We start from the raw sequence: 57364 nt of genomic DNA, 5'->3' as shown, positions 1-57364 counted from the left end.
CTCGGGTCTCCACGACGACGGACTCGATCACGACGTCCTGGAGCGGCCGGTCGGTGCGCGGGTTGGTCGCGGCACCCCCGATGGCGTCGACGACCTTCTTGCTGGCCTCGTCGACGACCTCGCCGAAGATGCTGTGCTTGCCGGTCAGCCAGGTGGTCGGGGCGAGCGTGATGAAGAACTGCGAGCCGTTGGTGCCCGGGCCGGCGTTGGCCATGGCCAGCAGGTACGGCTTGTTGAAGGCCAGGTCCGGGTGGAACTCGTCACCGAACTCGTAGCCCGGGCCGCCGGTGCCGTTGCCCAGCGGGTCACCGCCCTGGATCATGAAACCGCTGATCACGCGGTGGAACACGGTGCCGTCGTAGAGCTTCTCCGCGGCCTTCTTGCCGGTGGCCGGGTGGGTCCACTCGCGGGTGCCCTCGGCGAGCTCCACGAAGTTCTTCACGGTCTTGGGCGCGTGGTTCGGCAGCAGCCGAACCACGATGTCGCCGTTGTTCGTCTTGAGGGTGGCATACAGCTGCTCGGCCACGATCTACCTTCCATCGTTTTCGCTTCCTTGCCCTGATCCTCGCACGGACCCGAGTGCGACGAGTAGCCGCCGAAGACGCACGCGGCGCGCCATTCCACGCGTTTTCCGGGAGAATCTCCCCTATGACCCGGATGCCGGTTCACGCATGCCGCGTGGGCTGCGAACGGGCATGATCTCCACAAACAGGCATGATCTTTCTTCGGATGGAAACACGAAACTGCGCACATGCAGCTCAGCACTCTGCACCCCGGAGCATCACCACGCCACCGAGGAGGAGGATCCCGTGACCCGCATTGACAGCGTGCGAGCCGCGACCGGCACCGCGAAGGACAGCGTCCTGCACGCCGCGGAGGCGGTGGCGCCCTACGCCGGCACGGCCAAGGACACCGCCACGCAGTACGCGCACGAAGCCCGCGTACGGCTGGCGCCGAAGGTCTCCCACGCCGCACAGCAGGCCCGTTGCGCCGCCGGCGGCCAGTACCACGCGCATGTCGCGCCCCGGCTCAACCAGGCCCGCGGCACCCTGCCGCCCAAGGTCGATGCGGCCGCCGCCCGCGCCGCCAAGCGGACCCGCAAGGCCGCGCGGCAGGCCGCCGACTACACCGGGCCGCGCGTCGAGCACGCGGTGGCCGGAGCGCGCGCGGCCGCCGGACCGGCGCGCGAGGAAGCGGTCACGCGGGCGGGCGCGGCCGTCGCCGCGCTGCGCACCCATGTGACGGCGGCCGACATCGAGAAGCTCAGCCGCAAGCGCCGCCGCCGGGCCCGCATGGGCCGCGTCGCCAAGCGGGCCGCCTTCATCGGCCTGGTGGGCGCCGGTGTCTTCGCCGCCTGGAAGTGGTGGGACCGGCAGGCCAACCCCGACTGGCTGGTCGAGCCCCCGGCGGCGACCGAGGTGGGCGACCGCGAGCGGCTGTCCGCGGTGGACGGCAGCGACACCCTCGACCCCGAGGTGCAGGCCAAGCAGGCGGAGGCCGAAGCCGGGAAGGACGACGACCAGCGCTGACGCCTCGTCGTCGCACCCGGCCGGGGACCGAATCCGGCCAAGAGGCGGGCCGAGGGGCGGCGGACCGCGGGGTCTGTCCGCCCCTCGGCCCGTTCTCCGGCGCCTGCCCGGCGGCTACTCCTTCGCTTCCCGTTCGCTGTAGCGGCGCCGCTCCAGGAAGAACTCGGTGAAGACGGAGACCTTGGCCCGCAGCGCCCAGGGGTCGATCGGCTTGGCCATGTAGTCCACCGCCCCCGCCGCGTAACCGCGCGAGGAGTGCTCCGGATCGGCACCCATCGCGGTGAGAAAGATGATCGGCACGTCCCGGTTGCGCGGGCGCCGCTTGATGTGGGCTGCCGTCTCGTAGCCGTCCATCTCGGGCATCTGCACATCGAGCAGGATCACCGCGAAGTCGTCGTGGTCCAGCAGCGCCTTCAGCGCCTCCTGCCCGGAGGTCGCGGTCACCAGCTCCTGGTCGAGGGTGGCCAGCACCGCCTCCATGGCCAGCAGGTTGTTCTGCTGGTCGTCGACCACCAGGATCTTGGGCCGCGGCCCGGCGCACGGCCCGGGCACGAACGACCGGGCGGGAACGCCGGGCTCCTCCTCTTGGCGCGGAACCGCCGCCGTCCGCTGCGACTCCACCATCGCCAGCTGCCGCTCCAGCATCTGGCAGCGGTCCTCCGCCAGCCGTCCCCGCCGCCGCTCGTCCTCCAGTTCCTCGGTGAGCCGGTGCACCTCCTGCCGCAGCAGGTCGCGCTCCTTCACCAGCTCCTGGTGATCCGGGAAGGTCATCTCCAGGGCGTCGGCGCGCGCCCGCTCCGCGGCCCAGGCCGCCTCGGTCTGGCTCAGCCGCACCTCCAGGTCGGCGATGCGGTGCCGGCGGTCGAGCAGCGCCTCGCCCAGCGCGTCCTCCTTCACGCTGGAGCTCCGCGCCTCCCGGTCGGCGTCGGCCAGCTGGGTCTGCAGGATCTCCAGCGCGTGCCCCGGGGATCCGCTCGTGCGCACCGCGGACCGGTGCAGGTCCCGCACCACCTCGATGGCGGCCGGGGTGGCCGCTGAGCCCCGGCACGCCGCGAGATCCGCCAGCAGTTCCACCACGAACTCCCACGACGGGACTCTCGTACCGCTCAGATAGCGCGAGACCGTGCTCGGGTCCCGGAACCTGCGTGCGGCGTACCGGCGCACCGAGACCCCCAGCCCGTCGAAGAGCTTCCTCAGCTCCACGGCGAACGCCCGGCACTCCTCCGGCAGGTTCTCCCCCAGCGGATGCAGCTCACCCATTATGTCCCCCTGTGCGGCGACTCACGCCGATCAGACGATTCCCGGGCAGCTTGCCCGACTTGTGAAACAGAGTGGGGCATCGGGGAGGTGTTGCGCGGGCCAATCCCAGGAGCGGCAACACCACTTCGCTCGCACTGTGCTCAGGACATGACTGTCCTCCCGGTTGACTGCTCCCGCTCAGGGAACTAGTTTCCTTACGGGAAACGTGTTCCGTTGAAGCATGTACGGCAGGTCCCAGCTCCAGGAGGTACCCCCATGTCCGACCGTTCGACCTCGGCCGCCGAGGCCGCCCGCGCGCTCCGGGACGTCGAGCAGCGCCGTGACCAGGCCCGCACCTCGGAGCGGGAATCCCGTTGGGTCAGCGTCGTGTTCGCCGTGGCGCTCTTCGCCGAGCTGGCGGCACCCGACTTCTTCGGCGAGGGCGTGCGCATCGGGATCTCCTGGGCGGTCACCGCGCTCGTCGTGGCGTACGCGGTCATGCTGCGGACTCCGCAAGGCGGCGCCCTGCTCGGCCGGCCCACCCATGTACGCAAACGCGAACTCTCCTCGCGTTTCGTGGTGTCGGCCCGGCTGGCGATCGTCGCCGTGGTGCTGATCGGCTTTATCGGCGCGCGCTTCCTGGCCGACGGACTGTTCCCGTACGCGGGGACGGTCCTGGGCGCGGTGCTCGGCGGCACCCTGATCGTCTTCGGCCGCGGTCTGCAGCAGGCGCTGAACTCCCTCGCCGTGCGCGGCCACGGCACCGGTGCGGACGGTAACGCCCATGGATCCCGCTGACTTCGACGCCGCGCTGCTCGACCCGACGCGGCTGTCGATCGTGTCGCTGCTGGCGGGCGTCAACTGGGCCGAGTTCGGGTGGGTGCGCGAGACGGTGGGCATGTCCGCCTCGGCCCTCTCCAAGCAGGTCTCCACGCTCGAAGCCCGCGGCTACGTCGAGGTGAAGAAGGGCTACGTGGGCAAGCGCCCCCGTACCTGGATCAGTCTCAGCCGCACCGGACGGGACGCCCTCGAACAGCATGTGGCGGCGCTGCACCGGATCGTCGAGGAATCCCAGCTGGCCGCGGCGCGGCATGAGGAGCAGGAGTCGTAGGCGGCGCCGGACACCGGTCCCGCCCGGCAGGCGAGGACGACCGCCCGGTCCACGCGAGAAATCCGGCCATATCCGCGAATCACCCGCGCGCGGACGGCTCATGTGCCTCCCGCGGGGACGCCGCGGGCGGATCCGGGCGCACGAAAAGAGGTCTTCTGACCTGCATTTTTGCAGGTCAGAAGACCTCTCATAGAGTGGAGCCTAGGAGAGTCGAACTCCTGACATCCGCCATGCAAAGACGGCGCTCTACCAACTGAGCTAAGGCCCCTTCGCCGATCAGGATACCCGGTACCGGCGGCCTTTCCCGACCGGGTATCGCTCGCGGGTATCGCTCTCCGTAGGATGCCACGCAAGATTCGCGGCAGCGAAGCGAAGGGGAGAGCGAGATGGACGCAACACAGCAGGATGCCACCGCGCGCGCACGGGAGCTGCAGCGCAGTTGGTACGGGGAACCGCTGGGGGCGCTCTTTCGCCGTCTCATCGACGACCTCGGTCTCAACCAGGCGCGCCTGGCGGCCATCCTCGGGCTCTCCGCGCCCATGCTGTCCCAGCTCATGAGCGGCCAGCGCGCCAAGATCGGCAATCCGGCGGTGGTCCAGCGGGTGCAGGCGCTCCAGGAACTCTCCAGTCAGGCGGCGGACGGACGGGTGAGCGCCGCCGAGGCCGCGGAGCGCATGGAGGAGATCAAGAAGACCGCCGGCGGGTCGGTCCTCAACTCCACCCAGACCGCGGCCAGCACAGGAGCCCCGACCGTGCGGCGCGTGGTCCGCGAAATCCAGTCGCTGCTGCGGTCCGTGGCCGCCGCCGGGGACATCATCGATGCGGCGGATTCCCTCGCCCCCACCCACCCCGAGCTGGCAGAGTTCCTCCGTGTGTACGGCGCCGGGCGGACCGCCGAGGCGGTCGCGCACTACGAGGCGCACCAGAGCTGACGGGCTGATGGACTGCTGACGAGTCGATGACGGGGCGGGCACGGCGCGATGGGTGAGATCTTCGCGGGCCGGTACGAACTGGTGGACCCGATCGGGCGCGGGGGCGTGGGCGCCGTGTGGCGGGTCTGGGACCATCGCCGCCGCCGTTACGTCGCGGCGAAGGTGCTGCAGCAACGCGACGCGCATACGCTGCTGCGCTTCGTACGGGAGCAGGCCCTGCGGATCGACCACCCCCATGTACTGGCACCGGCGAGCTGGGCGGCGGACGACGACAAGGTGCTGTTCACCATGGACCTGGTGGCCGGCGGCTCGTTCGCACACCTCATCGGCGACTACGGCCCCCTCCCATCCCGCTATGTGTGCACCCTGCTGGACCAGTTGCTCGCCGGGCTGGCCGCCGTCCACGCGGAGGGCGTGGTCCACCGGGACATCAAGCCCGCGAACATCCTGCTGGAGTCCACCGGAACGGGGCGGCCCCATGTCCGGCTGGGTGACTTCGGCATCGCGCTCACCAAAGGCGAACCCCGCCTCACCGAGGCCAACTATGTGATGGGCACCCCCGGCTACTTCGCGCCCGAGCAGATGATGGGCGAGGAGCCGGACTTCCCGGCCGACCTGTTCGCGGTCGGCCTGGTGACGCTGTATCTGCTCCGTGGGCACAAGCCCGACGGGGAAGCGATCGTGAAGCTGTTCGGCGAGCACGGCGTGCCGCACGCTCCCGAAGGCGTGCCCGAGCCGCTGTGGCAGGTGATCGCCGGGCTGCTGCAGCCGGACCCTGAGGACCGGTTCCGCTCCGCCACGGGGGCGCGCAAGGCGCTCGTATCGGCGGTCGAGATGCTGCCCGAGGGCGATTTCGACGACGAGGCGATCGAGGTCTTCGACCATCTCGGGCCGCTGCCGACCGGATTCGGACCGAACGGTCCCGCCCGGCCGCGGCGCCGTCATGCGAAGGCCGACCCACCCGCGGACAGCGGAACGGTGCCGCACCCCTCGCCGCCCGCCGCCGGACCCGCCGAGCCCGGCCAATCCGCCGAACCAGCTGCCCAGGCGCCTTCGACCGGGCAGCAGCCTTCGACCGGGCAGCCCGCCCGGCCGTCGATGTCGGACACCGGCAGCTTCACCCTCCCGCCGCCGCAGCCGCGGACGCCGCACCCGGGAACAGCGCATCCCGGGACGCCGCACCCCCAGCCCCCGCAGCCGCACACGCCGCCCCCGCAGATATCGGCTCCCCGGACGCCACCTCCACACACCCCAGCGCCCCAGCAACCGCCGACACCGCACCCTCAGCCCCCGCAGCAGCCGCCGACCCCGTCGACCGCGGCCCCGCTCCCGCAGGCGCCTCAGCCGCCCGCACACCAGCCACAGGGCCCACAGCCCGGACAGCCGGGCCCATCGCCCCGGCCCGCGCACCTTCATACGCCCGCCCCCACTCCCACGCCCGCCGCCGCGCCCCTGCCGACGCCGCGTGACTACCCCCTCACCAGTGCATACACCGCTCGGCAGCCTCAGGTTCCCGCTGCCGCCGCCCGACGGCGGGGCCCGTCCCGCAAGGCGGTGGTCTCGATCCTGATCGTCGCGGTGCTGTGCTTCGCCGTGGGGGCGTGGGCGCTGGTCGCCGCGGGCTGAACCAGCGGTCCGAACCCGCGGCCCGAACCAGCGGCCCGAACCAGCGGCCCGACCCCGCGGGCCGAAGCCGCGGGCGCGACTACCAGGCGGGCGGCGGCCCGTACCGGTGCTGTCCGGTCGTCGGATCCGCCATGTCCGGCCCATCGCCCAGCCCCTCCGCCGCGGCGCGGCGCCGGGCTGTCAGGATCCATACGCCCAGCCCGATCAGCAGGAGCGAGCCCGTCCCGAAGCCCGTGTAGGCCACCGCCTGGAGCGTGGCGCGATCCTCGCCCTCCGGTCGGCCCATGGAGTCGGGCTGGAGCGGCGAGGCCGCCTTACGGGCCTCCTGCTTCTCGGCGTCCGTGAGCCCGAAGCCCGCCTTGACCGCGTTCCCGTCGTAGGCCGGGCCGCCGCGCGCCGTGCCCGCGACCCGTAGCCGCAGCGTCACCGGAACCGTCCGGTCCAAGTGGGGTTCCACATTCGGGGGACTGAGCGTGACCGCCAGGTAGTACCCGCCGGTGAGGCTCATGGCGCGCACCGAGTAGTCGGCCTTCGCGTACCGGTTCCCGTACGCGGCCGGGGCGGTGCTGACCTCGGTCTGCGGCCGCTCGCCGTCCTGGGCCAGGGCGGTGCCCCGCTTCGCCAGCCCCCGCGCCGGGTTGTAGGCGCGCATGGCGATCGCCTGGTTGAGCAGACTGGTGCTCTTGTCCGCTCCGTCGGCGGGGAGTTCGGCGACGGCGGATATCTGCTGCCCCCAGTCGACCGGCACCCGGTAGAAGTGCGTCTCCCCCGGTTCGAAGTCGTCCTGCCACACCCCCGTGGACACCAGCGGCGCGTCGGAGAATCCCCGCCCGCCCTGCCGGGGCCTGGCGCCGCCGGACGGCGGCTGGGGCGGCTCGGCGTGCCAACTGCCCTCCGGAGCCTGGCCCGTGGAACCGCCCTTCACCGGCGGCTCCACCATCAGCCGCAGCTCCAGCGGCCAGCTGTCGGGGTCCGCGGAACCGGCCTGGCGCTCCACGGTGACCAGATACCGGCCCGCCGTGCGGCAGGACGCCACCGAGCCCGAGCCGGTCTGACGGGTGACGTAGTCGGCGAGGGGATAGGCGACCCCCTTCGTCTCGATCCGCCGGGGGACGGTGTCGCAGACACCGCCCGCGGGGTTCTTCAGCGTCACCGTGACGCCGTCGCGGTACGAGACGACACCCGCGCCCGGCCGGGGCGCGGCGACCGCCGAGACGTAGGCGGCGGACTTCGCGTCGAGGTCGACGCCGTAGAACCGCTTCTCGCCGGGCCCCAGGCTGTCCGCGTACGTCCGGCCGGATCTCAGGGACGGGGCGTCAGCGCCGCTCCCGGCGCCCTGCACCGGGGTGCCCCGGACCCGGTACTCCCGGGCCCCCGTGGGGCTTTCGGCGGCCGCGACCGGGATCTGCGCCGCCATCGCCGCCACGGCGCACAGCGCCGCCACCGCGGTGAGACCGGCCCTGTCCCTGCTGCGGTGTTTCATCGCGTCCCCCCTCGTCGTACCGGTCGTCATACCAGCCGACCAGCACGTCACATTTGCTTATGCAAGCGATTTCTTTGCGAGAGTAAAGACGAGGGCCCCGACCGCTGCAGCGATCGGGGCCCTCGTAATGGGACTGTGGGGGTCACACACCCGAACCTGCGGGCACGGAGTCGGTCGCCTCCGTCCACAGATCCTGCTCGGCGCGATCCGCCTGGATCTGGCGGTACACGAGGAGCCCGCCGATGGCGGCCAGTGCGACCAGGAGAAGCTTCTTCACCGCGCTACCTCGTCTCTTTCTTGACGTAGGGGACCTCTGGCGCCCGATGATACACACCGACCGATACCGTTCGGTGACCTATGCCGGGCTTCGGTCGGGCGGTATCCGGTCATCAACTCCCCGGGCACCCAAATGAATCAGCCTGGACGGAGAATCTCCGTCCAGGCTGATCATGCCGGTGGGGCTAACAGGACTTGAACCTGTGGCCTCTTCCTTATCAGGGAAGCGCTCTAACCGTCTGAGCTATAGCCCCGCGCTGCACCGAAAGATTAGCGCACCACCGGCCCAGTCCCAAAATCGGTAACCGCGGCCGTACCCGCTCGGCTACTCGTCCTCGGCGAGCGTCAGCTCCACGCCGCCCACGAAGCCCGCCGACAGGTTGTAGATGAACGCGCCCAGCGTGGCCAGCGCCGTCGCCAACACCACGTTGATCACGGCGATCACCGAGGTGAACGTCATGACGCGGGGAAGCGACAGGAACGACTGCAGATCGAAGCCGCTGCCCTGCTGCCCCTCGGTCGCCTCGCTGAGGGTGCCGCCCACCGCGCTGAAGACGCCCATGGCGTCCATGACCATCCACAGCACCGACGCCGCGACCACCGTGCAGATCCCGAGCGCGATCGCGAGCAGAAAGCTGACCTTCATGACCGACCACGGGTCGAGCTTCGCGACCCGCAGCCGCGCCTTGCGCGTACGCGGCGCCGGGCGCGCGGCAGGCGCACCGCCGCCGGTGCCGGTGCCCGGGCGGCGCGCCGCCGCCCCGTGGGGCTGCTGTCCGGGCACGGCGGGCTGTACGGCGGTCCCGCGCCCGGCCGTGGCCGCACCGCCGCCGGGCGGCGGTGCGTAGGCCTGCGGCGGGTGGTACGGCCGCTCGGCCTGCGGCTGGGCGGCCCGCTCACTGGGCAGCGGGCTCGACGCCTGCCGCTCGGGCTGCGGCTCGGGCTGGGGATCCGACGCGGGCACGGGACGCAGCTTCCGGGTGTCCGTCACCGTGCCCCCGTGGGAGTCGGCTCCGCCCTGGGAGTCGGCGGCAGGGCCACGGGCGTCCTTCGCAGCGGACGCACCGCCCCCGGAGGGCGGGGTCTTCGACCCCGGACGCCCTTCGGATCCCGTGCCGCCACCCGCTCCGCCCGTGGCTCCACTCACGACTTACTCCTCGGTCGTCTCATCGGCCGGGGACGGCGTGCCCCCGGCCACCTCGGACGCGGCCCCCTCGGCTGCCTCGATCGCGGTCTCGATGACGTCCTCGACCTCTTCAGCCTCACGACCGGCCTCGGCGTTCCGGGCGATGCCGACGACGGCATCGCGCTTGCCCAGGTTGATCAGTTGGACGCCCATGGTGTCACGGCCCGTCTCCCTGACCTCGCTGACCCGTGTACGGATCACACCGCCGCCGAGCGTGATGGCGAGGATCTCGTCGCTCTCCTCGACCACCAGCGCCCCGACCAGCGAACCCCGGTCCTCCACGATCTTGGCGGCCTTGATTCCGAGGCCGCCGCGACCCTGGACGCGGTACTCGTCGACGTTCGAACGCTTCGCGTACCCACCGTCGGTGGCGGTGAACACGAACGTACCGGGCCGGACGACATTCATCGAGAGCAGCTCGTCGTCCTCGCGGAAGCTCATGCCCTTCACGCCCGAGGTCGCGCGCCCCATCGGCCGCAGCGAATCGTCGGTCGCCGTGAACCGGATCGACTGCGCCTTCTTGCTGATGAGCAGCAGATCGTCCGCGGCGGAGACCAGCTCGGCGCCGATCAGTTCGTCCTCGCGGCCGTCGTCCATCTCCCGGAGGTTGATGGCGATCACGCCGCCGGAGCGCGGCGAATCGTAATCCTTCAGTGGCGTCTTCTTCACCAGACCCGACTTGGTGGCCAGCACCAGATACGGCACCGCCTCATAGTCGCGGATCGCCAGGATCCGGGCGATCTGCTCGTCCGGCTGGAACGCCAGCAGGTTCGCGACGTGCTGGCCGCGCGCCTCCCGGCCCGCGTCCGGGAGTTCGTACGCCTTGGCCCGGTAGACCCGGCCCTTGTTGGTGAAGAACAGCAGCCAGTGGTGGGTGGTCGAGACGAAGAAGTGGTCGACGATGTCGTCCTGCTTCAGCTTCGTCCCGCGCACGCCCTTGCCGCCGCGCTTCTGCGAGCGGTAGTCCTCGGTCTTGGTGCGCTTCAGATAGCCGCCGCGGGTGATCGTGACGACGATGTCCTCCTCGGCGATCAGGTCCTCGATGGACATGTCGCCGTCGAAGGGGACCAGCTTGGAGCGCCGGTCGTCGCCGAACTTCTCGACGAGCGCGGTCAGCTCCTCGCTGATGATCTGCCGCTGCCGCTCGGGCGAGGCGAGGATCGCGTTGTACTCGTTGATCTTCGACTGCAGCTCGTCGTGCTCCTGGATGATCTTCTGACGCTCCAGGGCGGCCAGCCGCCGCAGCTGCATCTCCAGGATCGCGTTCGCCTGGATCTCGTCGATCTCCAGCAGCCCCATCAGGCCGCCGCGCGCGGTGTCGACCGTGTCGCTGCGCCGGATCAGCGCGATGACGTCGTCGATCGCGTCCAGCGCCTTGAGCAGGCCGCGCAGGATGTGCGCCCGCTCCTCGGCCTTGCGCAGCCGGAAGCGGGTCCGCCGGACGATGACCTCGACCTGGTGGGTGACCCAGTGGCGGATGAACGCGTCCAGCGACAGGGTCCGCGGCACGCCGTCGACCAGCGCCAGCATGTTGGCGCCGAAGTTCGTCTGCAGATCGGTGTGCTTGTAGAGGTTGTTGAGGACGACCTTGGCGACCGAGTCCCGCTTGAGCACGATGACCAGGCGCTGGCCGGTCCGCGACGAGGTCTCGTCGCGGACGTCCGCGATGCCGCCGACCCTGCCGTCCTTCACCAGGTCGGCGATCTTCTGCGCCAGGTTGTCCGGGTTGACCTGGTACGGCAGCTCGGTGACCACCAGGCACTGGCGGCCCTGGATCTCCTCGACCTCGACGACCGCGCGCATCGTGATCGAGCCACGGCCGGTGCGGTACGCCTCCTCGATGCCCTTGCGGCCCACGACCAGCGCGCCGGTCGGGAAGTCCGGGCCCTTGATCCGGTCGATCAGGGCGTCGAGCAGCTCCTCCGAGGTCGCCTCCGGGTTCGCCAGGAACCACTGGGCCCCCTCGGCGACCTCGCGCAGATTGTGCGGCGGGATGTTGGTGGCCATGCCCACCGCGATCCCCGCCGAGCCGTTGACCAGCAGGTTCGGGAAGCGGGCCGGGAGAACCGTCGGCTCCTGGTTACGGCCGTCGTAGTTGTCCTGGAAGTCGACGGTCTCCTCGTCGATGTCCCGGAGCATCTCCATGGCCAGCGGGGCCATCTTGCACTCGGTGTACCGCATGGCCGCCGCCGGGTCGTTGCCCGGGGAGCCGAAGTTGCCGTTGGAGTCGACCAGCGGCATGCGCATGGACCACGACTGGGCCAGCCGCACGAGGGCGTCGTAGATGGACGAGTCACCGTGCGGGTGGTACGTGCCCATCACGTCGCCGACGACGCGGGCGCATTTGTAGAACCCCTTCTCGGGGCGGTATCCGCCGTCGTACATCGCGTACAGCACGCGCCGGTGCACCGGCTTGAGGCCGTCCCGGACGTCGGGCAGCGCACGGCTCACGATGACGCTCATCGCGTAGTCGAGATACGAGCGCTGCATCTCGGTCTCGAGGCCGACCGCCTCGATGCGCATGGCGGCGCCGTCGGCGAGTTCGTCGGGCGTGGTGGGGTTGTTCTCGTCGGCCATTGCTGGTCAAGTCCTTCTGTCGTCTACGGCTGCGGGTGGCCGACTCAGATGTCGAGGAAGCGGACATCCTTGGCGTTGCGCTGGATGAACGAGCGCCGCGCCTCGACGTCCTCGCCCATCAGGACCGAGAACAGGTCGTCGGCCTGCGCCGCGTCGTCCAGCGTCACCTGGCCGAGGACCCGGCTGTCGAGGTCCATGGTGGTCACGCGCAGCTCCTCGGCGTTCATCTCGCCAAGACCCTTGAAGCGCTGCACCGAGTCGTCCTTGATGCGCTTGCCCTGCTCTCGGCCGGCCTGGATCAGGGCGTCCCGCTCCCGGTCCGAGTACGCGTACTCGAAGTCGTCCCGGCCCCACTTGATCTTGTAGAGCGGCGGGCGGGAGAGGAAGACGTGCCCGGCCTCGACCAGCGGACGCATGAAGCGGAAGAGGAACGTCAGCAGCAGGGTGTTGATGTGCTGGCCGTCGACATCGGCGTCCGCCATAAGAATGATCTTGTGATAGCGGAGCTTGGCGATGTCGAAGTCCTCGTGCACACCGGTGCCGAAGGCCGAGATCAGCGCCTGGACCTCGTTGTTCTGCAGGATCTTGTCGACCCGTGCCTTCTCGACATTGAGGATCTTGCCCCGGATCGGAAGGATCGCCTGGTACTGCGGGTCGCGGCCGGACTTGGCCGAGCCACCGGCGGAGTCACCCTCGACGATGAAGATCTCGCACTTCGCCGGGTCGTTGGACTGGCAGTCGCTCAGCTTGCCCGGCAGCGACGCGGTCTCCAGCAGCCCCTTGCGGCGGGTCAGGTCGCGCGCCTTGCGGGCCGCCACCCGGGCCGTGGCCGCCTGGATCCCCTTGCGGATGATGTCCGCCGCCTCGTTGGGGTTCCGGTCCAGCCAGTCGGTCAGGTGCTCGTTGACGATCTTCTGGACGAAGGTCTTCGCCTCGGTGTTGCCCAGCTTCGTCTTCGTCTGGCCCTCGAACTGCGGCTCGCCCAGCTTGACCGAGATGATCGCGGTCAGGCCCTCGCGGATGTCCTCACCGGTGAGGTTGTCGTCCTTCTCGCGGAGCAGCTTCTTGTCGCGCGCGTACTTGTTGATCAGGTACGTCAGCGCGGCCCGGAAGCCCTCCTCATGAGTGCCGCCCTCATGGGTGTGGATGGTGTTCGCGAAGCTGTAGACGCCCTCGGAGTACTGGGTGTTCCACTGCATCGCGATCTCGAGGGAGAGCAACCGCTCCTTGTCCTCGGCCTCGAAGCCGATCACCGTGGGGTGGACCAGCTCGCCCTTGCGGGAGTTGAGGTACGTGACGAAGTCGACGATGCCGCCCTCGTAGTGGTACTTCACGGAGAGCGGCTTGCCCTCCTCGTCCACATGGGCCTCGCGCTCGTCCTTCAGCGAGATCGACAGCCCCTTGTTCAGGAACGCCATCTCCTGGAAGCGCCGGGACAGCGTCTCGAACGAGTACTCGGTGGTCTCGAAGATGTCCCCGTCGGCCCAGAAGGTGACCGTCGTACCGGTCTCCTCCGTGGCCTCGTTCCGGGCCAGGGGCGCGGTCGGCACGCCGGTCTTGTAGTCCTGGGTCCAGCGGTAGCCGTCCGTCTTGACCTCGACCGAGACCTTCGAGGACAGCGCGTTGACGACGGACACACCGACGCCGTGCAGACCACCGGAGACCGCGTAGCCGCCGCCGCCGAACTTGCCGCCCGCGTGCAGCACGGTCAGCACGACCTCGACCGCCGGCTTGCCCTCGGACGGAATGATGCCGACCGGGATACCGCGGCCGTTGTCGATGACGCGAACCCCGCCGTCGGGGAGGATCGTGACGTCGATGGTGTCCGCGTGACCGGCCATGGCCTCGTCGACGGAGTTGTCGACGACCTCTTGGACCAGGTGGTGCAGGCCGCGCTCACCGGTGGAACCGATGTACATACCGGGTCGCTTGCGGACCGCGTCCAGCCCCTCCAGGACAGTGATCGCACTGGCGTCGTACGACGGCGGAGCCAGGGCCTCGCCGCCGGGGATGGACGTGATGTTTTCGATGGGGTTGCCGGAATCGGCCACGAAGCGCCCTTTCTGGCACAGCACATGCCGTCTCCGGGCAGGCAGGAGCGGCTGCGTCGTTCAACATGTGTCCGCAAGCGCTCGGTGCGCCAGCGGCGACGGTGTACTCGCCCAGTCTACCGGTAGCGCCGACAAGAATGGGGGCTTGCTGGCGCCTGAGTCCGCATGTGCCGCCCTGAACCGGTCGCCAGCGACTCCCCATATGCGGGGACGGGCTCCAAGAGGCTCACACCGCCACTCAGCGCTTCGAGCTGTCAACCACCGGCTACCGTGACCGGGGTCTCAGCCGTCACCCTCTGCTCAGGCGTCCATACGGGCCCCGGGAGGCGCTGAGTACGGGGCCGGGGCGGGGTCCCGACGGGCCCGGCGGACGGCGCGTGGACGGCCCGGTCAGCCGTAGGTGTCCCCCGGGCCGGTGCTGCCGGGGGAGCGCAGCGGGCCATAGCGCCGGGGCGGTCCGCCTGGGCCCAGCACCTTGATCAACCGCACCGTGCCCTGCCCGAGGTCGGCGTTGAGCCGGGCCACCAGCTGCGGTGCGAGCAGCCGCAGCTGGGTCGCCCACGCCGTGGAGTCGCAGCGCACGGTCAGCACCCGGGCGTCCTCGTCGTACCGCTGCGGCTCGCAGTGCTGGGCGACCTCCGGCCCCACCATCTGGGGCCAGCGGCCCATCACCCCGCCGACCGCCGCCGGTGCCTCCCAGCCCCGCTCGGTGATCAGCCGGTTGATCGCCGCCCCCAGCGGGAGCGGATCGCGTCCATCGGCGCGCGCGCCGGAGCGCAAGCCCCCTCGACGCGCCTGCTTCTTCTGCTGGGCGGCCGCTCCGCGGGCCCGCGCCTGCTCCTTGGCGGCGCGCAGCGCGACACGCGCCAGATCGACGCCCGAGGGCTCGGGGGTCTTCGCGGGCTCGTCCGTCATACCCGTCGCACCTCCCCCTCGGCCACCGCGTAACGCACGCCCGCCAGCACCTCCGGGACGTCCTCCTCCACGGCCGCCGTGACCAGCACCTGCTCGCCGGGGGCGACCAGTTCGGCCAGCCGCTCCCGGCGCCGGGAGTCCAGTTCGGCGAAGACGTCGTCCAGCACCAGCACCGGTTCGGCGCCCTCCGCCCTCAGGAGGTCGTACGAGGCCAGCCGCAGCGCGAGCGCGTACGACCAGGACTCGCCATGGCTCGCGTAGCCCTTGGCCGGGAGCTGCCCGAGCTTGAGGACGAGGTCGTCGCGATGCGGTCCCACCAGCGTGACTCCGCGCTCGATCTCCTGTTTGCGCGCGTCGGCCAAGGCCGCGATCAGCCGCTCGTACAGCTCCTCGCGGCTGCCGGCCGCGGTCAGGTCCTCACCGGCCGAGCCGCGGTACTCCAGCAGGACCGGGCCGCCGCCCGGGGCCAGTCGCTCGTACGCCTTGTCGGCGAGCGGCTGCAGCACGGAGATCAGGTCGAAGCGCTGGGCGAGCAGCTCGGCGCCGGTCCGGGCCAGGTGCTGGTCCCAGACGTCGAGGGTGGACAGCGCCGCGTCGCCACTGCCACTGCCGCCGCGTGAGCCGTGCCGACGGGCCAACGCGGCGGTCTTCAGCAGGCTGTTGCGCTGCTTCAGCACCCGGTCGTAGTCCGAGCGGACCCCGGCCATGCGCGGCGCACGGGCGGTGATCAGCTCGTCGAGGAAGCGGCGGCGCTCACCGGGGTCGCCCTTGACCAGGGCCAGATCCTCGGGCGCGAACAGCACCGTGCGCAGGATGCCGAGCACATCGCGGGGTCTGACCTGCGAGGACCGGTTGATGCGGGCGCGGTTGGCCTTGCCGGGGTTCAGCTCCAGCTCGACCAGCTGCTGCCGGTCCCCCTGGACCACCGCGGCCCGGACGACGGCCCGCTCGGCCCCCATGCGCACCAGCGGGGCGTCCGAGGAGACGCGATGGCTGCCGAGGGTGGCGAGATAGCCGACGGCCTCGACCAGATTGGTCTTGCCCTGGCCGTTGGGCCCGACGAAGGCGGTGACGCCCGGGCCCAGGGCGACCTCGGCCCGGGTGTACGAGCGGAAGTCCGCGAGCGACAGATGCGTGACGTGCATAGTGGGCTGCGCCGACCTCCCCCGGCAGTACTACACCCTTGAGGTGCTGCTTACTTGGTGCTCTCGACCGAGTGACCACCGAACTGATTGCGCAGCGCGGCGACCATCTTCATCTGCGGGGAGTCGTCCTGACGCGAGGCGAAGCGGGCGAACAGCGACGCCGTGATCGCGGGCAGCGGCACCGCGTTGTCGATCGCGGCCTCCACGGTCCAGCGGCCCTCGCCCGAGTCCTCGGCGTACCCGCGCAGCTTGCCCAGGTGCTCGTCCTCGTCCAGGGCGCGGACGGCCAGGTCCAGCAGCCAGGAGCGGATGACAGTGCCCTCCTGCCACGAGCGGAACACCTCGCGGACGTCGGTGACCGAGTCCACGGCCTCCAGCAGCTCCCAGCCCTCGGCGTACGCCTGCATCATCGCGTACTCGATGCCGTTGTGGACCATCTTGGCGAAGTGGCCCGCGCCGACCTTGCCCGCGTGGACGGCTCCGGCGCTGCCCTCGGGCTTGAGAGAGTCGAAGATCGGCTGCACCTGGGCGACATGCTCGGCCGCACCGCCGTACATCAGCGCGTAGCCGTTCTCCAGGCCCCAGACTCCGCCGGAGACACCGCAGTCGACAAAGCCGATGCCCTTGGTGTTCAGCTGCTCGGCGTGCTTCTCGTCGTCCGTCCAGCGGGAGTTGCCGCCGTCCACGACGATGTCGCCGGGCGACAGGAGTGCGGCCAGCTCGTCAATGGTGGTCTGGGTCGCGACACCGGCCGGCACCATGATCCACACCACGCGCGGACCCTTGAGCTTGCTCACCAGCTCGCCGAGGCTGTGAACATCGGCGACGTCCGGGTTGCGGTCGTATCCGATGACGGTGTGGCCTGCGCGGCGAATACGCTCGCGCATGTTGCCGCCCATCTTGCCGAGGCCGACGAGACCGAGCTCCATCAGTGATCCTTATGCCGTAGTCAGTGCGGTTCGTACCTGGGACCGAGCCTACGCCCGCGGGTGTCCGCACAGATGTTGGCTACACCCGCTCATCCGTTCGGCCCTCGGCTGCTCAACCGCTCAGCCGGACCGGCATGATCAGGTACTTGTACGCCTCGTCCGCCTCGGCATCCATCGCGGGCTTGCCACTGAGCAGGGCGGGCTTCGTCGACGTGGTGAACGACAGCTGGGCGACCGGAGAGTCGATCGCGCTGAGCCCGTCGAGCAGGAACGTCGGGTTGAAGGCGATGGAGATGTCGTCGCCGTCGAGCTGCGAGTCGACGCGCTCCACAGCCTGTGCGTCGTCGCTGGAACCGGCCTCCAGGATCAGCACGCCCTGCTCGAAGCTCAGCCGCACCGGAGTATTGCGCTCGGCCACCAGCGCCACACGCTTGACGGCCTCGACGAAGGGCGCGGTCTCGATCACCGCGACGGAGTTGAACTCGGTCGGGAAGAGCGTGCGGTACTTCGGCAGGTCGCCTTCGAGCAGCCGGGTGGTCGTACGGCGCCCGGCGCCCTCGAAGCCGATCAGCCCCTCGCCCGCGCCCGAGCCGGACAGCGCCAGAGAGACCGTGTCGCCGCTGGTCAGCGACTTGGCGGTGTCGAGCAGCGTCTTGGCGGGGACCAGCGCGACAGCGGAGATGTCCGGCGTCTCCGGCTTCCACAGGAACTCCCGGACCGCGAACCGGTAGCGGTCGGTGGAGGCCAGCGTGACGGTGTCGCCCTCGATCTCGATCCGCACACCGGTGAGCACGGGCAGGGTGTCGTCCCGGCCAGCCGCGATGGCGACCTGGGCGGCAGCGGCGGCGAAGACCTCACCCGGGACGGTGCCGGTGGCGGTCGGCATCTGCGGCAGCGCCGGGTACTCCTCCACAGGCAGTGTGTGGAGGGTGAAGCGCGACGAGCCGCAGACGACGGTGACGCGCACACCGTCGGTGGAGATCTCCACAGGGCGATTGGGGAGAGCGCGGCAGATGTCGGCGAGAAGGCGGCCGGAGACCAGGACCGTGCCGTCGTCCTCCACGTCCGCTTCGACGGAGACGCGGGCCGAGACCTCGTAGTCGAAGCCGGAGAGGCTGAGAGCGCCTTCCTCCGCCTTCAGCAGGATGCCCGCGAGGACGGGCACCGGCGGACGGGCCGGGAGGCTGCGGGCCGTCCAGGCCACTGCCTCCGCGAGTACATCGCGCTCCACCCGGATCTTCACCGGAAACCGCCTCCTGCTGTTGCTGGCTCGCCCTGCTGGCCTTCGTCGTCGGCTGATGTGCCGGAGACCAGTCTGACGCACGCTGCTGACAGTCGGCGCGGCTCGGGGTCAAGTCGGTGCGAGTCGTGTCGGGCGGCCCGGCCCGAAGTTGTGCACAGGCCCCACTTCGAAGCGGTTTCCTCGCTCTAACTCTGTGGTCGTAGTAGTAGGGCCTGTGGAAACCGTGGAAAACTGACTTTGCGCAGGTCAGGGCCGGTTTTTTGTCCACCGGTCCTGTGGGCGACACCCGTGGACAACTCAGTGTTTCTGTGGACGCCGGAAAGTTCTGCACACCCGATGCACAGGAGACGCCTGGTTCTCCCCAGCGGCGTCCCCAGTTTTACCCACCTTCCCCACAGCCCAACCCGGCGCCTTGGTGTGACGCCTTTCACTCGGTCCGGTGAGAGCGGCCATTTCGTTGCCGAACAGTGGACAGGCGTGTGGAGAAGCTGTGGGCGACGGGCCTGTGGCTGTGGGCGGCCGGTGGACAACTCGAAGCACGGCCTGTGGGCAGTTTCTTCGTCCACAGTCTGTGGATCAAGGTTTGCCACAATTCCACACCCTGCTGACCTCGACTGATCCCATCCTGCACCCCGAGCCTGTGGACGGATTCTGGACAACGGGGAAGTCCCCAAGGTGTGGACGGTGCATCCGCTGTGAATCTGTGGAGAACTGCCCTGTCAGGGCCTGGAATCGAACAGCCGGGGAGACCGAACGACGAAGGGCGCCCCGGGAGTTGTCCGTCCCGGAGCGCCCTTGAGCGTCTCTGCGGTGCCGCAGCGCTGTCTCCGCGGCTGTCTACGGTGCTCTTCTGCGGCGTCGCTGCTGTGGTGCCTCTGCGGCCCGCTCAGCCGTTCTTGATGCGATTGGTCAGCTCGGTGACCTGGTTGTAGATCGAGCGCCGCTCGGCCATCAGCGCCCGGATCTTGCGGTCCGCGTGCATCACGGTCGTATGGTCCCGGCCGCCGAACTGCGCGCCGATCTTGGGCAGGGAGAGGTCGGTCAGCTCACGGCACAGGTACATCGCGATCTGCCGCGCCGTGACCAGCACCCGGCTGCGGGAGGCGCCGCACAGGTCGTCCACGGTGTGCCCGAAGTAGTCGGCCGTCGCGCCCATGATCGCGGTGGCGGTGATCTCCGGGGCCGCGTCCTCGCCGCCGGGGATCAGATCCTTCAGGACGATCTCGGTGAGGCCGAGGTCCACCGGCTGCCGGTTCAGGCTCGCGAAGGCCGTGACCCGGATCAGCGCGCCCTCCAGCTCCCGGATGTTGCGGGAGATCCGGGAGGCGATGAACTCCAGCACCTCCGGCGGCGCGTTCAGCTGCTCCTGCACCGCCTTCTTGCGGAGGATCGCGATGCGCGTCTCCAGCTCCGGCGGCTGCACATCGGTGATCAGACCCCACTCGAAGCGGTTTCGGAGCCGGTCCTCCAGGGTGACCAGCTGCTTGGGCGGCCGGTCGGAGGAGAGCACGATCTGCTTGTTGGCGTTGTGGAGCGTATTGAAGGTGTGGAAGAACTCCTCCTGCGTCGACTCCTTGCTCGCCAGGAACTGGATGTCGTCGACCAGGAGGATGTCCATGTCGCGGTAGCGCTTGCGGAACGCGTCCGCCTTGCCGTCGCGGATGGAGTTGATGAACTCGTTGGTGAACTCCTCGGAGCTCACGTAGCGCACCCGGGTACCGGGATAGAGGCTGCGGGCGTAGTGCCCGATTGCGTGCAGCAGATGGGTCTTGCCGAGCCCCGACTCCCCGTAGATGAAGAGCGGGTTGTACGCCTTGGCCGGCGCCTCGGCGACCGCGACCGCCGCGGCATGCGCGAAGCGGTTGGAGGCGCCGATGACAAAGGTGTCGAAGAGGTACTTGGGATTCAGCCGGGCGGTCGGCTCACCGGGGCCGGACGCGGGCGCGGGCTGCGCGGCGAGCGGGCCGGGGGCGCCGGTCTGCGAGGGAAGGACGGGCGGACCGCCGCGGGCGCGCTCCAGCGGGTCGGGGAGATCGTGGCGCTGCTGCTCGTACGGCGGACGGTCGGGTACGCCGTGACTTCCCGGCCTGCCTGGACCACCCGGACCGCCTGCCCCCGGGATTCCCCCGGGCGCGCCCGGACCGGGGCGCTCGGGGCCGGGGCCCCGGTAGTCGCCGCGCGGCTGCTGGTCGTACGGCTGCTGGTCGTAGCCGGACGAAGAGTGCTGTGACGCGTACGGATCGGCCTCGGGGAAACCGCCGAGCCGGGGCTGCTGCCAGCCGTAGTCGTCATGGGGCCGCTGCCAGGCGGCGGGCTCGGGGCGCGGCTGCTGATAGCCGGGGTACGCGGGGCGGACGCTCGGCAGCTCGTCGGGCACCTGGCGGCCGTAGGCGTCGCGGCCCTCGTAACTTTCGTAGCTGTCGCGACTGTCGCGGCTGTCGTATCCGTCACGGGCGTCACGGGCGTCACGGGCGTCACGGCTCTCGTATCCGTCGCGGCGATTCTCATAGCCGTCCCGGCTGTCCCGGCTCTCGCGCTGCAGCTGCTGCGGGACGATCGGTTCACCGGCCGACTCGTCGACGGTGATCGCGATGCGGATCGGGCGGCCGCACTCCCGGCTCAGCGTTTCGCTGACGATGGGGGCCAGCCTGCCCTCCAGTACGCCCTTGGCGAATTCGTTGGGGACGGCGAGGAGGGCGGTGTCGGCGACGAGTGCGAGGGGCTGGCACCGTTTGATCCAGTGCTCGTCCTTGGCCTCGACGCCCTGTCCTCCCTGACCCGTGCCTTCTCCCAGAAGCCGTTCGAGCACGCGTGGCCACACTGCGGCAAGATCGGCAGGTACGTCAGCCACAGGGCACGCTCTCTCACTCGCTGGGTGGGGGACGCCGACATGTCCCACCAAAGGTGGTTCTCGGGACGGGTGGGAAGGAATCGGAGCCCGGCCACGGTAGTCAGGCCGGGGTACAGGGTTCAAGTCGTTGTCCACAGGGTGTGTACAAATGTGCCATGTGATGTCGCGGGACGTACCCTTGCCCCGCGAGCGGATCGGGCGGGGTGCCGTCCGGACCGTCTGCCGGTTTGACCGGATGGCGTAACCGCGCGTACCGTAACCAGGTCGAGTTGTCGATGGCTGCTGCCGCCTGCCTCCGATGGGCAAGGGTCACGGACTTCATGATCCGTGATCGTGAAGCGGTGCACTCGGGCGTATTGCGAGCTACTCGTGGGCGCACGGTGACAGCCAGGCGATGTACCGCCACTACCCGATTCATTTCTGGAGCCCCCGAGTGAGCAAGCGCACCTTCCAGCCGAACAACCGCCGCCGCGCGAAGACCCACGGCTTCCGGCTGCGTATGCGCACCCGTGCCGGCCGCGCGATTCTCGCGTCCCGCCGTAGCAAGGGTCGCGGCCGCCTGTCGGCCTGAGCAGCCTGACCCACAAGGTCCATGACGTGCTGCCTACCGAGCATCGGCTGAGGCGGCGCGAGGACTTCGCGGCCGCGGTACGCCGAGGACGCAGGGCCGGTCGCCCGCTTCTTGTCGTGCACTATCGCAGCGGCCTCACCAGCAAAAACACGGACCCGCACGCACCTGGGGAGAGTGCTCCCCCGGCGCGTGCGGGTTTCGTCGTCAGCAAGGCGGTCGGCGGTTCCGTCGTCCGCAATCTGGTGAAGCGCAGACTGCGCCATCTCATGCGGGACCGTCTCGATCATTTTCCCGCAGGTAGCCTTGTGGTCGTACGGGCGCTGCCCGGTGCGGGTGAGGCGGGTCATGACCAGCTGGCCCGCGACCTCGACACCGCAGTGCAGCGGCTACTGGGAGGGGTGCCGCGATGAAGTACCCGCTGCTGTGGTTGATCAAGCTGTACCAGTGGACCATCAGCCCCATGTTGGGACCGGTCTGCAAGTACTACCCGTCGTGCTCGCACTATGGCTACACGGCCATTGACCGGCACGGCGCGGTAAAAGGAACGGCGCTGACGGCGTGGCGCATCCTGCGCTGCAACCCATGGTCGCTCGGTGGCGTCGACCACGTGCCGCCCCGGAAGCATCCGGTGTGGCACCAGCGGCTGCGGAACCGCTTCGGCGGGCACTCCGCTGTGGAACCTGCCGCACAGCCCGAGACCCAGCCCAACGCCCAAGGAGCCTGATTCGTGGACACGATCCTCGGTCCTCTTTATGACGTAGTTTCCTGGATCATCGTCCAGTTCCACTCGTTCTACAGCCTCATTTTTGACCGGAACAGTGGCTGGGCGTGGGGTCTGTCCATCGTTTCGCTGGTGGTGCTGATCCGTATCTGCCTGATCCCGCTCTTCGTGAAGCAGATCAAGTCGACGCGGAACATGCAGGCGCTCCAGCCGAAGATGAAGGCGATCCAGGAGCGCTACAAGAGCGACAAGCAGCGTCAGTCCGAAGAGATGATGAAGCTGTACAAGGAGACGGGCACCAACCCGCTCTCCAGCTGCTTGCCCATCCTCGCGCAGTCGCCGTTCTTCATTTCGCTGTACCAGGTCCTCAACCACATCGCGAACAACAAGACGGTCGGCGTCATCGACCAGTCGCTGCTGGACAGCGCCCGTAACGCGCACATCTTCGGCGCTCCCCTCTCGGTGAAGTTCCTGGACTCCGCCTCGAAGGTCGAGTCCCTCGGAGCGTCGCTGACGGACGTACGGATCGTGACGATCACCATGATCGTCCTGATGTCGGCGTCGCAGTTCTTCACCCAGCGCCAGCTGATGACCAAGAACGTCGACCTCACGGTGAAGACGCCGTTCATGCAGCAGCAGAAGATGCTGATGTACGTCTTCCCGATCATGTTCGCCGTCTTCGGTATCAACTTCCCCGTCGGTGTCCTCGTCTACTGGCTGACCACCAACGTCTGGACCCTCGGCCAGCAGATGTTCGTCATCCGCCGTAACCCGACCCCGGGCAGCGTCGCCTTCGAGGCGCGCCAGGAGCGGCTGCGGGCCAAGGGCAAGCTGAAGGAGGAGCCGGCCGAGGTCGCCTCCAAGAAGGCCGCCGAGACGGCCCGTGCCAACCGGCAGCAGCCCAAGCGGCAGACCAAGTCGAAGCGCACCACCGCTGGTGGCCACGGCCACAGCAGGGCGACGGCGCAGTCCGACTCCGTGGCGGAGCTGGACAAGTCCGACCAGGAAGAGACGCAAGCGAGCGCGGCGGAGAAGAAGGGCTCGCAGGGCGGCAAGCCGGCCGGCGGCTCGGCCTCCGGCTCCCGGAACACGAAGTCCGGGCAGCGCAAGGGCCAGCAGCGTCCCAAGCACCCGTCCAAGAAGTAACGAAGGAGTCCATCCGTGACGGAAGGCACCACCCCCGCCGCCGAGGGTGTCGACACCCTGACCCGCCTCGAACAGGAAGGGGAGATCGCGGCCGACTACCTCGAAGGTCTCCTGGACATCGCGGACCTCGACGGTGACATCGACATGGACGTCGAGGCCGACCGCGCAGCGGTGTCGATCATCAGCGAATCGACCAGCCGTGACCTGCAGAAGCTGGTCGGCCGCGACGGCGAGGTGCTGGAGGCCCTTCAGGAGCTGACCCGGCTCGCGGTGCACCGGGAGACCGGCGACCGGAGCCGGCTGATGCTCGACATCGCCGGATACCGGGCCCGTAAGCGCACCGAGCTGACCGAGCTGGGCACCAAGGCCGCGGAAGAGGCGAAGGGCTCCGGCGAGCCGGTGAAGCTCAAGGCGATGACGCCGTTCGAGCGCAAGGTGGTGCACGACGCGGTGGCCGCCGCCGGACTGAACAGCGAGTCCGAGGGCGAGGAGCCCCAGCGCTGTGTAGTCGTACTCCCGGCCTGACCAGGCCCGGCCTCATGGTCTACCCGGCCCCGTCTGCGCGCAGACGGGGCCGAATCTTGTCAGCCTTATATCAGCATCAGCGTCCAGCACAGTGCTCGGTACGGAAGGACGGTCCCCGTGACGGAAGCAGCGGAGCTCCCCCCGGCGCCCGAGGAGGCGCGGGATGTATTCGGTGAGCGCTTCCCGGAGGCCGTTCGGTACGGCGAACTACTGGCCGATGTGGGCGTGACCCGCGGGCTGATCGGCCCGCGCGAGGTGCCGCGGCTGTGGGAGCGGCACCTGCTGAACTGCGCCGTGCTCTCCGAGGTGGTGCCCGAGGGGGTCACCGTCTGCGATGTGGGCTCGGGCGCCGGGCTCCCCGGTATTCCCCTCGCCCTGACCCGCCCCGATCTGCGGATCACCCTGCTCGAGCCGCTGCTGCGCCGTACGAACTTCCTGCGGGAAGTGGTGGAGCTGCTGGGCCTGGACCATGTCACGGTCGTGCGTGGCCGGGCCGAGGAGGTCCTGGGGAAGCTCCCCCCTGTGCATGTGGTCACGGCCCGGGCGGTGGCCCCGCTGGACCGGCTGGCCGGTTGGGGGGTCCCGCTGCTGCGGCCGTACGGAGAGATGCTGCTACTGAAGGGCGACACGGCCGAGGAGGAGCTGAAGCAGGCCCGGGCGGCGCTGAGCAAGCTCGGTGTGGTGGACACCTCGGTGCTGCATGTCGGCGAGGGCATCGTGGACCCGCTGTCCACCGTGGTGCGGGTCGAGGTCGGGGAGAGCCCCGGGGGTGTGCGTTTCGCCGCGAAGCGCGCCAAGGCGGCGCGCAAGGCGCCACGGCGTCGCCCCTGATCCGGCGAGTGATCCCTCTGGGGATTCCTCTCGCGATTCCTCCGGCGTAGGCCGAGCGGCCCTGACGGGGTGCTCCATACAAGCTGCCTAAACTACGCATACCGGAGTGTCGCGACGAATCAACGGGCCTGCCCATGCATCGTGTTTCACGTGAAACGTCGCTCCCTGCTGCATGGAATCATCAGTCGCGGTCGTGCGGCGGCTCTGCCCCGCGACCGCCGCCCCCGCAAAGACGTGGATTCATCCACAGGAGAACGGGCCTCGCTGGTTCACAACCCCCAAAGCATGGCAGGCTCTGTGCATCGCGAGCCTGATGTCGAGGAGAGTGAATCCTTGCGGTCCGACGCCAACATCGCGGGGCCGATGACCGACCCGGTCCCCGGCCCCCGTACCGAATCGGCGGGGGAGGACGTTTCACGTGAAACTCCGCCCCCGATGGACGACACCCCTATTGGCCGTTCCGCTCAACTGGCGGTTGAGGCGCTTGGCCGGGCTGGTGAGGGACTGCCCAGGCCGGAGCAGACCCGGGTGATGGTGGTCGCCAACCAGAAGGGCGGGGTCGGGAAGACCACGACCACGGTCAATCTGGCGGCGTCTCTCGCCCTGCACGGCGGACGAGTCCTCGTGATCGACCTCGACCCGCAGGGCAATGCCTCGACGGCGCTGGGGATCGACCACCACGCCGAAGTCCCCTCGATCTACGACGTCCTGGTGGACAGCAGGCCGCTGTCCGATGTGGTGCAGCCGGTGCCGGACGTGGAGGGGCTGTTCTGCGCCCCGGCCACGATCGACCTCGCCGGTGCCGAGATCGAGCTGGTCTCCCTGGTGGCGCGAGAGAGTCGTCTGGAGCGAGCCATCCAGGCGTATGAGCAGCCACTGGACTACATTCTCATCGACTGTCCGCCCTCGCTCGGGCTGTTGACGGTCAATGCGCTGGTCGCCGGAGCGGAAGTGCTGATCCCGATCCAGTGCGAGTACTACGCTCTGGAGGGGCTCGGGCAGCTCCTGCGCAACGTGGATCTGGTGCGGGGTCACCTCAACCCCAAGCTCCATGTCTCGACGATCCTGCTGACGATGTACGACGGCCGGACGCGGCTGGCCTCCCAGGTGGCGGACGAGGTCCGCAGCCACTTCGGCGGCGAGGTGCTCCGGACGAGCATCCCGAGATCGGTGCGTATCTCCGAGGCCCCCAGCTACGGGCAGACGGTCCTCACCTATGACCCGGGATCGAGCGGAGCGCTCTCCTACCTGGAGGCGGCCCGGGAGATCGCGCTGCGCGGGGTCAACGTGCAGTACGACGCTCAGCACGCTCATGCCTTGCCCATGCCCGAGATCAGCCAGCACGACCAGCACAGCATGCAGGAGGGGATTCAGTGAGTGAGCGACGCAGAGGACTGGGCCGTGGGCTCGGTGCTTTGATCCCTCCCGCGCCGAAGGGGGCCGACAACGCCGGACCCGCGACGGGCGGGGGGACGGCCACCACCTCAGGGGGCACGACCTCACCGAGCGCGGTCCCGGTGCTCACCCAGGAGCGCGGAGTGGCGGCGGCCAAGGTGGCCGGGCTGTCCACGCAGAGCGTTCCACGTGAAACCGAGCCGCCTGCCCCGCCGGAGAAGGAACCCGAGGCCGCTCCGGCGCCCCCGGTGGACGAGGTGGCCGGGGCGCACTTCGCGGAGCTGCCGCTCGACTTCATCACGCCCAACCCCCGGCAGCCGCGTGAGGTGTTCGACGAGGACGCCTTGGCCGAGCTGGTCACCTCGATCCAGGAGGTCGGCCTTCTCCAGCCGGTCGTGGTGCGGCAGTTGGCACCCGAGCGCTACGAGCTCATCATGGGCGAGCGGCGCTGGCGGGCCTGCCGTGAGGCGGGGCTGGAGAAGATCCCCGCGATCGTCCGGGCCACCGACGACGAGAAGCTTCTGCTCGACGCGCTGCTGGAGAACCTGCACCGGGCACAGCTCAACCCGCTCGAAGAGGCCGCGGCGTACGACCAGTTGCTGAAGGACTTCAACTGCACGCATGACGAGCTGGCGGACCGCATCGGGCGTTCACGTCCGCAGGTCTCCAACACGCTGCGGCTGCTGAAGCTCTCTCCCTCCGTCCAGCGCAGGGTCGCGGCCGGTGTGCTCTCCGCGGGCCATGCCCGGGCCCTGCTCTCCGTGGACGACGCGGAGGAACAGGACCGGCTGGCGCATCGCATCGTTGCCGAGGGGCTGTCGGTGCGGGCGGTCGAGGAGATCGTCACCCTGATGGGATCGCGGTCGGGCGGCGCTCCCAAGGCGAAGGGGCCGCGGGCCGGTGCCCGGGTGTCCCCCGCGCTCTCGGATCTGGCGTCCCGGCTGTCGGACCGGTTCGAGACGCGGGTGAAGGTCGACCTCGGTCAGAAGAAGGGAAAGATCGTCGTCGAGTTCGCCTCGATAGACGATCTGGAGCGGATTCTCGGCAGCCTGGCACCGGGCGAGGGCCCGGTGCTGGAGCAGCCGCTGTCCGCCGAGGACGAGGCGGCGGAAGAGGACGAATGAGGCGCTGATCCGCACGGCCCGGCCGTGGGGAAGCGCGAAGGGGCGGGTCGTGTTCCGATGACATCGGAACACGACCCGCTCTTTGCTCAAGGGCGGTATCGGTGCAATCTCCGCACGGATACGATGCGATCAGGTAGGGCGGATCCATGGGGAGGCACCTCATGCGGAGGGCAGGGCCATGCGATCGGTGAGCCGCACCGGACTGGTGGCCACAGGGTTGAGCCTGGGTGCTGTCGGCGGTTTCGTCGGTAGTCTGATCAGGGAGCGTAGTGCGCTGTCAGCCGCCCGTGCCGCGGCTGGCCACGGAAGTGAGGGACTGGCTTCATGGGGCGTCGGCTTGTACCGCTCACGCTGGACAACCTCCCGGACATCCCCAAGCGCTGCCGCGCGTGTGTCTTCTGGGAGCTCGACCCGGTCAGCGGCGAGGCTGCGGTAAGGGCCGGACGTCCGGAGCTGGAGAAGGAAGCCTGGATCTCGGCCGTTCTGCTGGAGTGGGGATCCTGCGGCCGCGTGGTCTATGTCGACGAGGTTCCGGTGGGCTTCGTGCTCTACGCGCCGCCCGCGTATGTGCCGCGGTCCACGGCCTTTCCGACGAGTCCGGTCGCGGCGGATGCCGTGCAGCTGATGACCGCCTGGCTCATGCCGGGATACCAGGGGCAGGGGCTGGGCCGGGTGATGGTGCAGACCGTCGCGAAGGATCTGATCCGCCGGGGCTTCAAGGCGATCGAGGCGTTCGGGGACGCCGCCTGGAAGGAACCGGCGTGTGTGCTGCCCGCCGATCATCTTCTCGCGGTGGGCTTCAAGACCGTGCGGCCGCATCCGCGGTATCCCCGGCTGAGGCTTGAGCTGAGGACGACGATCTCCTGGAAGGAGGACGTCGAGCTGGCGCTGGACCGGCTGCTCGGCGCGGTCCAGAAGGAGCCGGCGCTTCGGCCGCTCTGAGAACTCCACGTGCCGGGAGCTCCACGTGCTGAGAGTTCCACGTGAAACGCGAAGGGGCTGCCCTCTCGGGCAGCCCCTTCGTCGGTGCGGTGGTGGCTCAGCCGATGAAGTCGGCCAGGTCGCGCTCGATCGCGGCCTTCGGCTTGGCGCCGACGATGGTCTTGGCGACCTCGCCGCCCTGGTAGACGTTGAGCGTCGGAATGGACATCACGCCGTACTTGGCGGCCGTGGCCGGGTTCTCGTCAATGTTGAGCTTCGCGATGACGATCTTGTCGGCGTGCTCGGTGGCGATGGCCTCCAGGGAGGGGGCGATCTGACGGCACGGACCGCACCACGCGGCCCAGAAGTCGACGAGTACCGGCTTGTCGCTCTTGAGGACCTTCTCCTCGAAGTCGGCGTCCGTCACGGTGACCGTGGCACCGGCCATGGCTAATCTCCTTAATCGTTGGTGCAGGGAAGGAAACGGATTCTCAGACGGTGGCGTCCTCGCCGTCGCCCAGGGAGGCCAGGAAGCGCTCGGCGTCCAGGGCGGCCGCACAGCCGGTACCGGCGGCGGTGATCGCCTGACGGTAGGTGTGGTCCACGACGTCACCCGCGGCGAAGACACCGGGCAGGTTCGTGCGAGTGGAGGGCGACTCGACCTTCAGGTAGCCCTCGTCGTCCAGGTGCAGCTGGCCCTTGAACAGCTCGGTCCGCGGGTCATGGCCGATCGCGATGAAAAGACCGGTGACCGGCAGCTCGGAGGTCTCGTCCTTCTTGACGTCGCGCAGCGTCAGCCCGGAGAGCTTGCCGTCGCCGTGGATCTCCGTGACCTCGCTGTCCCAGATGAACGAGATCTTCGGGTCGGCGAAGGCACGCTCCTGCATCGCCTTGCTGGCCCGCAGCGAGTCCCGGCGGTGAATCACGGTGACCGACTTGGCGAACCGTGACAGGAAGGTCGCCTCCTCCATCGCGGTGTCACCGCCGCCGATGACGGCGATGTCCTGGTCCTTGAAGAAGAACCCGTCGCAGGTGGCACACCAGGAGACGCCACGGCCCGAAAGCTCGTCCTCACGGGCCAGCCCCAGCTTGCGGTGCTGGGAGCCGGTGCTGACGATGATGGTCTTCGCGCGGTGCACCGTACCGGCGGAGTCGGTGACGGTCTTGATGTCCTCGCTGAGGTCGACCGCGGCCACATCGTCCGGGATCAGCTCGGCGCCGAAGCGCTCGGCCTGCCCCCGCATGTTGTCCATCAGGTCAGGGCCCATGATGCCCTCACGGAAGCCGGGGAAGTTCTCCACGTCGGTGGTGTTCATCAGGGCACCACCGGCGGTCACGGATCCTTCGAACACCAGCGGCTTCAAGGAAGCGCGGGCGGTGTAGAGCGCGGCCGTATAGCCCGCGGGCCCGGAACCGATGATGATCACGTTGCGGACGTCGCTCACGGATGTCTTCCTTGTCTCTGCCGACTGCCGACTGCTGACTGGACGGCGGCGCCTCCGAGTCTCCGGAGAACCGCTGCCATCCCACCCAACGGATCCTACGGGTCCCGCATTCCCGCGTGCTGCCTGGCGGGCCGTGGGTGTGGGCTGTGCCTCAGCCCCGCGGATACGTGCGGGTCACCAGAAGCTTCCCGGGGCTGGCGTGAGAGGCGGAGACGCAGGAGGCGTCGATCACGAAGGCATCGACGAGTGCACTGTCGGAGCGGTGCGGCATCACGACGATGTAGGCCGTCTTGCCGTCGTAGGTGTCCTGCTGCGCGGCGAGAACCGGCTCGGAGCGGCCGGTCCCGCGCTGGACGCAGGACGGAACCACCGGGTCCTCCGCGCGCAGCGGCATATCCGGAGTGTTCTGGGTGGTGACACCGCGCGACGGGGTGGAGGGGGCGGCCGGGGTGCTCTTCCGGTCGGCGAGCATCTCCTGCACCCGGCCCTTGAGGGTCCCGGTGGAGAGAGTGGCCTTCGCCGTGGAGCTGGGGTCCGCGTGGGCCGTGGTGCCGGGGCCACCGTTGTCGTCGTCGGAGCCACCCGGGAAGAAGAGGGTGCCGATGCCGATGACGGCAGCGACGCACGCGGCACCGAGCGCCACCTTGGGCCAGCGCCGGGAGCGGCCTGTACGGGCTCCTGGGCCGCCGCGGGGGGTGGTCTTGCGCCCGGGGCCGGTGGCGGCACGCGGTCGCCCTGCGGGCCGGTCCACGGCCGGGGAGGGCTTCCCCTCCACCGAGGGGCCCGAGGGGTCGGCCACGGGCTCGGTTTCACGTGAAACATGCCCTGCGGAGCCGGTGTCCTCGGTTTCACGTGAAACCGAGGTGCGATCGCCGGGGGCTGTCGCGTCGAGGAGGGCCTCGGCGGCGAGCGCGGCGTCGATCCGGCCCGCGATGTCGTCGGGCATCCGTACCGGCCCCGGGAGCGTGCCCAGCGTCGAGCGGATGTCGTCCAGGGAGGTCCGCACGTCGGCGCACAGCCCGCAGGTGGCGAGGTGCGTGCGCACATCGACGGTGCGGGACGGAGAGAGCAGACCTTCGGTGAGTGCGGAGATCTCCGCGACTTCCGGGTGCTCGTCCGTGTCCGTCGAGGATGTCACGCTCGCCCACCTCCGCCCTTCACGGCATCTGTGTCAGTCGGTCCTGCCGCTGGTGGGACGGATGTCCCCTGCGACCGGTTCCTTCCCCCGCCGGAGGGGACGCTACCCCTTCCGTTGGGATGGAGATGCGAGAGCAGTGGCAGCAGCCGGGCGCGTCCCCGCGCGCAGCGGCTTTTCACGGTGCCGGTGGGGACGTCCAGGACCTTGGCGGCCTCCGCGACGGGATAACCCTGCATGTCGACCAGCACCAGGGCCGCGCGCTGCTCGGGCGGGAGGGTGCGCAGCGCCCCCAGCAGCTCGCGGTGGAGATCGCCGCGCTCGGCGGGAGCGGCGGCCGATTCATGGGGCTCCAGAAGCTGCTCGAGCCGCTCGGTGTCGTCGACGGGGGAGGTGCGACGGGAGGCGGCCTTGCGTGCCCGGTCCAGACACGCGTTGACCGTGATGCGGTGGAGCCAGGTCGTCACGGCGGACTGGCCCCGGAAGGTGTGCGCGGCGCGGTAGGCGGAGACGAGCGCGTCCTGGACCGCGTCGGCGGCTTCCTCCCGGTCGCCGAGGGTGCGCAACGCCACCGCCCAGAGTCTGTCGCGGTGGCGTCGCACGATTTCACCGAAGGCATGCGGATCGCCGGCCACGTGCTGGGCAAGGAGCTCGCCGTCGCTTGCTCCGCCGATGGTGGCGTCGTCCAACGTCGAGCCCCCTCCCCGGTCGGCCGGCTGCCCTGGGGTCAGCCGGTGAACTTCACTTCAGTGATGGCCTGCTTGTGACCAGCTTGGCTGTAGGCGTCGCGCGGTGCACTCGGCATCGCGGTCAACCAGACGAGAACGTAGCGGCTCTTCTTGGCGGCCTTGACCTTCAGATTGGATGTTGTGGATGAAGTCTGACCCGAAGCAAGCTTCGTGAACGAGCCGACGGGGTCCCCTGCTGATGCAGAGGGGGTGAGGGACGTCGTTTCGTACAGCGAAACTTCCGTGTAGGGGCCTCCGAACCGAAGCGAGAGCGAGGCGCCATCGATCTTCTGCTCCGAGCCGAGGTCGTAGATGATGCCGACCCCTCGCTTGACGCTCGGGGCGAGCTGAGGGCCATCGATGAAGCTCTTGGTGTGCCAGGCAGTCGACGCTTTCCCGTCGTGGGTGAGGTTCGCCTCGTCGGCGTTCTGCGCGCTGCCGTCCGGGGCGAACTCGACGGCGTCCTGGATCGTGATCGGCTTGCTGGCAACCTGACCGGGCTTGTCGTCGTCCTTCTGGCTGGTGGACTTCCCCGGGTCCGGCTTGTTCTCCTCCTTGAGAAGGGTGTCCGCGAGTTGCCAGCTGCCGAGGCCCAAGGCGGCGATCAGCAGGGCCGAGACGGTCCACTTGAGGGCCTTGCCGGTGCGGCTCTGCAGCGGGGGCGGCGGAGCCATGGGGACCGCGGCAGGACGGGCCATGCGCGACGCGCCGCCATGGGCGGGCGGCTGGCCGTAACCCTGCTGGTAATGCGTGCGCTGGTAAGCCGGGGAGGGCGTGAACGCGGGCTCGGGCGGCCGGATGCGCGGCATGGCCGCGACCGCCTTGGACAGCTCCTCAGGGGTGGTGCAGGGCTGGTCCTGACGGGAGGCGGTGGCGCCGTCGTTGACCAGCGCGCGCATCGCCAGCTCGGACAGTCCTCGGTGGACCCCCGCGCGGACCTGATCGGGGGCGATCAGGCCGACGCCCTTGGGCAGTCCGGAGAGGCCGTGGGCGTCCTTGTCGTACGGCCAGCGCTCGGTGAGCGCGGCGTAGAGCAGGGCGCCGATGGACTCGGTATCGGTGCGCTGCGGGTGCTCGGAGCTGATGCCGCGCAGCGCGGCCATGACGGCCAGGCCGCGGATACGGTACTGGCCCGATTCCGTGCGGAGCACGGAGCCGGGGTTCAGCCGTAGATGGGCCAGCCCTTCGCGGTGGGCGGCGGCCATGGCCTGGGAGACCTGGCTGACCAGTTGATAGGCGTCGTGCGGCTCGAGGGGGCCCGAGGCGAGCACGGTGGTCAGCTCGGTGGCATCGGGAAGCCACTCATGGACGACGTAGACGAGGTCGTTCTCCTCGACGGCGTCGAGTACCTGGACGAAGCGGGGGTCGCCCAGTAGCGCCGCCGAGCGGGCGGCGGCAAGCACCGGACGGGCCCGCGGATGGTCGGCGGGCAGGACGTGGACGCCGACAGCCCGGCGCAGTTTTTCGTCCACTGCACGCCAACTGCTGAATCCGTCCAGTCGAGTGAGGCACTCCTCCAAACGGTAGCGTCTGGCCAACTTGTGGCCGCTGTGCAGCTCAGGGGGATTTACATCGGCCGCGGCACCTTTGTCCTGGTTGCCCGCGGCCTCGGTTTCCTTACCGGCCTTCTTTTGCGTCCCCGCCCCGTCGGCCGTGGCCTTTCCCGCCTCGGCGGTCAGCGACTCCTCGCCGTCGCTGTCGGCCACGTCGACGGCAGCTGTGCTCCGTTCCGCCACCGTCGTTCCTGCCTCCCCATCCATTGCGCCTACTCCGAGCCAAGACAATTGTGCCCACAGTCCGCCGCTATGCACGACACACGATGACGGACGATGGTTGTGCTCAATGATCAGCGTCCGAGTCGTCCGCGCACCATACCGACCATGGCCGTCAGCTCATCAATGCGCATCCGTTTCGCAGCAATGTAGAAGACCGCGATAAGAACGAGACCTCCACCCGCCAATGCGGCTACGGAACCGGACATGCCCGACCCCAGCGCCTGAGTGATGGCATAAGCCGCCGCACCACTCAGCAGAGTGGCGGGGACACTGGCGCCCACCAGGCGGGTGTAGGTGCGCACGACACGGCGGCCGTCGAGGTCGCCTCCCAGACGCTTGCCCAGTCGCTTCCATGCCACGCCCACACCGGCGGCGTACGCCAGGCCGTAGGACGCGGCCATGCCCGCCACGATCCATCGGGTCGGGAGAACGAAGTAGCAGAGCGCGGAGGCGGCCGCGTTGACGGCGGCGACGATCACCGTGTTGTAGAAGGGGGTGCGGGTGTCCTCGTAGGCGTAGAAGCCGCGCAGGACGACGTACTGCACCGAGAACGGGATGAGCCCGAGGCCGAACGCCATCAGGATGTAGCCCATGTTCTGGGCCGTCGCGATGCCCGAGGTGCCGAAGAGCAGGGTGCACAGGGGGATGCCGAGCGCCACGAAGCCGAAAGCGAGCGGAACGATGGCGACGGCGGAGGTGCGCAGGCCCTGGGAGATGTCGTCGCGGACCGCCCCGGGGTCGCCGTCGTGGGCCGACCGGGCGAGCCTGGGCAGCAGGGCGGCCATCACCGAGACGGTGATGATGGCCTGCGGCATGTTCCAGATGAGCTGGGCGCTGGTGTAGCCGACGTAGCTGGCGCCGGGGGCGTTCATGTTGTCGGCTTCGGATCCGGCCGCGGTGGCGAGCTGGGTCACCACGATGTTGCCCGCCTGGTTGGCGAGCACGAACAGCACGGTCCACTTGGCGAGCTTGGCGGCCTTGCCGAGGCCGTGGCCTCGCCAGTCGAAGCGGGGCCGGAAGCGGAAGCCGGAGGCCCGGAGGTAGGGGAACATCGCCAGGGCCTGGACGGTGAGGCCGAGCAGGGTGCCGATGCCGAGCAGCCGGACGCCCTCGTCCGTGATGGTCATGACGCCCATCTGGGAGGTGCTGAAGGTGCCGAACACCCAGATGAAGAGCCCGAAGGTGGCGATGACGACGATGTTGTTGAGGACCGGGGTCCACATCATCGCGCCGAACTTGCCACGGGCGTTGAGGATCTGGCCCACCACGACATGGACGCCCATGAAGAAGATGGTGGGCAGGCAGTAGCGAGCGAAGGCGACCGCGACCTCGTTGGCCGCAGGGTCGCCCGCGATGTCCGCCGAGAGCATCCGGATCAGAACCGGGGCCGCGAACATGGACAGGGCGACCAGGCTGCCGAGGGCGACCATCGCGAGAGTGAGCAGACGGTTGGCGTAGGCGACGCCGCCGTCCTTGTCCTCCTTCATCGCGCGCACGAGCTGTGGGACGAAGACGGAGTTGAGACCGCCGCCGACGGTGAGGAAGTAGATCATCGCGGGCAGCTGGTACGCGACCGCGTACGCCTGACCCAGGGACGCGGCGCCGAGCCCCGCGACGATCACCATCTGCCGGACGAAGCCGGTCAGCCGGGAAACCAGGGTGCCGGCGGCCATGAGGGCGCTGGACTGGAGCAGGCTGGCCGCACGGCCCCCGGAGCGCTTCGGAGCGGCCTCGGCCTTCTCGGCGTTCTCGTCGGCCGTCTCGGGGGCGCTCACCACCGGAGCGGCCACCGTGGGAGCGGCGGCCGATGAGGGTGCGTACTCGTGCCGCACGGGCCCGGGCACCGGCGGCTGGCCCGGCGGGGGCACGGGCGGGTAGCCCTGGGCGGCGCCCTGCGGGTACCCCTGGGGGCGCTGCGGGTCGTAGGGCTGCTGCTGGTCGCGGTAGAGGTGTGCGAAGGCGTCCTGCTGCGGCTGCTCCCCCGCCCCGTAGCCGCCCTGGCCGCCGTATCCCGTGGCGGTGGGCTCGGCCGCGTACTGCTGCGCCGGTTCCTGGGAGCCGGGTGCCACCGGCCATGCCTGCTGGTCGGCGCCCTGCGGTGCGGCGGGCTGCTGCTGGTACGGCGTCTGCTGCTGGTAGCCACCCTGCTGGGGGCCGGACCGGTCGTACAGCGGATCCGTCAGCGGGTCATGGCCGTATCCGCCCTGCGTCGGATAGGGGTACGGGGTGAAGCTGCCGGTCGCGTGCGGATCGTCCCCGTACGGGTCCTGCACGTAGTACTGCCCGTAGTCCTGGCGCGGATCGCTCGCGGGTGCCTGCTGGCTGTCTCCCAGGTACGGGTCGTTCTGGTGCGGTTCCTGTCCGTAGGGTTCCTGGGGCCCGTGGGGGGAAGGCGGTGGCATCCGCCTTTCACCGTCATACGGCGCGTTCATCGCTACCCCACCTCATCGTCCGCTGCGGCCGACCGGCCCCAAATGCTCAATGGTCCACTTTCTCACCCGCGCCGGATGCCCCGGCGCTTTGCGAACCGGTGTCCGGCGCCGGGTCACTCGGCTGCTCGGGCACGAGGGCGGGGTCGGGGTCGTTTCCGTCGGCCTCCGCGTCCGTCGCCTCGTCCTCCTTCGCGTCCTCGTCGCCGCTGTTCGCGGTGGCGGCACGCTTGCGCTGGAGGTAGATCCGGATACCGGCGAGGACCAGCAGCAGCACACCGCCCGCGATCACGAGGATGACGGTCGATGTGATCTCGGTGACATTGACCTCGAACGGCATATCGCGGCCGTACGGCTGCCCGTCCGGCGTGACCAGCCGGGCCGACACCCACACCGGACCGTTCGCGTTGGCCGTCGTCCCGAACTTCACGGACTGGCTGTGCCCGCCCTCGACGTTGACCACCTGGGGCTCGCTGACCGCCAGACGGTTGCCCTGCTGGGACTTGAGGACCAGCCGCAGCCGAACGCCCTGCACCAGGTTGTTCTGCACGGTCACCGGAATGGTCGCGCTCCGCCCGGACAGCGTCATGTCCGTCTTCGGGATCAGGCGCACCTTCTTGGTCAGCCCGTTCAGATATCCCCGCACGCCGTCGCGGAAGTGGGTCGCGCCGGGGGCATCGCCCCGCCACGAGGTGGACATCACCCGCCGGATCGCGTTGCCGAAGGGGGTGACCACCCGGTACTTGGCGGTGAGGATCGTCTCGAACGTGTTGAGCGTGCCCTGGGTCTTCCGGACGTCCACGAACGCCTGGGTCGGCAGCTCCTGGCGGCGGAGCGAAGCGGGGTACTCACGGGTGCTGGGCACGCGCTCGGTGGCGTTCGGGTCGGGCTTGGCCTTCGCGGCCTGCCCCAGGCTCATCGGCTGGGTCCACTGCCCGGACAGGCCGTCCAGAGCCGCCGCCATCGCCTGCGCCTGGCTGGTGGTGGGGATGCGCTGCGGAGCCACCACGATGCTGCGCTGCCGGTCCGGCGCCTGCAGGTTGACCATCTGGCTCTGGGCGAGGAACCGCTGGATGGCGAGCGTGGAGCTGTCCGCCTTGGACATGTCGCCGGTGAAGGCGGTGGACAGCCGGGCATCCGCGACCACCGCCGTGTTGCCGCCGCCGATCTGCCGGGCCGCGGTGGGGGTGTACGAGAGGTTGCCGGTCTCCCGGAGGCTGTCGCTCCGGGCGATGACGTTGTGGGCGCCCGCGGAGGTGGCGACGTCGACGATCGAGGAGTCGACCGCGCCGTTGGCGGGCCAGGCGAAGTCGGTGCGCGGCTTCACCCCGAGGATCGTCTGCACGGTCGTCGAGGCAAGCTCGGTGGCGTCCCGGAGGTGGCTGAGGGCGCCGGGGACGTTCTTGCCGTGGTGGGCGAGCGACGCGATGTCGGGGTCGGAGAACGGCAGGGCGACCACCTGCTGGCCCTCCACGGCCTTCTGCAGGTCGTCGAGCCACCGCTTGGCGACCGCCTGGCCGTGACCCGTCGTGGTGCCGTCCCCGTGCCGGTTCTGGACCTCGTACTCCCGCGTCATCGCGTCGACCGTGGCGAGCAGGTCGGGGTCGATCACCCAGGTGATGGGGAGGTTCTTCCCGAGGCTGACCATCTGCTGCAGGCGGCCGCCGGGGGCCAGCTCCGCCTTGAGACGGTCGTCCCGGAAGATCGGTGTCCGGTCCTCGTCCGCATCGGTGCGCGAGGTCACATGGGGCGTGGAGATCAGCGGCCACAGATAGGTGAGCTGGGACTTCTTGGCCGGCGCACTCTCCTGCCAGGGCAGGAAGGTGCGCTTGATGCCCAGCACCTGCTGCCAGGGGCGGCTCCGGGTCTGACCGGAGAGGGAGACGCCGAGCTGATAGACGCCGTTCTCCCCGAGGCGCAGCTCGTTCACCGGTATGGAGAGCGTGAAGTCCCGGCTGACACCCGCCCCCAGCTTGCCGATCTTCTCGGCGTACTTGCTGTCGACCTCGGTGCCGTCGGCGCCCTGCTGGTAGCCGGTCCGCCGGGAGGCGCTGTCGATGGCGTTGCGGCCCTCCATGGTGGGGCCGACACGGAGGCCGACATGGGCACCGGAGACCGCCGAACCGCTGTCGTTGGTGACGGTGCCGCTGACGGTGAGCGTGTCGCTCTTCGCCGGTGCGGTGGGCGTCAGCGAGGTGATGTCGACGTCCACCGAGCGCGAGCCCGTGGGCTTGTCCGCCGCGTGGGCGGCGGGGGCCGCCGGGACCTGTAGTACGCCCGCGAGTACCGGCGCCGCTGCGAGTAGCGCCCCTGTCCGCCGTAGCCATCGACGGGCGCGAGAGGACGTCGTCTCCCGGAGGTCTGCCGCATCGGCCACGCGCTCGCCCGTCCCTTGTCGTCAGTGATCGTCAGTGGTCGTCGCAATGTGCGTCCACGAAATGGTAACGATGCCCGCTGTGGCGAAGTGCTGTGGACGGCTACACAAGATCGTCACCGTGATGGAACCGACGATCAACGTGGAGGCCCCGAGGCGCGCGGCCACGTACCCTGTTCTGTTGTGCCGAACGCCAACAATGACAGCCGAGCCCCGCAGTCCACCAATGAGCTCAACCAGGTGCAGCGCCGCGCCGTGGCCGAACTCTTGCGGGTCTCACCCGTCGCCGACGATCTTGCCCGACGCTTTCAGCAGGCCGGGTTCAGCCTGGCCCTGGTCGGCGGCTCGGTACGGGACGCGCTGCTCGGCCGCCTCGGTAACGATCTGGACTTCACGACGGATGCTCGCCCCGACGACGTGCTGAAGATCGTCCGACCCTGGGCGGACGCCGTGTGGGATGTGGGCATCGCCTTCGGCACGGTCGGCTGCCAGAAGGAAGGACCGGGCGGTAACGGGACACATCAGAACTTCCAGATCGAAATCACGACGTATCGGTCGGAAGCCTATGACCGGACGTCCCGGAAGCCCGAAGTGTCCTACGGCGAATCCATCGAGGAAGATCTGGTCCGCCGGGACTTCACGGTCAACGCGATGGCGGTGGCACTTCCGCAGAAGGAGTTCATCGACCCGCACAACGGGCTCGAAGATCTTGCCGCGCGGGTGCTGGCGACGCCTGGGACCCCGCAGGAGTCCTTCTCCGACGATCCGCTGCGGATGATGCGCGCGGCGCGGTTCGCTTCCCAGCTCGACTTCGAGGTGGCACCCGAGGTGATCGCCGCGATGAAGGCGATGGCCGGACGGATCGACATCGTCTCGGCGGAGCGGGTGCGGGACGAGCTGAACAAGCTGCTCCTGGGCGCCCACCCCCGGAAGGGGCTGCGGCTCCTGGTCGAGACCGGGCTCGCCGACTGCGTAGTGCCGGAGATCCCCGCGCTGCGTCTGGAGCGTGATGAGCATCACCGGCACAAGGATGTGTACGAGCACTCGCTGACCGTGCTGGACCAGGCCATCGATCTGGAGGAGAACGGGCCCGATCTGGTGCTGCGGCTGGCCGCGCTGCTGCATGACATCGGGAAGCCGAAGACGCGCCGCTTCGAGAAGGACGGCCGTGTCTCCTTCCACCACCACGAGGTGGTGGGCGCCAAGATGACCAAGTCGCGGATGACGAAGCTCAAGTACTCCAATGAGCTGGTCAAGGATGTCTCCCGGCTGGTCGAGCTGCATCTGCGCTTCCACGGCTACGGCACGGGCGAATGGACCGATTCGGCCGTGCGGCGCTATGTGCGCGATGCGGGGCCGCTGCTGGACCGGCTGCACAAGCTGACCCGCTCGGACTGCACGACGCGCAACAAGCGGAAGGCCACGGCGCTCTCCCGGGCGTACGACGGGCTGGAGGAGCGGATCGCGAGCCTGCAGGAGCAGGAAGAGCTGGACGCGATCCGCCCGGACCTGGACGGCAACGAGATCATGAAGGTGCTCGGCATCGCTCCGGGGCCTCAGGTCGGCACGGCCTACAAGCATCTGCTGGAGCTGAGGCTGGAGCACGGCCCCATGGACCGGGACGCCGCCGTCGCGGCGCTCAAGGAGTGGTGGGCGGCTCAGCCTCAGGACTGACGCAGCCTCTCAGGCTGACGCCGCTCCTTCCGTGTCTCCGGCGCGTCACGTTTCACGTGAAACATCGACCCTTGTGCGTTTCCTGGGGCGGTGTTTCACGTGAAACATGAGCAGGGCGGCGGTCGCCGCGTAGAGCAGTGCCACTCCGGTCACCAGAGCGGCCGATGTCCCGTCCGGTGGCAGCATCAGGGCCGCCACCCCCGCGGCTCCTACGAAGGCGACGTTGAAGAGCACGTCATAGAGGGAGAAGATCCGCCCGCGGAAGTCGTCCTCGATCGCGGACTGGACGACGGTGTCGGTGGCGATCTTCGCGCCCTGGGTGATGAGGCCGAGCACAAAGGCGGCGATCAGTATCGGGGCGGGTTCGAAGGGGAGCCCCAGGCCCGGTTCCAGTACGGCGGCGATCGCCGCGCACACCATCACCCAGTGCAGCTGGCCGTCCGGCCGGGAGGCGTCGAGCGAGGAGAGCCGGCCCACCGCCCATGGGGTGATCACCGCCGCGGCGAAGAAGCCCGCCCCCGAGACGCCCACCGCGATACCGAGGAGCGCCAGCCCGCCCGACTCGGTGTCGGCCCATGCGTACCGGCAGAGCATCAGCACCGTGACGGTGAGGGCGCCGTAGCAGAAGCGCATCAGCGTCATCGCGGCCAGGGCCACGGTGGGGTCCCTGCGGTGCAGAAGGTGGCGTAGCCCGGCGACGAGTCCGCGGACGGTGCTCACCACGGCCGCCCCGAGGTGTGGCTGCAGGGCCGCCGGATCGGGTCCCAGGAGACCGGAGGGCATGCGGAGCGCCGAGAGACCGGCGAGGAGGTAGAGCGCGGCGCCCAGCAGGACGACCAGCGCGTCCGAAGAGGAGCCGCCGGGGCCGGAGAGGCGGACCACGAACGCCAGACCGCCGCCCGCGGTGGCGGCGAGGGTGCCCGCGGTCGGTGAGAGGGAGTTGGCCATGACCAGACGTTCCTGGCTGTCCACCACCCGCGGCAGCGAGGCCGACAGACCGGCCAGGACGAAGCGGTTGACGGCCGTCACCGACAGGGCGGAGACGTAGAAGAGCCACTCCGGTGCCTGGGCGAGGACCAGTACCGCGGTTCCGGCGGCCAGTCCGGAGCGCAGCAGATTGCCGTGGAGCAGGACCTGGCGGCGGCGCCAGCGGTCCAGCAGCACACCGGCGAAGGGGCCGAGGAGGGAGTAGGGGAGCAGCAGGACGGCCATGGCGGACGCGATGGCCGCGGCGGACGTCTCCTTCTCGGGGGAGAAGACCACAAAGGTGGCCAGCGCGACCTGGTAGACGCCGTCGGCGGACTGGGACAGCAGACGGACGGCCAGAAGATGGCGGAAGTCGCGCAGTTGCAGCAGCACGCGGAGATCACGCACAACGGGCATGACGCCACCTTCACACACCGCACGGGCCTCCGGGGGGATTCCCGGAGGCCCATGATCATGCGGCGGCGATCAGCGCCTCACTGCGCGGCGCTATGGCGCACTGTCAGGGTGCGGCGCAGGGGCTCAGCGCTCGACCTCGCCCTTGATGAACTTCTCCACGTTCTCCCGGGCCTCGTTGTCGAAGTACTGCACCGGCGGCGACTTCATGAAGTACGAGGAGGCGGAGAGGATCGGGCCGCCGATGCCGCGGTCCTTGGCGATCTTCGCGGCGCGCAGCGCGTCGATGATGACGCCCGCGGAGTTCGGGGAGTCCCACACCTCGAGCTTGTACTCCAGGTTCAGCGGGACATCGCCGAACGCCCGGCCCTCGAGGCGGACGTACGCCCACTTGCGGTCGTCCAGCCAGGCCACGTAGTCCGACGGGCCGATGTGAACGTTGTCGGCGCCCAGGTCGCGGTCCGGGATCTGCGAGGTGACGGCCTGCGTCTTGGAGATCTTCTTGGACTCCAGGCGCTCGCGCTCGAGCATGTTCTTGAAGTCCATGTTGCCGCCGACGTTCAGCTGCATGGTGCGGTCCAGGACGACGCCCCGGTCCTCGAACAGCTTCGCCAGCACCCGGTGCGTGATCGTGGCGCCGACCTGCGACTTGATGTCGTCACCGACGATCGGCACGCCCGCCTCGGTGAACTTGTCCGCCCACTCCTTGGTACCGGCGATGAAGACCGGGAGCGCGTTGACGAAGCCGACCTTGGCGTCGATGGCGCACTGGGCGTAGAACTTGGCGGCGTCCTCCGAGCCCACGGGCAGGTAGCAGACCAGAACGTCGACCTGCTTGTCCTTGAGGATCTGGACCACATCGACCGGGGCCTCGTCGGACTCGTCGATGGTCTGCCGGTAGTACTTACCGAGGCCGTCGTGCGTGTGGCCGCGCTGGACCGTCACGCCGGTCGGCGGCACGTCGCAGATCTTGATGGTGTTGTTCTCGCTGGCGCCGATGGCGTCCGTGAGATCCAGCCCGACCTTCTTCGCGTCCACGTCGAAGGCGGCGACGAACTCCACGTCACGGACGTGGTAGTCGCCGAACTGCACATGCATCAGACCCGGCACGCGGGTGTCCGGGTCGGCATCTTTGTAGTACTCGACGCCCTGCACCAGCGACGCGGCACAGTTGCCCACACCGACGATGGCTACACGAACCGAACCCATTCCGGTTGCTCCCTGTGTGTACTCGACGAAGCCCTGCGGGGTGCTGGGCCTCACTTGGCGATGTCATCGGACGGGTCCGGCCGGGAACCACCCCGGTGCCGGGGCAGGCCGTCCGCCTCTCCTGACCGGTCCTGCTCCGGTGACCGGTCCGGCTCCTGCTCAGGTATCCGGTCCTGCCCGGCGGGCTCGTCGCGCTGGTCGCGCCCGGCCCGCTCGCTCTCGATCAGCTCGTTCAGCCAGCGGACCTCGCGCTCCACCGACTCCATGCCGTGCCGCTGGAGTTCGAGGGTGTAGTCGTCCAGCCGCTCGCGGGTGCGGGCCAGGGCGGCCCGCATCTTCGCCAGGCGCTCCTCCAGACGGCTGCGCCGCCCTTCGAGCACCCGCATCCGTACGTCCCGCGATGTCTGTCCGAAGAAGGCGAAGCGGACGCCGAAGTGTTCGTCCTCCCACGCGTCCGGGCCGGTGTGGGAGAGCAGCTCCTCGAACCGCTCCTTTCCCTCCGCCGTCAGCCTGTAGACGATCTTCGCCCGGCGGCCGGCGAGGGTTGCCGCGGCGGCCTCCTCGGAGGCGTTCCCGGGCTCCTCGATCAACCAGCCGTTGGCGACCAGCGTCTTGAGACAGGGGTAGAGGCTGCCGTAACTGAACGCCCGGAACACCCCGAGTGAGGTGTTGAGGCGCTTTCGCAGCTCATATCCGTGCATCGGGGACTCGCGGAGCAGGCCGAGGACGGCGAACTCGAGGATGCCGGAGCGTCTGCTCATCGCCTGCCTCTCCCGTCTCCTGGGGCCACTATGTCGAGCTGATGTATCGACTCGATACATCAAGACGATAGAACCGTGGTCTCAATGGGACAAGAGCGACCACGGTGAACGGCGTCACATCACCGGTTCGTGGGTCTCAACCGGAGCGTTATGGAGTGAAGGCGCCGGAGGGGCAAGATTTGGCCGTGCGTACTCTGTTCGCCATGCAGACCAAAGGGAACCGTGTGACGCTGTCCTGCGTCCTCGTCCTGGAGGCAGTGCGTCCGGTTGCCAGGTGTGGCCGGATCGCACATCGGGGGGACCGGAAGCCACCTGCCGCTTTCAGGCGATAGCGCCTGCCCGAGGAGTAGTCGTTCCATGAGCGAGCACCGTCGCAAGCTGCCGCAGCCCCAGGGCGGCGGCCGAGCAGCGGCCCGGCGTGCCGGACAGCAATCGTCCGGCCGTCGCGCAGCACCATCGCACAACGCCGCCGCCGATGCGGGCTCGGCCTCATATGAGGAAGAGCCCTCCCACGGTGGCAGGGCCGAGGCCCGGCGCGCCGCGCAACGCAGCGGCGGCGGCCGGAGAAGAGCACCCGACCCGGCCGCCGGTGGCGCGGGCCGTGGAGGGCGCGGTGGCGGTCGGCGGGCCACCGGCGGTGGCCGTGGCCGGGGCGCGGGCGGCGACGGGCCGCCCGGCAAGAAGCGGTTCGTCGACTACCCGCGCGCGGGCAAGTCGGGCTTCCGCCGCTGGGTCCCGTCCTGGCGGCTCGTCACGGGAACCTTCATCTTCTTCTTCGCGGTGCTCGTCAGCGCCGTGGGCATCGGGTGGATGATCGTTGACGTTCCCACCGCGCAGGCCGCGTCGCAGACCCAGAAGAACGTCTACTACTGGGGCGACGGCAAGCAGATGGTGGTCTCGGGCGGTGGTGACCTCAACCGTCAGATCGTGCCGCTCAACAAGATCCCCAAGAACATGCAGAACGCGGTGATCTCGGCCGAGAACGCCAGCTTCTACCAGGACTCGGGCGTCGACCCGATGGGTATCGCGCGCGCCGTCGTCAACATGGCGCGGGGCGGTGCGACCCAGAGTGGGTCGACCATCACCCAGCAGTTCGTGAAGAACACGTACCTCGACCAGTCGCAGACGGTGACGCGCAAGGCCAAGGAACTGCTCATCTCCGTCAAGGTCGGTACGACCAAGAGCAAGGACTACATTCTCGCGGGGTACCTCAACACCGCCTACTACGGCCGCGGCGCCTACGGCTGTCAGGCGGCGGCCCGCGCGTACTTCGACAAGGACTGCGAGAAGCTCGACCCGAGCCAGAGCGCCTTCCTCGCCGCGACGCTCAACGGGCCCAACCTGTACGACCCGAACGGCGGCTACGGGCCGACCGCGAGCGCGGAGGCGAACACCAAGCGGGCCACGGCGCGCTGGGCGTGGATCCTCAAGCGGGAGGTCCAGGTGGGCCGGCTGTCCAAGTCCGAAGCCCAGCAATACCTGAGCAAGGGCTTCCCGCGGACGAAGAGCCCGAAGGTGGCGACGAACAAGCAGGGCCAGATCGGCTATCTGACCGACCTCGCCGACAACTACGTCGTCGCCAACACCGACATCTCCAAGACGGAGCTGGACAAGGGCGGCTATCAGATCCACACCACCTTCGACCGCACGAAGGTCGGTGAACTGAACAAAGCGGTCGAGAAGGTGACCAAGGAGAACATCAAGCCGAAGGAGCGCGAACAGGACAAGTTCGTGCAGTTCGGCGGCGCGTCGGTGGAGCCGAAGTCGGGCAAGATCAAGGCCATCTACGGCGGCAACGACGCGCTGGAGCACTATCGCAACAACGCGGACTACACCGGTGTCCAAGTGGGCTCGACCTTCAAGCCCTTCGTGCTGGCCTCGGCGATGAGGGACGGTGTCCGGGACCGCAACGGACCGCGTGACCAACCGGATTCGGAACGCACCAGGGTCTCCCCGGCGAGTGTCTACGACGGTGACAACGGGCTGACGCTGCGCGACTACGACGGATCCGTCTGGAAGGACCGGAACAACCAGGAGTGGCACCAGAGGAACGACGGTGGCGAGGACAAGGGCAAGATCAGCCTGCGCACCGCGATGCAGTACTCGGTGAACACGCCCTTCATCCAGCTCGGCATGGACGTCGGCACCGACAAGGTGCGGGACGCGGCCCTGGACGCGGGCCTCAGCAAGGAGCAGCTGGCCTCGATCACCCCGACGTTCTCCCTCGGCACCTCCGCGCCCAGCGCGATCCGGCTCGCCGGGGCGTACGCGACCTTCGCGGCCAGCGGCCAGCAGGCCGATCCGTACTCGGTCGAGCGGGTCGAGGACAAGGACGGTGAGGTCTACAACCACAAGGAGGACGCCAAGCTCAAGCGGGCCTTCGACGCGGACGTGGCGAACAACGTCACCGACGTGCTGAAGAACGTCATCGCGCGCGGCACCGGCACCTCGGCGAAGATCGGCCGCCCGGCGGCGGGCAAGACCGGAACCACGGACCAGAACAAGTCGGCCTGGTTCGCCGGTTACACCCCGCAGCTGTCCACGTCGATCGGCATGTGGCGGGTGGACGACCGGGCCAAGCGGCAGGTCTTCCGTTCCATGCGCGGTGTGGGCGGTCAGAAGACCATCCACGGTGCGTCCTACCCGGCCGAGATCTGGGCCGACTACATGCGCAAGGCGATGGCGGGTCAGCCGGCTAAGGACTTCCCCGCGGCCACGCCGATCGGTGACAAGGTCTACGGCGAGAACGCGAGCCCGACGCCGACGACCCCGAAGCCGACGCAGACGCCGTCCGAGACGGCGTCTCCGACGCCGTCGGCGACGCCGTCCGAGACGACCTCCGGCAGCCCGAGCCCCACCCAGACGTGTGATCCGCTGGACTTCAAGTGCAACGACAACGCGGGCGGCGACAACCAGGGCAACGAGAACGCGGGCCCCAGCGGTGGTCCGGGCGGGCCTTCGCCCTCGCCGACCACGGAGCCACCGGGCGGCGGGATCTTCGGGGGACCGTCGGGATCCCGTAAGGACCAGTAGTCCCCAACCCCCACATCACCATCGGCGGCCGCGTCGGAGCATCCCGCTCCGGCGCGGCCGCCGCCGTCAGGGCCCTCTGCGGCTCTCTGGGCGTCTTACGGACGTGCGCGCGACTCCGTCCCGCCTTCAGGCGTTGCGAGGCGCTCAGCGGGCCGCTGAGGCGGTCCTCACCCCTCCCGTCCGGCTCGTACGGCAGGATGGGCCCCATGAGCGTGCGCGAGGACCCACAGGCCCAGCCCGTACGGCCGACCACGGAGGACTCGGTGGCCGCGGCGGGCAGCGAGCTGATCGGCGGCCCGGTCGGGCGCCGGGCGCTGCTGGGCGCGAGCTGGTGGACCCCGGTGCGGATCATCGCGCTCGTCGCCATCGGGATGTTCGCCCTGGGCATGGTGCAGAAGCTGCCCTGCTACGACGGCGGCTGGTTCTACGGCGCCACCGCCCAGTACACCCACGCCTGTTACTCCGACATACCGCACCTCTACAACGGCCGCGGCTTCGCCGACGACCTCGTCCCGTACTTCAACCGGATACCGGACAGCGTCTCCGGCGGGATGCAGTACCTGGAGTACCCGGTCCTCACCGGCCTCCTGATGGAGGTCGCCTCCTGGCTCACCCCGCACAGCGGCAGCCTCCAGACCCGCGAACAGGTCTACTGGCTGGCGAACGCGGGCATGCTCATGGCCTGCACCGCGGTCATCGCGGTCTGCGTATCCCGTACGCACCGCCGCCGCCCCTGGGACGCGCTGCTCGTCGCCCTGGCCCCCGCCTTCGCGCTCACCGCCACGATCAACTGGGACCTCCTCGCGGTCGCCCTCACCGCCGCCGGGATGCTCATGTGGTCCCGCAGCCGCCCGGTGGCCGCCGGTGTGCTGCTCGGCCTCGCGACGGCCGCGAAGCTCTACCCGGTGCTGCTGCTGGGCCCACTGCTGGTGCTGTGCCTGCGCGCGGGCCGGTGGCGTGCCTTCTGGGAGGCGACGGGCGGCGCGGCGGCCGCCTGGCTGGTGGTGAACGTGCCCGTGATGATCACTACGCAGGGCGGGGGGCTGCACATCCGCGAGGGATGGAAGCAGTTCTACACCTTCAGCCAGGAACGCCCGGTCGACTTCGGGTCGCTCTGGCTGATCATCTCGCAGCGCACCGGCAACCCCATGGACGACGTCAACACCTACGCCATGATCCTCATGGTGCTGGCCTGCGCCGGAGTGGCGGCCCTCGCCCTGTACGCCCCGCGGCGGCCGCGCTTCGCCCAGCTCGCCTTCCTGGTCATCGCGGCCTTCGTGCTCACCAACAAGGTCTACTCACCGCAGTACGTGCTGTGGCTGATCCCGCTCGCGGCGCTGGCGCGGCCGCGCTGGCGGGACTTCCTGGTGTGGCAGGGCTGCGAGGTGATGTATTTCCTCGGGGTCTGGATGTACCTCGCGTACACCAACAGCGGTGATCAGCACCGGGGGCTGCCGCCCGAGGGCTACCAGCTGGCGACCGCGCTGCACTTCGCGGGAACGCTCTTCCTGTGCGCGATGGTCGTACGGGACGCGCTGATGCCGGACCGGGACCCGGTGCGCCGGGACGGCTCGGACGATCCGTCGGGCGGCGTGCTCGACCGGGCGCCGGACGTGTTCGTGCTGGGAGCGGCGCGGCGCACGGCGCAGTACGAGGGCGCGGCGTTGGCGGACTGGGGCACCGGCCGGAGGTGAGCTCCCCCGTGGGAGCCCACCCCGGCGACGGGGCTCAGCGATCGAACAGACGGTCGAACTGTGTCGTGGTGTGGCGCAGATGCGCCACCAGCTCATCCCCCACCTGCGGCGCCGTGACATCGCCCGGCACGAACAGGATGCACACCTGCATGTGCGGCGGTTCGGCGAACCACCGCTGCTTGCCCGCCCAGACGAACGGCGAGAGGTTGCGGTTGACGGTCGCCAGACCGGCGCGGGCGACCCCCTTGGCCCGGGGCATCACCCCGTGCAGCGCCTTGGGCGCCTCCAGACCGACGCCATGGGACGTGCCGCCCGCGACGACCACCAGGAAGCCGTCGGAGGCGGCCTTCTGCTGGCGGTAGCCGAAGCGTTCGCCCTTGGCGACCCGGGTCACGTCGAGCACCGAGCCCCGGTACTCCGTGGACTCGTGGTCGCCCAGCCACAGCCGGGTGCCGATGCGGGCGCGGAACCGGGTCTGCGGGAACTGCTGCTGCAGCCGCGCCAGTTCGTCCGCCTTGAGGTGGCTGACGAACATGGTGTGCAGCGGCAGCCGCGCCGCGCGCAGCCGGTCCATCCAGCCGATGACCTCCTCGACCGCGTCGATGCCGTCGGTCCGGTCGAGCGGGAGGTGGATGGCGAAGCCTTCCAGCCGGACGTTCTCTATCGCGGCGTGCAGCTTGGGCAGGTCCTCCTCGGTGACGCCGTGCCGCTTCATGCTGCTCATGACCTCGATCACGACGCGCGCGTTCACCAGGCCGTAGACGCCGTCGACGGACGAGACCGACCGGATCACCCGGTCCGGCAGCGGCACCGGCTCCTCGCCGCGGCGGAACGGGGTGAGGACGAGCAGGTCGCCGCTGAAGAAGTCCTTCATCCGGGCGGCCTCGTAGGTGGTCCCCACGGCGAGGACATCGGCGCCGATGCGGGCGGCCTCCTCGGCCAGCCGTTCATGGCCGAAGCCGTAGCCATTGCCCTTGCAGACCGGGACTATCCCCGGGAACTGCTGGATGACCATCTGCTGGTGCGCCCGCCAGCGCGCGGTGTCGACGTAGAGGGTGAGCGCCATTGGCCGGTCCCGGAACCTTTCTCGTTGCCGCGGTGTATTCGAGATATGCAGCGTTTTCGGGGAAGCAGGAAATCAGGGTCAGCGGCGGGACATGTAGATGTCGAGCGCCTTGTGAAGCAGCTTGTTGAGGGGGAAGTCCCACTCGCCGAGGTATTCGGCAGCCTGCCCACCGGTGCCGACCTTGAACTGGATCAGCCCGAAGAGATGGTCGGTCTCGTCGAGCGAGTCGGAGATGCCGCGCAGGTCGTAGACGGTCGCGCCGAGCGCGTACGCGTCGCGGAGCATCCGCCACTGCATCGCGTTCGAGGGCCGGACCTCGCGCTTGTGGTTGGCGGAGGCGCCGTAGGAGTACCAGACGTGCCCGCCGACGACCAGCATCGTGGCGGCCGCCACCGCCTCGCCCTCGTGCATGGCGAAGTACAGCCGCATCCGGTTGGGGTCCTCGGTGTTGAGGGCCGTCCACATGCGCTGGAAGTAGCTGAGCGGGCGGGGCCGGAAGTGGTCGCGCTCCGCGGTGATTTCGTAGAGCCGCTGCCACTCGCCCAAGTGCTCGTAGCCGCCCTGCACGACCTCGACGCCCGCCTTGTCGGCCTTCTTGATGTTGCGGCGCCACAGCTGGTTGAAGCTCTTGTGGACGTCTTCCAAGGAGCGGTTCTCCAGGGGCACCTGGAAGACGTACCGCGGCTGGACGTCGCCGAAGCCCGCACCGCCGTCCTCGCCCTGCTGCCAGCCCATCCGCCGCAGCCGGTCGGAGACCTCGAAGGCCCGCGGCTCGATGTGGGTGGCCTCGACGTCGCGCAGCCGCTTCACATCCGGGCTCTGGATACCGGACTTGATCGCGGCGGCGTCCCAGCGGCGGATGATGACCGGCGGGCCCATCTTCACGGAGAAGGCGCCCTGCTGTTTGAGATGCGCGAGCATCGGGCGCAGCCACTCCTCCAGGTTGGGCGCGTACCAGTTGATGACCGGGCCCTCGGGGAGGTAGGCGAGATACCGCTTGATCTTGGGCAGTTGGCGGTAGAGCACCAGGCCGGCGCCGACCAGCTGGCCGGTGGCGTCGAACCAGCCGAGGTTCTCCGAGCGCCACTCCGATTTGACGTCAGCCCATGCCGGGACCTGCATGTGGCTTGCCGCGGGCAGGCTCTGGATGTACGCCAGATGCTGCTCTCGGCTGATCGTCCTGAGGGTCAAGCTCATTGCGGGGCGCTCCTCGGCAGGTTTGTCCCCAGGGTCGGGGCTCCGGCTCTCGCGCCGAAGCCTACTGCGACCGGAGCGCGCCCCGTTTTTCCCCGGGGCCAACCCGCCCCCGGGGAGTCAGCCCAGCAGCCCCCCGAAGAGCCCGCCGTGGGCCATGCCGAGGTAGAAGCCGACACCCGACGCAACGAGTCCGATGATCAGCAGGAACCGCTCTCCGGTGGTCGCGGAGATCAGCTGGCCCCATGCCCCGCCGAGCATGCCGATCAGTCCGGTCCACGAGCTGACCAGGTGGAGACCGGGGAAGTAAGCCGTGACGAAGGAGATCAAACCGATCATCACTGTCGCCACGGCGATGGCGTTCTCGACGGGATGAGACTTGCCATCGGTGTCCAGGAAGGAGAGCAGTCCGTGCTGCGGTCGTGCTGCCTGTGCCATGGGGCACCTCCAGGTAGGCCCATATAGGCAGGGCGGCGAACTGTAACGCCGCTCACACCCGATGTGTACAGATTGCGGGCCAAGACGCCCGGATTTCAAGCGGGAGGACGGAGGCGGGTACTGTGTACGGTCTGCGGTGGTGTCTGTACAGACACCACGGCACAACGCATCACGACCCTCCTGCCACGGAACGACCGTGGCCGCTGAGTCCAAAGGAGGTGGGTTCCACATGCGTCACTACGAGGTGATGGTCATCCTCGACCCCGATCTCGAGGAGCGTGCTGTCTCCCCGCTGATCGAGAACTTCCTTTCCGTTATCCGCGAGGGCAACGGCAAGGTCGAGAAGGTCGACACCTGGGGCCGTCGTCGTCTCTCGTACGAGATCAAGAAGAAGCCCGAGGGCATCTACTCGGTCATCGACCTGCAGGCCGAGCCCGCGGTCGTCAAGGAGCTCGACCGCCAGCTCAACCTGAACGAGTCGGTCCTCCGGACCAAGGTCCTTCGTCCCGAGACCCACTGACCGCGTAAGCGGTCAACGGTCACCGGGTCATATCGCAACGAGTAGCAAGCAGCCCAGCAGTACCCCGCCGAGAGGTTCCCCAATGGCAGGCGAGACCGTCATCACGGTCGTCGGCAATCTCGTCGATGACCCCGAGCTGCGCTTCACCCCCTCCGGTGCGGCGGTCGCGAAGTTCCGTGTCGCGTCCACTCCTCGTACTTTCGACCGTCAGACCAACGAGTGGAAGGACGGCGAGAGCCTCTTCCTCACGTGCTCGGTATGGCGGCAGGCCGCGGAAAACGTGGCCGAGTCGCTTCAGCGCGGTATGCGCGTCATCGTGCAGGGCCGGCTGAAGCAGCGGTCGTATGAGGACCGTGAGGGGATCAAGCGCACGGTCTACGAGCTGGACGTCGACGAGGTCGGTGCCAGCCTGCGCAATGCCACGGCCAAGGTCACCAAGACCACCGGACGTGGTGGCCAGGGTGGCTACGGCGGCGGTGGCGGCCAGGGTGGCCAGGGCGGCGGTGGCGGCGGCTGGGGCGGTGGCCCCGGCGGCGGTCAGCAGCAGGGCGGCGGCGCTCCGGCCGACGACCCCTGGGCGACCGGCGCACCGGCCGGTGGCGGCCAGGGCGGCGGTGGCGGCGGCTGGGGCGGTGGCTCCGGCAGCGGCGGCGGCTACTCGGACGAGCCGCCCTTCTAGGCCACGGCGCGATGTTTCACGTGAAACCGCGTGAAACATCGCCGGGTCTGGTCTGGGCGACCAGCACAAACTTCTTGATCACACTGGAGAGAGACAATGGCGAAGCCGCCTGCTCGCAAGCCTAAGAAGAAGGTTTGCGTGTTCTGCAAGGAGAAGATCTCCTACGTCGACTACAAGGACACGAACCTGCTGCGGAAGTTCATTTCCGACCGCGGTAAGATCCGTGCCCGCCGGGTCACCGGCAACTGCACTCAGCACCAGCGTGACGTCGCCACGGCCGTGAAGAACAGCCGTGAGATGGCGCTGCTGCCCTACACGTCCACCGCGCGATAAGGGAAGGGTGACCGAGTCATGAAGATCATCCTCACCCACGAGGTCTCCGGCCTCGGCACTGCCGGTGACGTCGTGGACGTCCGGGACGGATACGCCCGTAACTACCTGGTCCCGCGCGGTCTCGCGCTTCGCTGGACCAAGGGTGGCGAGAAGGACGTCGAGCAGATCCGCCGCGGTCGTCGCATCCGCGAGATCGCCACGATCGAGCAGGCCAACGAGGTCAAGGCGCGGCTCGAGGGCGTCAAGGTCCAGCTGAAGACCCGCGCCGGCGACGCCGGCCGGCTGTTCGGCTCCGTCACCCCGGCCGACATCGCCTCGGCGATCAAGGACGCGGGTGGCCCGGACGTCGACAAGCGCCGCATCGAGGTGCCGCAGCCGATCAAGACCCTGGGCGCGCACCAGGTGTCGGTCCGGCTGCACGCCGAGGTTGCCGCGAAGGTCGGCGTCGAGGTCGTCGCCGCGTAACGCAGTACTCGGCCTGGCCGAGCATGTGAGAGGGCTGCACCCCCGCGTGGGGTGCGGCCCTTCGCGCTGTGGCCTTTCGTGCTCTGGCCTTTCGTGCTCTGGCCTCGCCCGGTCCTTCGCGGGGTGCTCTTTCGCGCTGTGGCCTCGCCGTGTGGCTTCAGGCCCGGGTCGCGCCGGTGACGATCCACCGCCCGGAGCGGGCGCGCAGCCAGAGGGTCACCAGCCGGAGCGACATCATCAGCGCCATGGTCCACCACACGGCGGTCAGCCCCCCGCCCCAGGTGGGGACCAGCAGCGCCACCGGGGCGAAGACCGCGAGAGTGACGAGCATGGCCCCGGCGAGATACGGACCGTCGCCCGCTCCCATCAGCACCCCGTCGAGGACGAAGACCACACCCGAGACCGGCTGGACGGCGGCCGTCACCAGCAGCACCGGCAGCAGCGCGTCCTTCACCCCGGAGTCCGTGGTGAACAGGGGGATGAACAGCGGGCGGGAGGCGATCACCAGCAGCCCGAGCACGATGCCCGCGACGATGCCCCACTGCACCATGCGGCGGCAGGCGGCGCGGGCCCCCTCGGCGTCCTCCGCTCCGAGATAGCGCCCGATGATGGCCTGACCCGCGATGGCGATGGCGTCCAGCGCGAACGCCAGCAGGGTCCACAGGGTCAGCACGATCTGGTGGGCGGCGACCTCGGTGTCCCCGAGGCGGGCCGCCACCGCCGTCGCGATGAGCATCACGGCGCGCAGCGAGAGTGTACGGACCAGCAGCGGGGCCCCGGCGTGGGCGCAGGCCCGGATCCCGGCGGCGTCGGGGCGCAACGAGGTGCCGTGGCGCCGGGCTCCCCGGACGACCACGACGAGGTAGACGGCGGCCATGGCCCACTGGGCGATCACCGTGCCCCAGGCGGAGCCCGCGATGCCGAGCCCGGCGCCGTAGACGAGGGCCGCGTTCAGCCCCGCGTTGGCCGTGAAGCCGCCGATGGCCACGTACAGCGGGGTGCGGGTGTCCTGGAGACCGCGGAGCACCCCGGTGGCGGCGAGCACCACGAGCATCGCCGGGATGCCGAGGGTGCTGACGCGCAGATAGGTGATGGCGTACGGGGCGGCGGTGTCGGAGGCGCCGAAGAGGTCGACGAGGCCGGGTGCGGTGGGGAGGGCGGCGGCGATGACGGCGGCGCCGAGCAGCAGGGCCAGCCAGATGCCGTCCATGCCCTGGCGTATCGCGCCGGGCAGGTCGCCCGCGCCGACCCGGCGGGCCACGGCGGCGGTGGTGGCGTAGGCGAGGAAGACGAAGACGTTCACCGCGGTGGTCAGCAGGGCGGCGGCGACGCCCAGACCGGCGAGCTGCGGGGTGCCGAGATGGCCGACGATGGCGCTGTCGACCATGACGAAGAGGGGTTCCGCCACGAGTGCGCCGAAGGCGGGTATGGCGAGGGCGACGATCTCGCGGTCATGCCGGCGGACGGTGCTCCGGGCGCTCGTGGGGGCCTGTGTCATGGAGGCAATCTAATCTTCCACAGGTAAGAGACACAAGCTCTTTGCAGTCCTTACATGGCGGCGCTCGCGACACTCTCCTCTGCGCCGTTTGTCGTGATCTTGCATCGGGTGTGGAAGTTTTTCTTCTGCACAGCCACTGGATAGAGAAATTGCAGGTCAGAGCGGTGACTCTGGGGTGATTGTGTGTTTGTCCACAGCGCTGTCCCCCGGCCCGTGCACAGGTTCGCGCGACTTCTCCACAGGATGGGTCGCATCATCCACATGGCCTGTGGATAACCGAGTTGGCCGGTAGCCCCGACGGGCCTACCGTTATCCGGCGCCCGCCATCTGTTCCGGCCTCGAATCCACCAGAACTCGACGCGTCGTGAGCGGAAGCCGGGCGCCCTGTATGTCATAGCCGTGCCGTAAGACTGAAGACGTCGCGGCGAGGTCCGTACCGCGGACGGGAGGAGGTGGCGGGGTGAGCGTGCCCGAGCCCATGGACGACCCATGGGCGGACTCCGGCCCGGCCGAGTTCCCGTCCCCCCGCTTCCGCCGCGGCGAGGGCGGCGGCCGTGGCGAGGGCGGCCGGGGCCGTGACGATCAGCATGACCGCGGCCGCGACGGCGGCGCCTGGGAAGGGTCCGGCTTCGAGCGGGTCCCGCCGCAGGACCTCGACGCCGAGCAGTCCGTGCTCGGCGGCATGCTGCTCTCCAAGGACGCCATCGCCGATGTGGTGGAGGTCCTCCAGGGCAAGGACTTCTACCGCCCCGCCCACGAGACCGTCTACCAGGCGATCCTGGACCTGTACGCGAAGGGTGAGCCGGCCGACCCGATCACCATCGCGGCCGAGCTGACCAAGCGCGGCGAGATCGCCAAGGTCGGCGGCGCCTCGTACCTCCACACCCTGGTCCAGTCGGTCCCCACCGCGGCCAACGCCGAGTACTACGCGGAGATCGTCCACGAGCGCGCCGTGCTGCGCCGCCTGGTCGAGGCGGGCACCCGCATCACCCAGATGGGATACGCGGCGGACGGCGACGTCGACGAGATCGTCAACAACGCCCAGGCGGAGATCTACGCCGTCACCGAGCAGCGGACCAGCGAGGACTATCTGCCCCTCGGCGACATCATGGAGGGCGCGCTCGACGAGATCGAGGCGATCGGCTCGCGCAGCGGCCAGATGTCCGGGGTGCCCACCGGCTTCACCGACCTGGACTCGCTGACGAACGGGCTCCACCCCGGCCAGATGATCGTCATCGCCGCCCGGCCCGCCATGGGTAAGTCCACCCTCGCCCTCGACTTCGCCCGCGCCTGCTCGATCAAGAACAACATGCCGAGCGTCATCTTCTCCCTGGAGATGGGGCGCAACGAGATCGCGATGCGTCTGCTGTCAGCCGAGGCCCGGGTGGCGCTGCACCACATGCGCTCCGGCAGCATGACCGACGAGGACTGGACCCGGCTCGCCCGCCGCATGCCGGACGTGTCCCAGGCCCCGCTGTTCATCGACGACTCCCCGAACCTGTCGATGATGGAGATCCGCGCCAAGTGCCGTCGGCTCAAGCAGCGCAGTGATCTGCAGCTGGTCGTCATCGACTACCTCCAGCTGATGCAGTCCGGCGGCGCCCGGCGCCCCGAGAGCCGCCAGCAGGAGGTCTCGGACATGTCGCGAAACCTGAAGCTGCTGGCCAAGGAGCTGGAGGTGCCGGTGATCGCGCTCTCCCAGCTGAACCGTGGTCCCGAACAGCGCACCGACAAGAAGCCGATGGTCTCGGACCTGCGTGAAAGTGGCTCGATCGAGCAGGACGCCGACATGGTCATCCTGCTGCACCGCGAGGACGCGTACGAGAAGGAGTCCCCGCGCGCGGGTGAGGCCGACCTGATCGTGGCCAAGCACCGTAACGGCCCGACGGCCACCATCACCGTCGCCTTCCAGGGCCACTACTCGCGCTTCGTGGACATGGCTCAGACCTGATCCCGGTCCGGGTCCGGGTCCGGACGCAGCTCGGCGGCCTTGAGCGCGCGGCGCGCGAAGACGTCCTCGCGGCGTTCCTCCATCTGCCGCAGGGCGTCCTTGCGGTCCCGCTTGGCGAGCCGGTCGAGGTACGTGTGGCCGACGAGGTGGTCGGCCTCGTGCTGCAGGCACCGGGCGAAGTACCCCGTGCCCTCGATGACGAGCGGCTCGCCGTCCTTGTCGACCCCGCGGACGACGGCACGGTCGGTGCGGGGGACCGTCATGGCGGCACCCGGCACGGACAGGCAGCCCTCGGTGTCGTCGATGAGCCGGCGGTCACCCGGATCGGGCAGGTCCAGAACCGGGTTGACGATGTGGCCGACATGCCGGATCCCGGCGTCGTCCGGGCAGTCGTACACGAACAGCCGCAGGGAGACGTCCACCTGATTGGCGGCCAGGCCCGCGCCGTCGGCCACGTACATGGTCAGGAACATGTCGTCGATCAGCGTCGACAGCTCCGGGGTTCCGAACGCGGTCACCTCGCGGCACGGGCGGCTCAGCACCTCTTCGCCCACCACCGTGATCCTGCGGACCGAGCCCCGTTCCGCCTCCGGCGGCAGGGCCGGATAGGTGTCGACGGGGCGGCCCTGCACGCGGACCCGCCGGTCGACGGCGCGGGGCCGCTCATGACGAACAGACATGGTGTCTCCCCCAAGGGCTTCTGCTTGCCAAGTCCTTTGCAAAGTAGCAGGCTTTGCAAAGTGACTGAAGACGACGTCCACGCCCCGCACGACCGGGCGGCCGGAACCGGCGAAGCGCTGCCCGAGCACCGCGTCCGTACCGCCCTGCTCGACCTGTTCGCCGAAGTCGGCACCGTCACGGCGACCGAAGCCGCCTCCCGGCTGGGCTACAGCTCCGGGCTCTGCTCGTTCCACCTGCGGCAGCTCGCCCGCCACGGATACATCGAAGAGGCGCCCCACAGCGGGGGCCGCGCACGCCCCTGGCGTCTGCGGCGGCACGCCCCCGCGGAGGACCGGTTCGGGGACCTGGCCCGGGGGCTGGAGGACGAGAGCTGGCAGCGATGGCTGACCCAGCGGGACGAGGCGCCGTCCGCGTGGCGCCACGACGAAGCCTTCAGCGCTGTCGCGTATCTGACGCCCGAAGAGATGAGCCGGGTCGCGGACACCATCCGGCGCGCGCTCGCGCCCTACCAGGACCGCGAACAACGCCCCCTGGCCCGGCCCGAGGGCGCTCGGCCGGTTGCCCTCATCACCCGG

50 protein-coding genes and 2 tRNA genes (2 of these 52 only partly in view) are annotated in these 57364 nt (G+C 69.4%); 23 read left to right on the top strand and 29 right to left on the bottom strand.

What is annotated here, in order from left to right:
- Window positions 1–526 carry the 5' portion of a peptidylprolyl isomerase gene (locus ACZ59A_RS28630; protein ID WP_009716467.1) on the bottom strand. The gene continues 8 nt to the left of window position 1, outside the view, so only the first 526 of its 534 coding nucleotides appear in the window; it begins with the start codon at window positions 524–526; its stop codon lies beyond the left edge, outside the window.
- A 283-nt stretch (window positions 527–809) separates the two neighbouring features.
- On the opposite strand from ACZ59A_RS28630, the gene ACZ59A_RS28625 reads away from it, so the two are divergent.
- Entirely contained in the window at window positions 810–1529 is a 720-nt protein-coding gene (locus ACZ59A_RS28625) for a DUF5324 family protein (RefSeq protein WP_470964086.1), read from the top strand.
- A 114-nt stretch (window positions 1530–1643) separates the two neighbouring features.
- Here the strand turns inward: ACZ59A_RS28625 and ACZ59A_RS28620 are convergent, their stop codons facing one another.
- Window positions 1644–2789 (bottom strand): response regulator, encoded by a 1146-nt coding sequence (locus ACZ59A_RS28620; RefSeq protein WP_470964083.1) that lies wholly within the window; start codon window positions 2787–2789, stop codon window positions 1644–1646.
- Window positions 2790–3044: 255 nt separating this feature from the next.
- On the opposite strand from ACZ59A_RS28620, the gene ACZ59A_RS28615 reads away from it, so the two are divergent.
- Both ACZ59A_RS28615 and ACZ59A_RS28610 read left to right on the top strand, forming a co-directional pair.
- Window positions 3045–3566, top strand: a complete 522-nt coding sequence (locus ACZ59A_RS28615; protein WP_470964080.1) for a hypothetical protein — start codon at window positions 3045–3047, stop codon at window positions 3564–3566.
- Window positions 3553–3879 carry a winged helix-turn-helix domain-containing protein gene (locus ACZ59A_RS28610; RefSeq protein ID WP_470964077.1) on the top strand — a complete coding sequence of 109 codons (327 nt, stop codon included), beginning with the start codon at window positions 3553–3555 and terminating at the stop codon, window positions 3877–3879. The genes ACZ59A_RS28615 and ACZ59A_RS28610 overlap by 14 nt, the downstream gene beginning before the upstream one ends.
- Before the next feature lie 195 nt (window positions 3880–4074).
- Here the strand turns inward: ACZ59A_RS28610 and ACZ59A_RS28605 are convergent.
- Window positions 4075–4147 (bottom strand) — tRNA-Ala (locus ACZ59A_RS28605).
- Between the two features lie 118 nt (window positions 4148–4265).
- On the opposite strand from ACZ59A_RS28605, the gene ACZ59A_RS28600 reads away from it, so the two are divergent.
- The gene (locus ACZ59A_RS28600; RefSeq protein ID WP_358618980.1) at window positions 4266–4811 is read left to right on the top strand and encodes a DNA-binding protein; all 546 of its coding nucleotides are present in this window, start codon (window positions 4266–4268) and stop codon (window positions 4809–4811) included.
- A 48-nt stretch (window positions 4812–4859) separates the two neighbouring features.
- Complete coding sequence (locus tag ACZ59A_RS28595; RefSeq protein ID WP_470964073.1) at window positions 4860–6437, top strand: serine/threonine-protein kinase; 1578 nt, start codon at window positions 4860–4862, stop codon at window positions 6435–6437.
- Window positions 6438–6516: 79 nt separating this feature from the next.
- Here the strand turns inward: ACZ59A_RS28595 and ACZ59A_RS28590 are convergent, their stop codons facing one another.
- From ACZ59A_RS28590 to dnaA, 11 genes are all read right to left on the bottom strand, one after another.
- Window positions 6517–7920: a hypothetical protein gene (locus ACZ59A_RS28590; RefSeq protein WP_470964071.1), complete on the bottom strand. Its 1404-nt coding sequence runs from the start codon at window positions 7918–7920 to the stop codon at window positions 6517–6519.
- A gap of 142 nt (window positions 7921–8062) precedes the next feature.
- Complete coding sequence (locus ACZ59A_RS28585; RefSeq protein ID WP_003958712.1) at window positions 8063–8197, bottom strand: DLW-39 family protein; 135 nt, start codon at window positions 8195–8197, stop codon at window positions 8063–8065.
- A 179-nt stretch (window positions 8198–8376) separates the two neighbouring features.
- Window positions 8377–8450 (bottom strand) — tRNA-Ile (locus tag ACZ59A_RS28580).
- Between the two features lie 71 nt (window positions 8451–8521).
- Window positions 8522–9343, bottom strand: coding sequence for a DUF3566 domain-containing protein (locus tag ACZ59A_RS28575; protein ID WP_470964068.1), 822 nt, complete (start codon window positions 9341–9343; stop codon window positions 8522–8524).
- Window positions 9344–9346: 3 nt separating this feature from the next.
- Window positions 9347–11959 (bottom strand): DNA gyrase subunit A, encoded by a 2613-nt coding sequence (gene gyrA, locus ACZ59A_RS28570; protein WP_470964065.1) that lies wholly within the window; start codon window positions 11957–11959, stop codon window positions 9347–9349.
- A 44-nt stretch (window positions 11960–12003) separates the two neighbouring features.
- Entirely contained in the window at window positions 12004–14034 is a 2031-nt protein-coding gene (gene gyrB, locus ACZ59A_RS28565) for a DNA topoisomerase (ATP-hydrolyzing) subunit B (protein WP_470964062.1), read from the bottom strand.
- Window positions 14035–14400: 366 nt separating this feature from the next.
- Window positions 14401–14925 carry a DciA family protein gene (locus ACZ59A_RS28560; protein WP_468043065.1) on the bottom strand — a complete coding sequence of 175 codons (525 nt, stop codon included), beginning with the start codon at window positions 14923–14925 and terminating at the stop codon, window positions 14401–14403.
- Window positions 14922–16070 carry a DNA replication/repair protein RecF gene (gene recF / locus ACZ59A_RS28555; RefSeq protein ID WP_470964059.1) on the bottom strand — a complete coding sequence of 383 codons (1149 nt, stop codon included), beginning with the start codon at window positions 16068–16070 and terminating at the stop codon, window positions 14922–14924. Before recF ends, ACZ59A_RS28560 begins: the two co-directional genes overlap by 4 nt.
- 50 nt (window positions 16071–16120) lie before the next feature.
- The gene (gene gnd / locus ACZ59A_RS28550; protein WP_470964056.1) at window positions 16121–16999 is read right to left on the bottom strand and encodes a phosphogluconate dehydrogenase (NAD(+)-dependent, decarboxylating); all 879 of its coding nucleotides are present in this window, start codon (window positions 16997–16999) and stop codon (window positions 16121–16123) included.
- A gap of 112 nt (window positions 17000–17111) precedes the next feature.
- Window positions 17112–18242, bottom strand: coding sequence for a DNA polymerase III subunit beta (gene dnaN, locus ACZ59A_RS28545; RefSeq protein ID WP_468043071.1), 1131 nt, complete (start codon window positions 18240–18242; stop codon window positions 17112–17114).
- Between the two features lie 886 nt (window positions 18243–19128).
- Entirely contained in the window at window positions 19129–21093 is a 1965-nt protein-coding gene (dnaA, locus tag ACZ59A_RS28540) for a chromosomal replication initiator protein DnaA (protein WP_470964053.1), read from the bottom strand.
- Between the two features lie 433 nt (window positions 21094–21526).
- Here dnaA and rpmH point away from each other — a divergent pair, with 433 nt between their 5' ends.
- From rpmH to ACZ59A_RS28495, 9 genes are all read left to right on the top strand, one after another.
- Entirely contained in the window at window positions 21527–21664 is a 138-nt protein-coding gene (gene rpmH, locus ACZ59A_RS28535) for a 50S ribosomal protein L34 (protein ID WP_009716483.1), read from the top strand.
- Window positions 21665–21690: 26 nt separating this feature from the next.
- Window positions 21691–22074 carry a ribonuclease P protein component gene (gene rnpA, locus ACZ59A_RS28530; RefSeq protein WP_468043075.1) on the top strand — a complete coding sequence of 128 codons (384 nt, stop codon included), beginning with the start codon at window positions 21691–21693 and terminating at the stop codon, window positions 22072–22074.
- Entirely contained in the window at window positions 22071–22388 is a 318-nt protein-coding gene (gene yidD / locus ACZ59A_RS28525) for a membrane protein insertion efficiency factor YidD (protein ID WP_009716485.1), read from the top strand. The genes rnpA and yidD overlap by 4 nt, the downstream gene beginning before the upstream one ends.
- Window positions 22389–22391: 3 nt before the next feature.
- Window positions 22392–23531 carry a membrane protein insertase YidC gene (yidC, locus tag ACZ59A_RS28520; protein ID WP_470964050.1) on the top strand — a complete coding sequence of 380 codons (1140 nt, stop codon included), beginning with the start codon at window positions 22392–22394 and terminating at the stop codon, window positions 23529–23531.
- A 15-nt stretch (window positions 23532–23546) separates the two neighbouring features.
- Window positions 23547–24056, top strand: a complete 510-nt coding sequence (locus ACZ59A_RS28515) for a Jag family protein (protein WP_468043080.1) — start codon at window positions 23547–23549, stop codon at window positions 24054–24056.
- A 117-nt stretch (window positions 24057–24173) separates the two neighbouring features.
- Complete coding sequence (rsmG, locus tag ACZ59A_RS28510) at window positions 24174–24887, top strand: 16S rRNA (guanine(527)-N(7))-methyltransferase RsmG (RefSeq protein ID WP_470964046.1); 714 nt, start codon at window positions 24174–24176, stop codon at window positions 24885–24887.
- Window positions 24888–25172: 285 nt separating this feature from the next.
- Window positions 25173–26264, top strand: a complete 1092-nt coding sequence (locus tag ACZ59A_RS28505) for a ParA family protein (protein ID WP_468043084.1) — start codon at window positions 25173–25175, stop codon at window positions 26262–26264.
- The gene (locus ACZ59A_RS28500; RefSeq protein WP_470964043.1) at window positions 26261–27406 is read left to right on the top strand and encodes a ParB/RepB/Spo0J family partition protein; all 1146 of its coding nucleotides are present in this window, start codon (window positions 26261–26263) and stop codon (window positions 27404–27406) included. The genes ACZ59A_RS28505 and ACZ59A_RS28500 overlap by 4 nt, the downstream gene beginning before the upstream one ends.
- A gap of 324 nt (window positions 27407–27730) precedes the next feature.
- Window positions 27731–28348, top strand: a complete 618-nt coding sequence (locus ACZ59A_RS28495) for a GNAT family N-acetyltransferase (protein WP_355855061.1) — start codon at window positions 27731–27733, stop codon at window positions 28346–28348.
- Between the two features lie 97 nt (window positions 28349–28445).
- Here ACZ59A_RS28495 and trxA read toward each other — a convergent pair whose 3' ends face one another.
- From trxA to ACZ59A_RS28460, 7 genes are all read right to left on the bottom strand, one after another.
- Window positions 28446–28775, bottom strand: coding sequence for a thioredoxin (gene trxA, locus ACZ59A_RS28490; RefSeq protein WP_468043089.1), 330 nt, complete (start codon window positions 28773–28775; stop codon window positions 28446–28448).
- 43 nt (window positions 28776–28818) lie between these two features.
- On the bottom strand, window positions 28819–29772 hold the full coding sequence (gene trxB, locus ACZ59A_RS28485; RefSeq protein ID WP_468043091.1) for a thioredoxin-disulfide reductase: 954 nt from the start codon (window positions 29770–29772) through the stop codon (window positions 28819–28821).
- A 151-nt stretch (window positions 29773–29923) separates the two neighbouring features.
- Window positions 29924–30910, bottom strand: a complete 987-nt coding sequence (locus ACZ59A_RS28480; RefSeq protein WP_470964040.1) for a hypothetical protein — start codon at window positions 30908–30910, stop codon at window positions 29924–29926.
- Window positions 30907–31596, bottom strand: coding sequence for an RNA polymerase sigma factor SigM (sigM, locus tag ACZ59A_RS28475; protein ID WP_009716495.1), 690 nt, complete (start codon window positions 31594–31596; stop codon window positions 30907–30909). The genes ACZ59A_RS28480 and sigM overlap by 4 nt, the downstream gene beginning before the upstream one ends.
- Window positions 31597–31634: 38 nt before the next feature.
- On the bottom strand, window positions 31635–33371 hold the full coding sequence (locus tag ACZ59A_RS28470) for a protein kinase family protein (RefSeq protein WP_470964037.1): 1737 nt from the start codon (window positions 33369–33371) through the stop codon (window positions 31635–31637).
- Window positions 33372–33481: 110 nt separating this feature from the next.
- Complete coding sequence (gene murJ, locus ACZ59A_RS28465) at window positions 33482–35842, bottom strand: murein biosynthesis integral membrane protein MurJ (RefSeq protein WP_470964034.1); 2361 nt, start codon at window positions 35840–35842, stop codon at window positions 33482–33484.
- A gap of 46 nt (window positions 35843–35888) precedes the next feature.
- Window positions 35889–38216 carry a DUF6049 family protein gene (locus tag ACZ59A_RS28460; protein ID WP_470964031.1) on the bottom strand — a complete coding sequence of 776 codons (2328 nt, stop codon included), beginning with the start codon at window positions 38214–38216 and terminating at the stop codon, window positions 35889–35891.
- Between the two features lie 180 nt (window positions 38217–38396).
- Here ACZ59A_RS28460 and ACZ59A_RS28455 point away from each other — a divergent pair, with 180 nt between their 5' ends.
- Window positions 38397–39887, top strand: a complete 1491-nt coding sequence (locus ACZ59A_RS28455; protein ID WP_468043101.1) for a CCA tRNA nucleotidyltransferase — start codon at window positions 38397–38399, stop codon at window positions 39885–39887.
- A 45-nt stretch (window positions 39888–39932) separates the two neighbouring features.
- Here ACZ59A_RS28455 and ACZ59A_RS28450 read toward each other — a convergent pair whose 3' ends face one another.
- From ACZ59A_RS28450 to ACZ59A_RS28440, 3 genes are all read right to left on the bottom strand, one after another.
- Window positions 39933–41270: an MFS transporter gene (locus tag ACZ59A_RS28450; protein WP_470964028.1), complete on the bottom strand. Its 1338-nt coding sequence runs from the start codon at window positions 41268–41270 to the stop codon at window positions 39933–39935.
- Window positions 41271–41393: 123 nt separating this feature from the next.
- Complete coding sequence (locus ACZ59A_RS28445; RefSeq protein ID WP_470964025.1) at window positions 41394–42476, bottom strand: inositol-3-phosphate synthase; 1083 nt, start codon at window positions 42474–42476, stop codon at window positions 41394–41396.
- A gap of 50 nt (window positions 42477–42526) precedes the next feature.
- Entirely contained in the window at window positions 42527–43237 is a 711-nt protein-coding gene (locus tag ACZ59A_RS28440) for a PadR family transcriptional regulator (RefSeq protein WP_468043107.1), read from the bottom strand.
- A 357-nt stretch (window positions 43238–43594) separates the two neighbouring features.
- On the opposite strand from ACZ59A_RS28440, the gene ACZ59A_RS28435 reads away from it, so the two are divergent.
- Both ACZ59A_RS28435 and ACZ59A_RS28430 read left to right on the top strand, forming a co-directional pair.
- A complete protein-coding gene (locus tag ACZ59A_RS28435) occupies window positions 43595–46270 on the top strand; it encodes a transglycosylase domain-containing protein (protein WP_470964022.1) in 2676 nt (891 codons plus the stop codon).
- A gap of 206 nt (window positions 46271–46476) precedes the next feature.
- A complete protein-coding gene (locus ACZ59A_RS28430) occupies window positions 46477–47964 on the top strand; it encodes a glycosyltransferase family 87 protein (protein WP_470964019.1) in 1488 nt (495 codons plus the stop codon).
- Between the two features lie 34 nt (window positions 47965–47998).
- Here the strand turns inward: ACZ59A_RS28430 and ACZ59A_RS28425 are convergent, their stop codons facing one another.
- The 3 genes from ACZ59A_RS28425 to ACZ59A_RS28415 form a co-directional block, all read right to left on the bottom strand.
- On the bottom strand, window positions 47999–49030 hold the full coding sequence (locus ACZ59A_RS28425; protein ID WP_468043113.1) for an alanine racemase: 1032 nt from the start codon (window positions 49028–49030) through the stop codon (window positions 47999–48001).
- 78 nt (window positions 49031–49108) lie between these two features.
- Window positions 49109–50227 (bottom strand): lipid II:glycine glycyltransferase FemX, encoded by a 1119-nt coding sequence (locus ACZ59A_RS28420; RefSeq protein ID WP_468043115.1) that lies wholly within the window; start codon window positions 50225–50227, stop codon window positions 49109–49111.
- A 117-nt stretch (window positions 50228–50344) separates the two neighbouring features.
- Window positions 50345–50662 (bottom strand): hypothetical protein, encoded by a 318-nt coding sequence (locus ACZ59A_RS28415; RefSeq protein ID WP_470964016.1) that lies wholly within the window; start codon window positions 50660–50662, stop codon window positions 50345–50347.
- A 229-nt stretch (window positions 50663–50891) separates the two neighbouring features.
- On the opposite strand from ACZ59A_RS28415, the gene rpsF reads away from it, so the two are divergent.
- The 4 genes from rpsF (at window position 50892) to rplI (ending at window position 52659) form a co-directional block, all read left to right on the top strand.
- Window positions 50892–51182: a 30S ribosomal protein S6 gene (gene rpsF, locus ACZ59A_RS28410; RefSeq protein ID WP_123106135.1), complete on the top strand. Its 291-nt coding sequence runs from the start codon at window positions 50892–50894 to the stop codon at window positions 51180–51182.
- Window positions 51183–51264: 82 nt separating this feature from the next.
- Window positions 51265–51861 carry a single-stranded DNA-binding protein gene (locus ACZ59A_RS28405; protein WP_468043119.1) on the top strand — a complete coding sequence of 199 codons (597 nt, stop codon included), beginning with the start codon at window positions 51265–51267 and terminating at the stop codon, window positions 51859–51861.
- A gap of 96 nt (window positions 51862–51957) precedes the next feature.
- Window positions 51958–52194 carry a 30S ribosomal protein S18 gene (gene rpsR, locus ACZ59A_RS28400; RefSeq protein ID WP_003978893.1) on the top strand — a complete coding sequence of 79 codons (237 nt, stop codon included), beginning with the start codon at window positions 51958–51960 and terminating at the stop codon, window positions 52192–52194.
- An 18-nt stretch (window positions 52195–52212) separates the two neighbouring features.
- Window positions 52213–52659: a 50S ribosomal protein L9 gene (rplI, locus tag ACZ59A_RS28395; RefSeq protein ID WP_470964012.1), complete on the top strand. Its 447-nt coding sequence runs from the start codon at window positions 52213–52215 to the stop codon at window positions 52657–52659.
- 157 nt (window positions 52660–52816) lie between these two features.
- On the opposite strand, the gene ACZ59A_RS28390 is transcribed toward rplI, so the two are convergent.
- On the bottom strand, window positions 52817–54157 hold the full coding sequence (locus ACZ59A_RS28390) for an MATE family efflux transporter (RefSeq protein WP_470964009.1): 1341 nt from the start codon (window positions 54155–54157) through the stop codon (window positions 52817–52819).
- Between the two features lie 460 nt (window positions 54158–54617).
- On the opposite strand from ACZ59A_RS28390, the gene dnaB reads away from it, so the two are divergent.
- The gene (dnaB, locus tag ACZ59A_RS28385) at window positions 54618–56108 is read left to right on the top strand and encodes a replicative DNA helicase (RefSeq protein ID WP_470964006.1); all 1491 of its coding nucleotides are present in this window, start codon (window positions 54618–54620) and stop codon (window positions 56106–56108) included.
- Here the strand turns inward: dnaB and def are convergent.
- The gene (gene def / locus ACZ59A_RS28380) at window positions 56099–56788 is read right to left on the bottom strand and encodes a peptide deformylase (protein ID WP_470964003.1); all 690 of its coding nucleotides are present in this window, start codon (window positions 56786–56788) and stop codon (window positions 56099–56101) included. The genes dnaB and def overlap by 10 nt on opposite strands.
- Window positions 56789–56848: 60 nt before the next feature.
- Here def and ACZ59A_RS28375 point away from each other — a divergent pair, with 60 nt between their 5' ends.
- On the top strand, window positions 56849–57364 hold the 5' portion of the coding sequence (locus ACZ59A_RS28375; RefSeq protein WP_470964001.1) for a winged helix-turn-helix domain-containing protein. 48 nt of this gene lie beyond the right edge of the window; the window shows 516 of its 564 coding nt (coding positions 1–516); its start codon is at window positions 56849–56851; the stop codon falls past the right edge of the window.

This window comes from Streptomyces sp. NPDC040405 (assembly GCF_055595765.1).
Note: the sequence above shows the minus strand (reverse complement) of the source record. Positions and strands in the feature narration are given on the sequence as shown.

Excerpts from the sequence above, each read along its gene's own strand:
- ACZ59A_RS28620 (WP_470964083.1), bottom strand. The coding sequence starts at position 2,789 with ATGGGTGAGCTGCATCCGCTGGGGGAGAACCTGCCGGAGGAGTGCCGG.
- ACZ59A_RS28615 (WP_470964080.1), top strand. The coding sequence starts at position 3,045 with ATGTCCGACCGTTCGACCTCGGCCGCCGAGGCCGCCCGCGCGCTCCGG.
- ACZ59A_RS28610 (WP_470964077.1), top strand. The coding sequence starts at position 3,553 with ATGGATCCCGCTGACTTCGACGCCGCGCTGCTCGACCCGACGCGGCTG.
- ACZ59A_RS28600 (WP_358618980.1), top strand. The coding sequence starts at position 4,266 with ATGGACGCAACACAGCAGGATGCCACCGCGCGCGCACGGGAGCTGCAG.
- ACZ59A_RS28595 (WP_470964073.1), top strand. The coding sequence starts at position 4,860 with ATGGGTGAGATCTTCGCGGGCCGGTACGAACTGGTGGACCCGATCGGG.
- ACZ59A_RS28590 (WP_470964071.1), bottom strand. The coding sequence starts at position 7,920 with ATGAAACACCGCAGCAGGGACAGGGCCGGTCTCACCGCGGTGGCGGCG.
- gyrA (WP_470964065.1), bottom strand. The coding sequence starts at position 11,959 with ATGGCCGACGAGAACAACCCCACCACGCCCGACGAACTCGCCGACGGC.
- ACZ59A_RS28560 (WP_468043065.1), bottom strand. The coding sequence starts at position 14,925 with ATGACGGACGAGCCCGCGAAGACCCCCGAGCCCTCGGGCGTCGATCTG.
- recF (WP_470964059.1), bottom strand. The coding sequence starts at position 16,070 with ATGCACGTCACGCATCTGTCGCTCGCGGACTTCCGCTCGTACACCCGG.
- gnd (WP_470964056.1), bottom strand. The coding sequence starts at position 16,999 with ATGGAGCTCGGTCTCGTCGGCCTCGGCAAGATGGGCGGCAACATGCGC.
- yidD (WP_009716485.1), top strand. The coding sequence starts at position 22,071 with ATGAAGTACCCGCTGCTGTGGTTGATCAAGCTGTACCAGTGGACCATC.
- ACZ59A_RS28505 (WP_468043084.1), top strand. The coding sequence starts at position 25,173 with ATGGCAGGCTCTGTGCATCGCGAGCCTGATGTCGAGGAGAGTGAATCC.
- ACZ59A_RS28495 (WP_355855061.1), top strand. The coding sequence starts at position 27,731 with ATGGGGCGTCGGCTTGTACCGCTCACGCTGGACAACCTCCCGGACATC.
- trxA (WP_468043089.1), bottom strand. The coding sequence starts at position 28,775 with ATGGCCGGTGCCACGGTCACCGTGACGGACGCCGACTTCGAGGAGAAG.
- murJ (WP_470964034.1), bottom strand. The coding sequence starts at position 35,842 with ATGAACGCGCCGTATGACGGTGAAAGGCGGATGCCACCGCCTTCCCCC.
- ACZ59A_RS28450 (WP_470964028.1), bottom strand. The coding sequence starts at position 41,270 with ATGCCCGTTGTGCGTGATCTCCGCGTGCTGCTGCAACTGCGCGACTTC.
- ACZ59A_RS28445 (WP_470964025.1), bottom strand. The coding sequence starts at position 42,476 with ATGGGTTCGGTTCGTGTAGCCATCGTCGGTGTGGGCAACTGTGCCGCG.
- ACZ59A_RS28440 (WP_468043107.1), bottom strand. The coding sequence starts at position 43,237 with ATGAGCAGACGCTCCGGCATCCTCGAGTTCGCCGTCCTCGGCCTGCTC.
- ACZ59A_RS28435 (WP_470964022.1), top strand. The coding sequence starts at position 43,595 with ATGAGCGAGCACCGTCGCAAGCTGCCGCAGCCCCAGGGCGGCGGCCGA.
- ACZ59A_RS28430 (WP_470964019.1), top strand. The coding sequence starts at position 46,477 with ATGAGCGTGCGCGAGGACCCACAGGCCCAGCCCGTACGGCCGACCACG.
- ACZ59A_RS28425 (WP_468043113.1), bottom strand. The coding sequence starts at position 49,030 with ATGGCGCTCACCCTCTACGTCGACACCGCGCGCTGGCGGGCGCACCAG.
- ACZ59A_RS28420 (WP_468043115.1), bottom strand. The coding sequence starts at position 50,227 with ATGAGCTTGACCCTCAGGACGATCAGCCGAGAGCAGCATCTGGCGTAC.
- ACZ59A_RS28415 (WP_470964016.1), bottom strand. The coding sequence starts at position 50,662 with ATGGCACAGGCAGCACGACCGCAGCACGGACTGCTCTCCTTCCTGGAC.
- rpsF (WP_123106135.1), top strand. The coding sequence starts at position 50,892 with ATGCGTCACTACGAGGTGATGGTCATCCTCGACCCCGATCTCGAGGAG.
- ACZ59A_RS28405 (WP_468043119.1), top strand. The coding sequence starts at position 51,265 with ATGGCAGGCGAGACCGTCATCACGGTCGTCGGCAATCTCGTCGATGAC.
- rpsR (WP_003978893.1), top strand. The coding sequence starts at position 51,958 with ATGGCGAAGCCGCCTGCTCGCAAGCCTAAGAAGAAGGTTTGCGTGTTC.
- rplI (WP_470964012.1), top strand. The coding sequence starts at position 52,213 with ATGAAGATCATCCTCACCCACGAGGTCTCCGGCCTCGGCACTGCCGGT.
- ACZ59A_RS28390 (WP_470964009.1), bottom strand. The coding sequence starts at position 54,157 with ATGACACAGGCCCCCACGAGCGCCCGGAGCACCGTCCGCCGGCATGAC.
- def (WP_470964003.1), bottom strand. The coding sequence starts at position 56,788 with ATGTCTGTTCGTCATGAGCGGCCCCGCGCCGTCGACCGGCGGGTCCGC.